This window comes from Burkholderia sp. BCC1996 (genome assembly GCF_905339955.1).
Taxonomy (GTDB): Bacteria; Pseudomonadota; Gammaproteobacteria; order Burkholderiales; family Burkholderiaceae; genus Burkholderia.
In genome coordinates this window covers 1-57,671 of the sequence record NZ_CAJPHM010000035.1, presented here as the reverse complement: position 1 = coordinate 57,671, position 57,671 = coordinate 1, and the positions used below count along the sequence as shown (strand labels likewise).

Below are 57,671 nucleotides of genomic sequence, written 5' to 3'. Positions count from 1 at the left end.
ACCGAGCGCCAGTTCATCAAAAGCATCGAACGCAAATCCCGTCGCAGAGCCGTCCGCAAGGTTTTCGAGCGAACAGTCGACGACCGTGTCGAACAATCCGCCTACCCGCCGGACGAGCGGAAGCGTGCCGTACCTGAGGCCGAACAACTGTGTCAATCCGCAAGGTTCGAAGCGGGACGGCACCATGATCACGTCACTGCCTGCGATCAGACGATGTGACATGGATTCGTCATAGCCTATGACGACTGCGACAGCGCCCGGATGTGCCTCAGCCGCACGCGTGAATGCTTGCTCGAGTTCGGGGTCGCCACTGCCAAGCAGTGCGAATTGCCCGCCTCTTCTGACGATATCCGGAAGCATCTTCAGGACGAGATGCAATCCCTTTTGCTCGGCGAGCCGACTGACCACGCCGAAGAGAAGCGCGTCCCGCCGCACATCCAGACCTGTCGCTCGCTGCAATGCGGTCTTGCAGCCCGACTTGCCGACAAGCGACGTCTCGTCGTAGCGCACGGCGAGGTGACGGTCCGCCGCCGGGTTCCAGATCGTTTCGTCGACGCCGTTCAGGATGCCGTGCAAGTCGCCGGCGCGCTGACGCAGCAGGCCGTTCAGGCCGCAACCCTGCTCGGTATGCTGGATCTCCTGTGCATACGTCGGGCTGACGGTCGTGATCTTGTCCGAATAGTAGAGGCCGGCCTTGAGAAACGAGTACTGGCCGAAGAATTCGACGCCGTCGATATCGAAGAACGCCGGCGGCAACCCCGTCTCGTGAAACTGGTGGGCCGGAAACACGCCTTGATACGCGAGATTGTGGATCGTGAAGACGCTGCGCGCGGCGACCGTGCCCGTCTCCCGTTCATCGGCCCGCAGATAGGCCGGCGCGAGGCCGGCATGCCAGTCGTGACCATGCACGACGTGCGGACGCCAGGACGGATCGAGCTCGCGCGCGAGGCGCGCGGCGACCCATCCGAGCAACGCGAAGCGGCGATGATTGTCGGGATACGGCGATTCGCGCGGATCGCCGTACGGTCCGCCCGGCCGGTCATACAGCGCCGGCGCGTCAATGAAATAGGCGACGACCTCGCTGTCGGGGAGCCTGCCGCGGTACAGCGCGGCCGCGTCGGCGCCGAACCGACCGCCCAATGTCGCGATCCGGGTTGTACCGGTGATGCCGTCGCGGATCGACGGAAAGCCGGGAACGAGCAATCGCGTATCGCATCCCAGCGCCGCGAGCGCGGCGGGCAGCGCCGCCGTCACGTCGGCGAGGCCGCCTGTCTTGAGCAGCGGATAGACTTCGGCACAAACATGGAGCACACGCATGGACATCCCTCTCCGTCAACGATCGTTCGAATGCGCAACGCGAACGCAGCCGCGTTTCAGGCCGGCCCCCCGCCGGAATGCGGACACGGGTCGTCGGATGCCAGCATGACGGTCGCGAGGGGCGGCACCGTGATGGCCAGCGATGCCGCGTAACCGTGCGACGGGATCGCGTCGGTTTGCATCACGCCGTTGACGACGCCGCTGCCGCCGTATTGCCGATCGTCCGTGTTGACGATCTCGCGATACGCGCCTGGCCGGGGCACGCCGATCCGATAGCCGTTGCGCGGCACCGGCGTGAAATTGCACAGCACGACGACGAAGCGGCCGTCGTCCGCAATGCGCATGAATGAAAACAGCGCGTTGTCGCAATCTTCGACCTCGATCCATGCGAAACCGCGCGGATCGAAATCGGCCTGATGGAGCGCCGCATGCCGGCGCATGGCCGCGTTCAGGTCCCGCACCAGCCAGTGCACGCCGCGATGCAACGGGTGCGCGAGCAGGTCCCAGTCGAGGCATGCATCCGCGCTCCATTCGCGTGGCTGCGCGAATTCGTTGCCCATGAACAGGAGCTTGGCGCCTGGATACCCCCACATGAATCCGTAATACGCGCGCAGGCCGGCAAAGCGTTGCCATTCGTCGCCGGGCATGCGCGACAGCATCGATCCCTTGCCGTGCACCACCTCGTCGTGCGACAACGGCAGCACAAAGCGTTCGTCGAACGCATACAGCAGGCCGAACGTGATCGTGTCGTGATGATGCTTGCGATGGATCGGGTCTTCGCGCATGTAGCGGAGCGTATCGTTCATCCAGCCCATGTTCCATTTGTAGTGAAAGCCCAGTCCGCCAGCTTCGACGGGCTTCGATACGCCCGGGAAACTGGTCGATTCCTCCGCAATCGTGACGGCTTCGGCGCGTTGCGTTCGGATCGTACAGTTCATGTGCCGCAGGAAGGCGATTGCCTCGAGGTTCTCGCGTCCGCCGAAGCGATTGGGAATCCAGTCGTGCGCCGGACGGCTGTAGTCCCTGTACAGCATCGAGGCAACGGCATCGACACGCAGCCCGTCGACACCGAACCGTTCGATCCAGTAAAGCGCGTTGCCGGTGAGGAAGTTCACTACTCCGGGCCGGTTATAGTCGTATATCAGCGTATGCCAGTCGCGATGCACGCCTTCTCGCGGGTCCGCATACTCGTACAGGCAGGTGCCGTCGAATCGCGCGAGGCCATGCGGGTCGCCTGGAAAATGCCCTGGCACCCAGTCCAGCAGCACGCCGATGCCCTGCGCGTGCGCCGCTTCGACCAGGTGTCGGAAATCGTCCGGCGTCCCGAAGCGCGAAGTCGGCGCGTAAAGCGCGGTCGGCTGGTAACCCCACGAACCGTCGAACGGATGTTCGCTGACGGGCAGTAGCTCGACATGCGTGAAGCCCAGTTCCTTCACATACGGAATCAGCGTCCCGGCGAGCTCGCGATACGTCGGCCAGGGCCCGGCGGCGGTCGGCACGTGTCGCCACGACCCGAGGTGCACTTCGTAGATGCTCATCGGCGCGGTCGGCGCGTTCGCATGGGCCCGAATGCGTTCGGGATCGCACACGGGCGGCAGGCCCTGCACGATCGACGCCGTGCCGGGCCGCATCTCCGCGCGGAATGCGTAAGGATCCGCCTTGAACAGCAGATCGCCGTCGCGCGTCTTGATCTCGAACTTGTAGAGATCGCCTTTCGTTGCGTGCGGCACGAATAGCGCCCACACGCCACACGCCGGAAGCAGGCGCATCATGTGCCGCCGCCCGTCCCAGCGATTGAAGCTGCCGATCACCGATACGCGACGGGCACTCGGCGCCCACACCGAAAATCTGACGCCTTCGACGCCGTCGAGCACCGCAGGATGCGCGCCGAGTGTTTCATACGGCCGCAGATGCGTGCCTTCCGCCAGCAGCCACGCGTCGAGTTCGCCGAGCGCCACCGGCAGCCGGTATGCGTCTTCGATGACCTGCGTGTCGCAAGGCCACTCGACGTGGAGCCGATACGCGAATCGCGACACGCAGCCGGCGACGACACCCGCGAACAGCCCTCCTTCGACATGATCGAGCGCGGCTGCCACGCGCCCGCTGGCGCGCTCGACGACGGCGACCGCGACAGCCCCGGGAAGCAGCGCCCGGACAACCAGCCCGCCGGTGCTTTCATGCATCCCCAGAATCGAGAACGGATCGGCGAGGTGGCCCGCGAGCAGCTCGGCCATCATCTGCCGGTCGGGCATGGCCGGATGCCCGTCCCGTTCCGGCCACCTGACGTCGCCGCAGGGGGCGCCCGGCACGTCGTCTACGCGCGCCACGTCGCTCGTCCGGTCAGCTCGCGTGTCACGCATGGGCAACGTGGCCGATCCACGCGGTGTACGGCGCCAGCATCAGATGGCGTCCCGTCAGCGTCGCCCCGACGAGACCGTGGCCATCGGACGGATGGGCGATCAAGTCGTCAGGCAACGCCCAGCGCTGCGGGTCGGCACCGAGATTGAACACGAGCAGGCGACGGTCGGCGTCCGACGCACGCTCGAATGCCAGGATCGGCTCCGGCGCTTCGAGGAAGCGGATGCTGCCGTCGAGCAGCGGCCGCTGACGCTGGCGCCATGCGAGGAAATACCGGAAAAAGCCGAGCGTCGATGCGGAGTCGCGATCCTGCAAGTCGACCGCCTTCGACACGTGTTCGGCCGGAATCGGCAGCCAGGTCTCGCTCGAAGAGAAGCCGCAGAACGGCTCGTCCGCCCGCCACGGCAACGGCGTGCGACAGCCGTCGCGCCCCTTGTCGCGCGGCCAGAACTCGATGCCGGCCGGATCGCGCAGCTGCTCGTATGGAATCTCCGCTTGCGTCAGGCCGAGTTCTTCCCCTTGGTAGATGCAGACGCTGCCGCGCAGCGTCGCGACCAGCGCGAGGACCAGCTTCGCGAAGCCGGGCCCTGCGGCGCCGTTGCCCCAGCGGGAAACGACGCGCTGCACATCGTGGTTGCCCGCCGACCAGCATACCCAGCCTTTTCCGCCATGTTCGGCCAGCTTCGACTCCATGCGCTCGACCGTGCGGCGCACATGGGCCGCCGAGAACTCGGGCGTCAGCAGATCGAAGCTGTACGCCATGTGCAACTTGTCTCCGTCAGCGGTGTATTGCGCCATCGTGGCTAGCGCGTCGTCGTCGCCGATCTCGCCGAGACCGACCGAGCGATGCGCATCCAGTTCACGCCTGAGCCGTTTCAGGAAATCGAGGTTTTGCCGCTGTGTCTTGTCGTAGCGGTGGCGCTGCATCGCGTACGGGTTGTCGACCGACGCCAGGAATGCCGGCGTGGCGACGGCGGGCGGGTTGTTGCGCAATCGCCGGTCGTGGAAATGGAAGTTGCACGCGTCGAATCTCAGGCCATCCACGCCTCGGCCGAGCCAGAACCGAACTTCTTCAAGCAACTGGCGCTGAACGTCGGGATGATGGAAGTTGAGATCCGGCTGGCTCGCGAGGAAATTGTGCAGGTAATACTGCCGCCGCCGGGTATCCCACTGCCATGCCGACCCGCCGAACACGGACAGCCAGTTCGTCGGCGGCGTGCCGTCCGCGCGCGCGTTCGCCCAGACATACCAGTCCGCACGCGGATTGTCGCGATCCGAACGGCTCTCGACAAACCACGCGTGCTGATCCGACGTGTGGCTGAGCACCTGGTCGATCATGACTTTCAGACCGAGTGCGTGCGCGTCGGCGACGAGCCGGTCGAAATCGGCGAGCGTGCCGAACTGCGGATCGACGTCGCGATAGTCGGACACGTCGTAGCCGAAGTCCTTCATCGGCGACCTGAAGAACGGCGATATCCAGATCGCGTCGACGCCCAGCGAGCGAATGTAGTCGAGCCGACCAATCATGCCGGGCAGATCGCCGATGCCGTCGCCGTTGCTGTCCGCGAAGCTGCGCGGGTAGATCTGGTATATGACGCCGCCCCGCCACCATGTATCGGACATCCGATCCGCTCCAGTTGGAGCCGGCAGCACGCGTGTGCCGGCATGCCGTCGCCAGTGTCAGGCGCCTTCTGGCGATCCCCCGCAAGCGACGGGCGCCGCGTCCTGCCGGACGGCGCGTCGTCGCGCAATCAGTGTATAGGGCTCGCGTTCCCGAATCAAAGTCTCCATTGCCGGCAATCGCCCATGTGGCTTTCGGTGGCCATTACCGGCTTCTACAGGGAATGAAATGAAGCCGGGAGTTGATAAAAAAAACGGAATGGCCACGATCGGCGGCATGCCCCTCATGGCCGATTCCGCATATATTCCGGCGCCCCGTATTTGCGCAATGCCACTTAATATGGTTGCCTGCGGGTAGTTGCAGCGAACCGTTCCCGATCCGGACATTGCCGGACGCGCCCCGCCTGTTCGGGCCGGCAATCGAAGCGCCACCGGACTCGTGTCCGATTGTTTGTTCAATCGATCGCCGTCGACAAGGGGGAGGAAATTGGACCACACGCCGAGCCCGTCCCGCGCCAGAACCCTGGCCGCGTTCGTTCTCGCGATCGGTCTGATCGGTAGCACCGCCACCGGCTACGTCGTTCGCGAGTTCAACGGGCGGGACGCGCAGGCCGCGCTGCAAGCCGCCGCGAGCGTGGCGACCGACGACATCGTCGAGCGCATCGGGCAATACGAATACGGCCTGCGCGGCGCGCGCGGCGCGGTGATCGCCGCCGGCGAGAACGGCATCTCGCGCGACGCATTCAAGCGCTACATGCTGACGCGCGATCTCCCGACGGAATTTCCCGGCGCGATCGGCTTCGGCTTCATCCGCCGCGTGCCGCAGGCGGACGAGCCGGCGTTCGTTGCGCGCGCGAAGGGCGACGTCGGCGTCGGTTTCGCGATTCGCCAGTTCATGCCGCACGACGGCGAACGGGACGTCGTCCTGTACGTCGAGCCGGAAAGCGACAACCAAGTCGCCATCGGGCGCGACATCGCGTCGGACGATGACCGGCGCCAGGCGGCGATCGTCGCGATGCGCAGCGGCAAGGCCACGCTGACGAGCCCGATCGAGCTCACGCAGATGGCGCCCGTCGGCCGTCAGTCGTTCCTGTTCCTGCTGCCCGTCTATCGCACTGCCGCGCTCCCGCCGACCGTCGCCGAGCGCGAGGCGGCGGCGTTCGGCTGGACCTACGCGCCGCTCGTCATGTCGCGCGTGCTCGCGGGCCTCGATGGTCGCGACAGGGATCTGCACATGCGGCTCGACGACGTCACGACGCCCGGGCGCGAGATCACGTTCTACACGCTGCGGGCCGGGCCGCTGACCGCCGACCCGCCGCTCTCGCTGTCGATCGACCGAGACGTCCACGGACGCACGTGGCGGTTCGCGTACACCGCGTCGCCGCAGTTCGTCCGCAAGCTGCATCAGCCGTCACCGGGCATGGTGATGCTGGTGGGCGCCGTCATCAGCGCGCTGCTGACGGCCATCGCGTATATGGTGACCTACGGCGCGCAGCGCCGGCGGCAGGTGGACGCCGCCCGCGCGAAGCTCGCGGCGATCGTCGAAGGATCGGCGGACGGCATCATCGGGCAGACGCTGGACGGCATCGTCACCAGCTGGAATCGCGGCGCCGCGACGCTGTTCGGCTACGACGCCGGCGAAGCAATCGGCAAGCCGATTGCCGACCTGATCGTGCCCGATGCGCTGCTCGACGAGCAGCGCGAAATCCTCGCGTCGGTCGCCCGCGGGCAGCGCGTGCCGGCGATCGTCACGCGGCGCCGGTGCAAGAACGGCGCGTCGCTCGACGTGTCGATCACCGTCTCGCCGATATTCGCGCGGGACGGCCACGTCATCGGCGCGTCGAACACGGTGCGCGACGTGTCCAATCAAAAGGCGGCCGAAGCGCGCATCGTCGAGCTCAACGTCAGCCTCGAGGATCAGGTCGAGCGGCGCACGTCCGAGCTGCGCCGGCTCAACATGCTGTTCGAGAGCGTGCTGCGCTCCGCGTCCGAGGTATCGATCATCGCGACCGATGGCGACGGCACGATCAATCTGTTCAACCACGGCGCCGAGCGCCTGCTCGGGTATCGCGCCGACGAAGCCGTCGGCCACCTGACGCCACTCGCGCTGCACGACGCCGGCGAGATCGCGGACCGCGAATCGGCGTTGAGCGCCGAATACGATCAGCCCGTAACGGGGTTTCGCGTCTTCACGCTCAAGCCCGAGCGCGACGGCGCCGAGGCGCGCGAATGGACCTACGTCCGCAAGGACGGATCGCGCGTGCCGGTGTCGATCGTCGTGACCGCAATGCGCGACGAAGCCGGCGAATCGATCGGCTATCTTGCCATCGCGGTCGACATCACGGAACGCAAGGCCACGGAGCGGGAGCTCGCGGTGGCGCGCGACCAGGTGCTGCTCGCGGCCCAGGCCGCCGAGCTGGGCATCTGGACGTGGGACGTCGCGCGCGGCACGGTCCGCTGGAATGCACGCATGGCCGAGATCTACGGCTGTCCGGACGCGCTCGACGGCGACACGCTGACCTACGACGCATGGCTCGCGCTGCTGCACCCCGACGACCGTGCGACGACGTCGGACGCGCTGGCGGACATCGTCCGCCACCGCCCCGCCGCCATCGGCTCGTTCCGGATCGTCCGCCCCAATGGCGAGATCCGCCACGTCCAGGCAAGCGCGCTCGCCGAGCACAACACGAATGACGGCGCGGTGCGCGTGACGGGAACCCACCGCGACATCACCGCGCAATACACGCTCGAACACGACCTGCGCAGCGCGAAAGAACAGGCCGACGCGGCCAACGCGGCGAAATCGTCGTTCCTCGCGAACATGAGCCACGAAATCCGCACGCCGATGAACGGCATCATCGGCATGGCGCGGCTTTGTCTCGATACACGCCTGACCGAGGAGCAGCACGAATATCTGACGATGGTGCTGTCGTCCGCGCAATCGCTGCTGACGATCATCAACGACATCCTGGATTTCTCGAAGATCGAGGCCGGCAAGATGCTGCTCGATCCGGTGGACTTCAGCCTGCGCGCGATGATCACCGAGATGCTGCGCACGACGACGTTCAAGGCCGACAAGGCCCGCGTCGAGATCCTGAGCGACATCGGGCTCGATGTGCCAGATTCCCTCGTCGGCGACGCCGGGCGCGTGCGCCAGGTGCTCACGAATCTCGTCGGCAACGCGCTCAAGTTCACTGCGTCGGGCGAGGTCACGGTATCGATCCACGTCGTCGCGCTCGCGTCGTCGCGCGTGTCGTTGCGCTTCGCCGTCTCCGATACGGGCATCGGCATCGCGGCGGACCATCTCGGCCGGATCTTCGACGCCTTTTCGCAGGCCGACAGCTCGACCACGCGCCGCTACGGCGGCACGGGGCTCGGCCTGACCATTTCGGCCCGGCTCGTCGCGATGATGGGCGGGCGTCTGGAGGTGCGAAGCAAACCGGGCAGCGGCAGCGAATTCACGTTCACGCTGCCGTTCGCGCCGGGGCGCGGCCCGGCGCTGCCGCACCCCGCATTGCCGCACGCGCTGAACGGCGCACGCATTCTCGTGGTCGACGACAACCAGACGAATTTGCGCCTGATGCACGACATGCTGAGCAATTTCGGCACGCGGCCGACCTGCGTCGGCGACACGCCAGGCGCGATGGAGGCGCTGTATCGGCAGGCAAAGCTGCGCGAGCCCTACACGGTCGCGCTCGTCGACGGCCAGCTTCCCGACTGCGACGACTATTCGCTCGCGCTCGAGATCGCCGCCGATCCGGCATTGCGCGACACGGCGGTCATCGTCGTCAGCTCGCTGTCCAGCCGCTTGGACGCTGCGACGCTTCGCCAGGCCGGCATCGCGGGCTTCGTGACCAAGCCGGTCGACCAGTCGGAGATCTTCAACCTGCTGGTGAAGGTGCTCGGCGAATCGTTCTTCGCGTCGGCGCCGTCGCCCGCCGCCAGCGCCATTGCCGTCGCGAGCAGCGACACGATGGAGAAGCCGGCGCCGCCGCGCCGATATGCGGTGCTGCTCGCCGAAGACAATCCGGTCAACCAGCGGCTCGCGCTCCGGCTGCTCGAGAAGCTCGGCCATGACGTGCGCCTCGCGTCGAACGGCCGCGAAGCGCTTGAATGGATCGACCGGCACGCGTTCGACGTCGTGCTGATGGATATTCAGATGCCGGTCATGGACGGGCTCGAAGCGACCAGCGAACTTCGCGACCGCGAGCGCCGTTCCGCGAAACCCCATTTGCCGGTTGTCGCGATGACGGCGCACGCGATGCAGGGCGACCGCGAGAAGTGCCTCGCGGCGGGCATGGACGGCTACGTGTCGAAACCGATCGAAACGGACGCGCTGATACGGGAAATCGAGCGGGTCGTGACACGGCCGCCGCAGGACGGCCACGCCGCCCGATCGACCGCGAAGCCGGCCGCGTCGCCGGCGGCGGGGGCCATGCCGCCCGAACGCGGCCCGGCCGCGCCGGGCGCGCCCGAGCGCTCGCCGCTGTTCGATCGCGGCCGGGCGCTCGCCCGCCTCGGCGGCGACGAGCACCTGTTTCGCGAACTGGCGCAACTGCTGGTCGACGAAGCCCAGCAGAAACACGCGGAACTCGACGGCGCGCTCGCCGTTCCGGATCTGGAGCGGCTGGCCCGCATCGCGCACAAGCTGAAGGGAGACGCCGGCACGTTCGCGAGCGGACCGCTCTCGGACGCGACGGGCGCGCTCGAGCGCGCCGCCCGCGAAGGCCACCAGCAGGCGGCCCTGGCGAGGGCCCGCGAATCGATGCAGCTGTTCGCCGGCCTGGTGGACGAGTTGCGCACGGACGTCCTGGGAGCCGCCTGATGAGTTCGCTGAACGCGCTGTACACACGCACGACGTCGCTCGCCTACGCCCAGATCGAACGGGATGACGTGATCGATTGCCTCAGAGGCATCGCGATCGTCTTCATGACGATCGTGCACATCGAATACTTCTCCGCGCTGAGCCTGCTCGCGTGGGAACGGCTCGGCTTCGTGACGGCCGCCGAATGGTTCGTGATCCTGTCGGGGTTCGTGCTCGGCAAGATCGGCCGCTCGCGCATCGCACAGCTAGGCTGGACCACCACCGCATGGAAATCGGTATCGAGAGGCACGAAGCTCTATCTCGTCAACGTCGTGCTGATCCTCGTTCCGATCGCGCTGCAGCCTCTCGGCTTCGTGAACACCGCCGCGCTCACGCGTTTCGTCGACGAGGCGACCGCAACCGTCTATCCGCTCTACCCGGCCGCGGACGCGCGCGTGGAGGACTGGTTCAACGCCGTTCTGCTGTTGCGCGGCGGCCCGCATCAGGCGCAGGTGCTCGGCCTGTACGCGATGCTGATGATCTTCATTGTGCCGCCGCTGCTGGCCGCGTTCCGCCGGCTGCCGTCCGCATTGCTGGCGCTCGCGGCCAGCTTCGCACTGTACGTCTGGCACCTGCTCGTGCCGTTTCGCTGGTCGGACATGCAATTCGAGAACGCATTTCCGCTGGCGGCGTGGCAGTTCCCGTTCGTCGCGGGCATGTTCGCCGGCTGGTTTTCCAGCGAGACGCAACTGCTGCTCGCGCACGGCGCCAGACGGCTCCTGCTGTATGCGTTCTGCGCAACGGGCGCCATCGTGATGCTCGTCATCGCGCAGGCGCATCTCGATCCGTTTACGCCCGCATGGGCCAAGCTGCATCTGCTGCCGCACGGCGCGATCGAATCGCTGTACCTCGGCTACGCGCAGAAGAACGAGCTCGGCCCGTTGCGCCTGATCGACGATTTCTGTCTGCTGGTGGCGCTGCACGCGCTGCTGCGCAGCCAATGGCCGCGTATCGGCCCGGTCGTCGGGCCCGTCCTGGTTCCGGTCGGCAAGGCGTCGCTGTACTGCTTCGTCGTGCACGTCGTTCTCGTGCTGATCGCCAGCCAGATCGTGCCGTTCGGCCTGCGCCCGCCGCGGTGGATCGAAGGCACCGCGATCCACGCGGTCGCGATCGCGGCGCTATGGCTGCTCGCCCGCTACGGCCCCGGCCGCCGGTGGCTCAAGTGAGGTGTCGGCGGCCCCATCGTGCGCCGACATCTGGCGCATGAATTCGAGGCCCGGCGCAATCGTCATCGCCCATGCGATCTCGACCTTCGCGTCGTAGTGGCGGGCGTCCAGTTCCCGCACCGTATCGAGAATCGCCGCCCGCCATGCATTGAACATGTGCTCGGGAATCGCGAGCCGTGCCGGGCCATGCTCCGTTGCGATGCGTTCGAGGTAATCGGACGTCACCTTCGTATGGTAGAGATTCAGCATGTGGAAGAACGACTTGCGCATCATCTGCTTCTGACGCGCCATTTCGGTGTGCGCAAACTTCGCGCGAATGCTGTCCGACGCGCCCAGGAAGATGGCGTAGAAGCGGTCGAAAAAGCGTTCGCCGTTGTCGTCCCCCGTCAGCCGGCGATAGCTTTCCTGGAAAATTTCTTCGTAGTTCGTCACGGCATCCTCCTGTATGCACCCCGCATCACTTCGGGCCTTCCCGGGACGGCGCCGGACAGTCCGCCGGGCCGGCCTGCACCGGCGGGAGAAAGCTGCGTCTGTCGCGCGCGACATACCATGCGGCCTCGAGAACCTGTGCATTGGTGTCCAGGCTCGTCGCGTCGACCATCCCGTTGTTGCTCTGGTACGCCCCGACGCTGACGCCGCCGGCCCGCGCGAAACGCATCGCACCCGCCAGCAGCGCCTTCGCATAGCGGTCCGAAAAAATCGCGGCCCAGCCGAACGCGGCCTTCGCGCTGAACACGCGCAACGTCGCGTCGGCTTGCGTGTCGTAGCTCGCGGCCTTCCATGCGGTGTCGCCGGCATAGACCGTCGAAAACGAAAACCACGGCGGACGGTCGATCACCTCGGCGCCGAGCGCGACGGGCCTGCCGAGCCGCGCGGCGTGCCTCCCCTGCGCGTCGTACATCATACGGGCAATCGTGCGGAAACAGCCATCGATACCGCCCAGCTCGATCGTGCCGAGGATGAACGGGTCGCTCGTCGGCAACGACGCCGGTTGCGCGTCGTACCAGACGGGGCCGTTCTCGAGCGTCCGCTGGCGCGCCTCCGCATACGAGAACGCGCCCGGAATCGGCAAGCCCGCCAGTGTCAGCGCGGCCGCCGCGTATTCCTTGTAGCCGAGCGGCTCGTCGACATAGATCTGTTCGATGCCGCCGAGTGCCAGCACGCTGTGGAGCCGGCCGAGCGAAGTCGCGCGCGCGAATTTCCAGTCGTCGCGCGCCGCGAGCGCGTCGGCACGCAAATCCGGATAACACGCGGCGGCGATCTGCAGCCACACCAGCACGCGCGCGATCTCGTACAGGTTGTAGCCGCTGCCCGTCAGCGACGCGTTGTTGTCGAGATCGACGAGGCTGCCAGTGCGCGCGTCGTACTGGCGCGCGGGCAACTCGCCGCCATAGCGCGGCAGGTCGCGCAACGTCGCGAGCACCTGCCGCAACCATGCTTCGGTCTGCAACGCGGAAGCGAGCCCGAGCTGATTCGCCGCGATCAGCGCGGCGAGCGTTCCCGCGATGTCCGACGTCGTGATGTACGGGTAGCCGTGCTTCCCGTTGACGAGGCCCGTCCCGGCCTGCCGGTTCGCGACGACATACGACCACGCATCGGCCGCGGCCGCCTGCCATTCGCCGGCGGGCAACGACGCCGGCCCGGCCTCGCAGGTCGATGCCGCGAGCGCGTCATCCTGCCTGTCGGCATGCAGCGCCGCGCGATAGAACGCCGCTTCGCCGTCGCCGCGCAACGTTATGGACGGACTGCCGGCGGCAACCGACGGCGCCGCGGCCGGCAGTCCCGGCACGCGCACAGCGGCCTCGGGTCCGGCGACGGCCGCCGCGAGATTCGAATAGACCGACCCTGCGGGCCCGGTCCGTTCGCCCGCGTTTGCCGCGCCAAGATAGCCCATGCCGATGCCGACGGACTCGCGCGCCGGCGCGGGCCCGGCGGCCGCAGCGCGCGGGCCGTCGTAAGACAGCAGCCGGTCTCGATCGTCGAGCGCGGCGATCATGCGCAGAAACGGCGGCACGGCCGCCGGCGCGCCTGGCGCCGCCATCGCGTCACCGGCCGATCGAATGCGCGCCACCTCGGTGGCGAGCGCGTCGCGGTAACGCGGCCAGCTGTCGCCGGCGCGCGCGTACAGACGCATCGCGCGGGCCCACGAATCGGCCGCCCGCGCGTCGCCGGCGCGCTCGCGCGCGAACGCGGTCAGCACGGCCGCGAACGCCGCCTGCGGCAGCGTATCCGGGCGCGTTTCGTCGTCGGCCGACGTCCGTCCCCATCGCTGCGCGGCCTCGGCGAAGCGGCCGTCCTGATAGGCCGCCCAGCCGGGCGCGAGCGGCGCGTATTCGGCGGTCGATTGCGCGCCCGCCGCCGGGAAGATCAGCAGCGCCGACGCGAGCAGCGCGAGCGCGGCCCACGCACGCGCGAAACGGGCGGCCGCGCTCATTGCGGGCCGGCCTGGACGGCGTTAGCGACGGGCAGACAGGCCGGCGCGCCCGCGAACACGTCCCGCATCCGCGCCGAGAAATAGCCCGTGCGCCGCGTCGCCGGCACGAGCCGGCCGCTGGACTTGTAAAGGAGCGCCTCCAGCACCGCTGCGTTGGTCGACAGCGTCAGCGTGCGGTCGTACGCGCCGGTCGCCTCGTAACGCCCCTCGAACCAGCCGCGCTCCGCGTCGTGGAGCGTGTCGACGGCCCGCATCAGGCGCGTCGTGTAGGCCGTGTCCCACAGCACCCACATGCCGAACGCGGCCCGCGTCGCGACGAGCGCGAGCTCCGGATACGCGCGGCCGTCATCGCCGATCGTGTTCCATGCATAGCCGTTGCCGAAGATCGCGTCGTACACGAAATACGGCGGCCGGTCGATCTGGTGGTCGGTGCGGGCCGTCAGAATGCCGTCCTTGCGCCAGCGCGCTTCCTGCGCGCGGTACACCGCGTCGGCCTGTGCCTCGATGTCCGGCTGCCCGGCCGGACGCGCCGCGCCGTCGCCGTTCGCGAAGCGCCAGCCGAACTCGATGCCGGACAGCAGCCACGGCGCGCTGACGAGCGCGTTGGCCGAACCGGTCTGCCGCGGGTCGCGCGCATCGAAGTAGATCCGCACGCCGTCCGCATACGCCTGCGCGAGCGGCACCGCATAGGCGTCGGCCGCGCGAATGCCCCACAGGCGAAAGCCGGTGCTCGCATATTCGCCGTAGCCGGGCCGGATCTCCATCGCGCGGACGGTGCGTTGCCCGTCCATGCGCGTCGCGTGGAGCGAGCCGTCGGCGCCGACCAGCGCGCACACGTTCCAGTGCAGCACGGCCCGGTCGACGTATTCGCCGTACTCCGGGTAGCGGGCGCCGATCGCGTGCAGCCAGACCAGCAGGCGCCCGACGTCGACCGCCGACGTGCCGACCGCGCCGGGCTGATTCGCATAGTTCGACATGGCGCCCGACTGCGTGTTGTAGATGCGGTTCGGCAGCCCGTCCGGCAACAGCGGCATCTGGCCGAGGAAGCGCAGCACGTCGGAAAGACGGCGATCGAACTCGTCGCGGTCGATCAGCTTGAGTTCGCGCGCGGCGACGAGCGCGGCGAGATAGTCGCCGATTTGCCACAACGTGGTCGCCGGGTAGCGGTCCACCGAATTGACGAGCCCCGTCGATGCGCTGGTGTTGTTCGTCACGTAGCGCCAGGCCGCGCGCGCCCAGGCCTGCTCGGCGTCCGACAGCGGACCGATGCGTCCCGGGTTGGTCAGCGCGCCGGCACTCAGTTTCCCGTAGCCGTCGGCCGCGGTTCTCACGACGATGCCGCAGCCGCTGCACACGAGCGTCAGCGACATTGCGAGAAGGCCGGCAATACGAACGGAGCGTCGTCTTGGCATGTTGAGCATTGGCAGGATTGCGAACAGGCGGAAACACCGAACGGCGCCGTCTCGGCGCCGCAGCCGGCTTGCCCACGGGTCACGACCCGCGGGCGACTCTTGATGGCGTTATTCAGATCGAACCGGTCGGTCAGCGTGCGTTCCCACAGGCTCGGCTGCCGGCCGCCCGGCTGCGGCGCGTCGCCATTGAAACGCAGCAGGCGCCCGCTCGCCTTGAACATCAGCGCCTCCAGCATGATGCCGTTGTTGTTCGCGGTGAACGTCTTGATCGGCCCCTTGCCGTTTTCGAGCAGGCCTTCGTAGTAGCCCTTGTCCGGCTGGTATTGCCCCCACACGGCGTCGGCGAGCCGGTCGGTATAGGGCGAGTTCCACAGCGCCCACATGCCGACGGCCGCCTTCGTCGAGACCGCCGCGAATTGCGGCACGTACGTCCCCTTGTCGGTGATCGTGTTCCACGCGTAGCCGTCCGAATAGATCGTGTCGTAGACGAAGTACGGATCGCCGTCGAGCTGATGCTCGCTCCGCGCCGTCAGGATACCGGTCGCGAGAAAGCGATTCTCCTGCGCCTGGTAGATGCGCTGCGCGAAATTCGCGACCCACGTGTCGCGGGACAGGCCGGCCTGCGTGCCGGCCGCGCGGTCGGCCGCGCGCGCCCACCCGAGTTCGAGACCGTAGAGGACATACGATTCGCTGACCACGTAGTTGTGCTGCGCCAGGTCGCGCGGGTCGCGCGAATCGAACGGAACGTCGACGCAGTAGATCGGCATCAGCGAATAGGGTTCCGGGCGCGATGCGAGGCAGGTCGAGAATCCCCATAGCTGGAAGCCGCTTGCCGCGTACTCCTCGTAGCCGAGGCGGCCTTCTTGCACGTACTGGACCTGCTTGTCCGGCCCCAGCATCGCGCCGTACAGCGTGCCGCACGCATCGACGACATGCGTGAAGTTCCATCGCGCGACGACGTGATCAATCGCATTCGCATGCTCCGGATAACGCTCCGTGACGATCTTCAGCCAGATGAGCAGCCGGCCGAGATCCACCGCGGAATAGCCGATTTCACCCGTCTGGTTCGCGTAATTGACCATCTGCGCGGTCTGCGTGTTGTACGCCTTGTTCGGCAGTTCGCCGCGAAAGAGGTCCAGCGAATTGAGCGTGCGCAGCAACGTGCCGAGACGGTCGTCGAACTCGCGCTTGTCGACCAGCCCGAGATCGCGCGCGGCGACGAGCGCGCCGAGATACGACGCGGTATCCCACATCGTCGTCGACGGATAGCCGTCGCCCGCGTTCACGAAGCCGGTCGCCGGCTGGTAGTTGTTCCGGAAATACACCCACGCCTGACGCGCCATCTGCATTTCGCGCGCATCGAGCGGGCCGCTTCGCGGCGCATACGACGCGGCCGCAATCGCGCCAGCCCGCTGCCCTGCCTCGCCGTCGGGGCGTGCGCAGGCTGCGCACGCGAGCAGCACGATGATCGACCCGATGCGGCACAACAGCTTCCCCATACCCTCTCCTCGTACCTGTTCAGAAGCGAAGCAGCGGACCACGTTCGATGTACGCGAGACTTTCGAGTATCACGCCGTTCGTGTTCGCATTGAGGGCAGCGTTCGACTGCCCGGTCTTTTCGTAGATGCCGGCGTACCAGCCCTTGTCCGGCTGGTTGGCCGCGCGCACGAACGCGACCAGCTTGCCCGTATAGTCGTCGCGAAACAGTGCATGCCACGCGAACGCCGCCTTGGTCGACACCGACCGCGACGCCGACGCGTCGGCGCCGCTATCGGTGACCGTCGCCCACGCCTTGCCGCCGGAGTAGACCGTGTTGTACGCGAAGTAAGGCGCGCGATCGAGATGATCCTCGGTGACGGCCGTGATCTGCCCGGTCGCGACATAGCGCGCGCGTTGCACCTTCAGCAGCCGCCACGCGAATTCGTGTGCCGCGCCGTCGAGGCCGAACTCCAGCCCCTGCAGCATGTAGGGCTCGCTCAGCACGTAGTTCTGTGCGCCATATCTGGCGGGGGTGCGCGTATCGGTCGGCACCGGAACGTCGTAGATGTCGACGAATCCGAGGTGGGTCGACCACGTCGCCGCCTGCGCGCAATCGACGCCCGACAGCAGCAGCGTGCGCGCCGCGTACTGCTCGTATCCGAGGCGCCCCTCCTGCTGCAACACCACTTTGTCGGCCGTGCGCGCCGCGCCGATCAGCTCGCCGTTGCGCGCGAGCGCCGGCATCGCCCAGCGCCGCGTGACCTTGTCCACCGCCGCCGTGAAACGCGGATACCGCCAGACCAGGATGTTGAACGGCACTTCGAGACGGCCGATGTCGATCGCCGACCAGCCGATCCCGCCTTCCGTTTTCCGGTTCGTGTAGTCGACCATGTCGAGCGAGCGCGTGTCGTACGACTTGTTCGGCAACTGGCCGTTGAACAGCGGCATGCGCGCGAGCGCATCGAGGGCTGCCGACATCCGCCGGTCGAATTCGTCGGTGCCGATCAGCCCGAGCCGTTCGGCCGAGATCATCGCGAGCAGGTACGACGCCGTATCCCACATCGTCGACGACGGAAAGCCGTCGACCGAATTGACGAGCCCCGTGGACGCCTGCGTATTGGCGACGAAGTACTTCCACGCGATGCGTGCCCACGCGCGCTCGTCGTCGGTCAGCGGGCGCGGCCCCGGCAGCGCCGGTGAATCGGCGCTCCGTTCGACCGGCATCGGCGACGCCGCGGCCGCCGGCGTGACCGCGGGGCTGTTGCGCTCGATCGCCACCACCCCCGCGAACGACACGAGGATCGCGACGATCAGCACGATATGGCTGCGTGCGCGGACGAGGTTCTCCTTGAAGCTCATCGGCTGTCTCCTCAGGTTCGGGACGATTCGTGCGCGGCGGGCGCGGCTTGCCCGCCGGCCTGGTGCCGTGCGTGCGCGCCATGCGTTTCGTCAGGCGCTTCTTCGGGCGGCCGCCAGAACGCGGCGAAGACGACGGGCATCATCGCGAGGATGTTGTTGCCGCCCCAGAGCAGATTGACGACGATCGCGGCTGGATCCACGTTCGCACCCGACGCCCAGCGAAGCGCCGCCCATGCGAGCGCGAACGCCGTGAGGGCCGCGACCGCGATCTGCGGGATCACGAGACGCACGAAATTGCCTTCCTGACGATCCTTGGGCGTCACCGGAAACTTGATCGTTTCGCCGCTCAGCACCGCGCGCAACGCACGCAGGCTCACCGGAAAGAACGCGAGATACGACGACTTGGCGGCCCACCCCGGAATCCCCCATGCGCCGAACATGAATGCGAGTTCGGTGCAGATGATGAACGGCAGGAAATGCCAGTAGAACGGGCCGGTGAAGGTCCGGACCGGCGAGATGTTCGTCAGCAGGTAGACGATCGGCGCGATCAGGAACATCAGGTTCCACACGCTACCGAAATACGACCAGAACGTGCTCAGGTACATCAGCTTCTGTGCGCCCGTCAGCCCCGGGCGCAGCAGCGGGTTGTCGTGCAGTGCGATGTCGAGGGTGCCGCCCGCGTACTTGTAGCGCTGGATCGTCCACGTCAGCAGATCCTGCGGCGACAGCATCTTCGATTCGACGCGCGGATGCAGCACGGACTTCCAGCCGCGCGGCCGGTCCGAGTGCAGGACGATCGACGTGTAGATGTCCTCCGACACATGGAACTTGTAGGGCGTCATCTCCGAATGCGTCGCCGCCTGGCGGCGCAGTTCAGCTTCGAGATCGGCGCGCAGCGCCGGATCCGCGACTTCGCTGGCGAGTTGCGTCGCTTCGCGATCGACCGCGAGGCCATAAGCGCGCAGCGCGGCCTCCATCACCGCTTCGCGCCGGTGAATCGACGCGGCGCCGCAGCAAAAGGCCGCGTTGGCTCGGTTGCGGCGGCGCTGGATCACGTCGTAGAACATCTGCGGATCGCTGACGAACGGATCGGCGCCGATCCGGATCGGACCGACGAGCCGCTGCACGCCGCGGGCAAGCACACGCGCCGCCGCGCCGAGACGGCGCCCGGCCCACGCATCGAGCGTCTCACCCTCGGGCAGGTCAAAAAACCACTGCGGCGTCTGCACCCACGCGACCTTCGGATCGCGGAAGTAGCCGAGCGTATGGTCGAGGATCGTCGGGAACACGCGCGTGTCCGCATCGCAGATCACGATGAAGTCGCCGTCGGTCCGGTCCATCGCGTTGCGCAGGTTGCCGGCCTTGAAGCCGACGTTGTTGTCGCGCGAAATGTAGTGCGCGCCTTCCTCTTCCGTCACGGCGCGCATCTCGGCGCGCCGGCCGTCGTCGAGCACGTGCACGCGATAGTCGACCGGATGCGGATACGTGACGGCGCACGCTGCGCGGATCGACCGCCGCACCAGTTCGACATCCTCGTTGTACGTCGCGATGAAGAGATCGACCTTCGGCGGTCGGCGCGTGTCGTCGGACGGCGTTTCGATGCATTCGGACAGCCATTGCGGCGCCGGGCGCCGCGGATAGTCGTCGACCCGCCAAAGGTTGAACACGAACAGCGCGAGTCCGACGTAGGACAGCGTCTCGGCGATCACGAGCGGCACCGCGAACCACAACGCGTCGTGGTTCAGCGATGCCGTCCAGCGCCACACCAGATAGTTCGCGCCGAACACGAGCGCAAGCACCGCGAAGAACTGCCAGACGGATTCGATCGCCGTGGAATGCGGCAGTGGCTCGGGCGGCGTGCGATGCTCGAACGCATCGAAATAGAAGGCCATGTTCGCTACTCCGTGGCGACGCCCACACCGTTGCGCTGCAAGGCGCCGATCAGCCCCAGCAGCGACGCGTTGTAGTCGATCGCGAATTCATTGACCGAATAGGCGCGGTCATCGTCGACATAACTCAGAAGGCGCCGGCCGCGCGGCGCGACCTGATCCTGCGCAGCATCGTTCGGACCGCCGACGAACAGGCCGGGTATCGTCTGGCCGGCCGCTCGCCCGAACAGGTGCGCGGGATGCTGCACCGATCGGCCGCCGATGCCGCTCACGAAGGCCATGCCGAACGGATTGACGCCGAGCAGGAAGTCGAGCTGCTCGACCGCCGCGCGCAGGTATCGCCGATCGCCGCCGTGACGCGCCGCCTCCGCGAGCAGGATGCCCTGCTCCGCATCCATCTTGTTGGAGCCCCAGACCAAGCGGCGATTGGCGAGCCGGAAGCCGCTCTCGCGCGTGCTGCGGTACGCTTCGTCGGCCGCCTGCCGGAGCGCGCGCGACAGGCGCGCACGAAGCGCCACGGGAATCGCGCGGTCGCCACGCGCGTCGAGCAGATGCAGCAGGCCGAGCGATGCCGGATTCTTCCATTCGAAGATCGCGAGACGGCCGGTCCACTCGGGGTGCCGCTCGACGTAGTCGAGATGCGGGCGCTCGCCCGTCGCGAGCCACAGCTCGGCCGCGGCCCAGATCCGGTCGTCGACGTCGGTCAGCAGGCTCGGCTCCCGGTCGACCGCCGACCACATGTACGGACCGGACCCGCTGTCGTCGCCGGGACGGGCATCGACGAACTGCCGCGCATGCACCGTCCGCAGCCACGCCCACGCGCGCGTCGCCGCGGCCAGGTAGCGCGCGGCAACGGTGGCGTCGACATGCGCCCACGCGCGCGACGCCAGCGCGAATGCCGCGGCGGCCTTCGCGGTATCGGCGCTCGACACGCCGTACACGTAGCGCGTTTGCGTGTCGCGTTCGGGCGACATCGGGCCCGGCCAGTCGGCGCCGGAGAGCTTGCGGTACAGTGCGCCGTCCGCGCGCTGCATCGCGAGCATCCAGTCGAGCCCGACACGCGCCTCGTCGAGGATGTCGGGCACGCCGTTGCCGCTTTCGGGAATGCCGGTCTGCCCGTCCGTGAAGCGCTGCGGCGCGTCCAGATACAACGAGACCAGACGCGCGGCCGTCACGGCCGTCGTGGCCACGTACTTGCCGAAATCGCCGGCATCGTGCCAGCCGCCCGTCGCGTCGACGCGATGCCCCGCTTGCGAACCGGTCGTGTCGTCGTGCGCGAGCACGCCGTCCGCCAGATGGTCGGCCGGATGCGCGAGCCCCGTCTCGGGATCGTCGAGCGCGACGCCGCAGCGCTGCAGATAGAAGGCGCGCAGCAACGCACGCTGCACGCGGCCGAGCACGTCGGGCTCCACCGCGAACACGGCCGCCGGCATCCGTTGCACGGCCAGGCGGTAGCGGCCGGCGGGCAGCGGCGGCAGTTCGAGCAGCGTCACGCGCAGCTCGCTGTCCGGGTCGCGCCGCCCCGGCGCAGGCGGCCACGCGCGCAGCACGCGCCCGTCGGCGTCTTCAAGACGGACCGGCGCGTCGGGCGCGAGCCCGATCACGGCCGCGACATGCGCGAACGCGGGCACGTAACCGGCCTGATTGACCGCGAAGCCGTCGGCCGCAGCGGGCGATCGCGGCGCTTCGCCGCGCACGCCAGCCGCGCACGCGAACAGTGTCGTCGAGCCAAGCGCCAGCATTGCGCGCCGGTAGCGATGAGCGGATCTCATGGCAGCGTCCGCACGTCGAAATCGAAGCGATTGGTGCCGAGCACGCGCCCTTGCGCATCGCGAATCGTCGCCTCGAGCGCGTACGCGCCGACGGCGAGCCGCGGCACGCGCACCGGCGTCACCGGACGGCCGCTGTCGGCCGCCATGTCGAATACCATGCGGCCCGAGGCGACCGTCGTGCCGCCCGTCGCGACCTGCCATTCGACGACGGTGTCCGGATACGACGTCCACGTATCGTTGATCGCCCACAGCGTGCCGTCGAACGTTTCGCCAGGCGCATACGTATCGCGCGTCCATGCGATCGACGGCAGCACCGGCTGGTACGCGCTCGCCAACGCGGCATAACCGCGCTTCGGGTGACGGAGGTAGTCGACGACGCCCCAGTTGATCGACGGCCAACCCTCGACGAACATGAACTGGAAGATCGACGCGACCGGCTGATAACGCTGACGCCGCAGCGTCTCCGCGATCCGTTGCACCAGCCTCGCCTGATAGCGCTGCGAGTTCGCGACGAACGCGCCGATATCTCGGCCGCGCTTCACGCCCGCTATGTCGAACGTCTCGCGCCGCTGAAAATCGTGGTACGCCCATTCCGACCACGCGGAGTCGGTCTCCGCCTCGCTCGCCGGCCACAGATTGCCGGGGCTCACGATATGCCGCAGCGTGGCGAGATCGGGCAGCGCCTGTGCGCCGAACTCGGTGATGTTCGGCTCGTTCATGGTCGGAATCGTGTCGGTCCACTTGCCCCAATACCATCCGAGCCAGAAGTGCTGGCCGGTCAGCGACGCGTCGTCCGCATGGCGGCTCGTGTCCTCGCGCAACGCGGCGCCGACCATCGCGGACAGCAGGCGGTTCTGGCCGGGATCCCAGTCGGGATAGCGATATTTCATCCAGTCGGCATCCCACGGCGGTTCGTTCTGGCCCGACCACGCGACGATCGACGGATGATGCCCGAGCATCGCCACCATGTCGCGGGCCTGATCCGCCGCATTCGCGGCGAACGGCGCCGAGTCGTCATAGCCCCACTGCAGCGGAAAGTCCTGCCAGATCAGCATGCCCTTTTCGTCGGCTACATCGTAGAGCGGCTGCCCCGCGACGTGCGCATGCACGCGGACCGCATTGACGTGCGCGCCACGCATCAGGTCGAGATCGCGTGCATAGGCCGCCACGTCCATCTGCGACAGCCACGGGCTGCCGATATAGTTCGTGCCGCGCAGAAACATGCGCCTGCCGTTGATCGTCCAGCACGACTGCGCGGCGTCGAACCGGATCGCGCGCACGCCCGTGCGGCGTTGCGCGACGTCCATCGTGCCGTGCTCGTCGGCGAGCGTGACGACCACCCGGTAGAGCGCCGGGAAGCCGTATTCCGCCGGCCACCACAGCGCGACGTCGTCCAGTTCGCCGCGAATCGACACGCGATTCGCGCCGGCCGCCAGCGCGACCGGCCGTTCGAACACGTAGCCCCGTGCGTCGAAATTGGCGGGCACGACGCGCACGCGCAGCGTCGCGGCGGTGTCGCGCAGCGCGCGCACCCGAACCTCGACGTCGAGCGTCGCATGCGTGCCGTCGCCGGGCCGCGCGTCGACCTTCAGCGCGTCGATCGCAGCCGCTCGACTCTCCCGCAGACGAACCGGCGCCCAGATGCCGCCCGAGTTCGCGTCCTGTCCGCGCGCGGACCACGCGCCGCCCGGCCGCGTGTCGTGATCGTTCAGCACGCCCTTGACGAGCCGCTTGTGCAGCGACCACGCGCCGCCCGGCGGTTCGAACGGGCTGCGCACGAGCACCGCCAGGTGGTTTTTGCCGTCGCGTAGCGCATCCGTGACGTCGAACGCGAACGGCGCGAAATAGCCCTCGTGATGGCCGAGATAGCGATCGTTGAGCCACACGTCTGCCTCGTAATCGACGCCGTCGAACTCGAGCGACGCCATCCGGTCGCCGCCGCGAGGCGCCACCGTGAACGTCGTGCGATACCACAGCGCGCCCTGGTGATCGAGGCCCGCCGCGTACCAGTTCGCCGGAACGCGCAACGCCCTCCAGCCGCGATCGTCGACATCCGCGCGCCACGCATCCGCCGGCGCGCCGTCCGCATCGAGGATTCGCCACTGCCCGGCGAGCGACACTGCGCCGTCGCCGTCGCGCGCAACCGGCAGCGGCAATGCGAGCGCCGCGCATTGCCATGCGAGCAGACAGGTCGTGGCGGCCAGCGTCGCGATTCGCGTCATCGTCTAGCCTCGGCGCTTGACGAGCCGCAGGCGATTGACGCCGAGCCGCCTGCGATATTCCACGGCATCGACCGACGCGTGCATGATACCGAGGCCCATCCCCCTTTCCGGCCATGTGTCGGCGTCGTCCGGATCGAACGACGGCAGGCTCCGCGGCGCGTCGAAGACGCCCGGCGGCGCCGCGGCGCCCGCATCGAAGATATCGAGCGACAGCGCGCGCCGCCCGCGGTGCAGCGTCAGCGCGAGCACCGGCCTCGCGGCGGGCGGCGGGGCGTCCGGCATCGCGGCACAGCCGTGCCGGATGACGTTCGACGACGCCTCGATCGCCGCGAGCTCGAACGCATCGAGCCACGCGCGCGATTCGCCGCAGCACTCGCACGCCGCGCGCACCCAGTCGCCGATGTCGGCGAGCGCGTCGATGCGTGCCGCAAAGCGCGCACGCACATGCGGCACCGGCCGGTCCGGCCGGCCTTTCATCGGACGTCCCCGCGGCGCGCGGCGCATCGCGCCGGCCGGCGGATCAGGCCTGCAGCCGTGCGCATGCCGCCTCGGTGTCGGGCACGACGGCGAACACGCGATCCATGCGCGTCAGTTGAAGCATGCTCCGCACGCCGTCCGCAACGCCGCACAGCACGATGTCGCCCTTGCCGCCCAGCGCCTTGAATCCGGACACCATCGCGCCGAGCCCGCTGCTGTCGACGAACTTCACGCACTGCAGATCGAGCACGACCTTCGCGACGCCCAGCCGCGCGAGCGACACGAGCTCGTCGCGGATCTGCGGCGCCACCGACGCATCGAAGCGCTGCGGCAGCACCTTGACGACCTTGATATCGCCGGAATCGCTCGTTTCGGTCAACATGAATTCCTCCAGTCTCCAGTCTTTCGACGGCAGAAATGAATCGGTCAGTCGGGCCGACGTTCCAGCGCGAGGACCGACACGTCGTCGTCGAACGTGCCCGGTGCCGTGCCGCGCCACGCCAGCAACTCGGATTTCAATGCGTCCAGCGTCTCCCGCAACGGCCGTTGCGCGCGCGCGGACAGGAAGGTCCGCAGCCGCTCGTCGCCGAACAGTTCGCCGTCCGGCCGCGCGCATTCGGTGACGCCGTCCGAGTACAGGAACAGGCGATCGCGAGCGCGCAGCGTGAACGGCACGGTCTCGTACTCGCACCCTGCGAGCAGTCCGACCGGAAATCCGCCGTCGCCGAGCCGGAGCGCCTCGCCGTTCGCGGTGACGAGCAACGGATGTGTGTGACCGGCTTGCGTCAGTCGGCCCGCGCCCGTGCGCGTATCGAGGACGCCGTACACCATCGTGAAGTAGGACGCGTCCACCGCTTCCTCGAGAAACAGCCGGTTCATCATGTCGACGACCGACGCCGGCGACAGTTGCGCGCTGGCGCCGCGCGCTTCCCCCTCGCGCGCCAGCAGACGATTCACGATGACCGACTGCATCGCGGCCTGCACGCCGTGCCCCGCCACGTCAATCGCATAGAACATCACGTGCGCATCGTCGACCGCCTTGACGTTCAGCATGTCCCCGGACAGATACGCGGACGGCGCGAACAGCCATTCGCATGCGACGCCGTCGATGCGCAGCCGCGGCGACGGCAGCATCGACGTCTGCACTGCGGCGGCAGCCTGCAGATCGGCGCGCATCTGGCTGTACGCGGTGTCGAGATGCCGGTTGCGCTCCTCGAGCGCCGCTTCGAGGTCGATCACGCGCAAGCCCGCGCGCAGCCGGACGCGCAGCTCGCTGATGTCCACCGGCTTCGTGAGGAAATCGTCGGCGCCTGCCTCCATGCCGTCGATCAGCGCATCCGAGCCGTCGCGCGCGGTCAGCAGGATCATGTAGATATATCTGCCGAGCGCCTCTTCGCGGATCGCACGACAGAGGCCGGGGCCGTCGAGTTCGGGCATGTCCCAGTCGCACACCACCATCGCGATTTCGCGTCGCTCGCGCAGCAGCTGCAGTGCGAGCCGGCCGTCCGCGGCCTCGACGATCTCGAAGCCGAGCTTGCCGAGCGTACTGCGCAGCAACAGCCTGTAACTGGCGGAATCGTCGACGATGAGAACGGGTGGCATGGCCATGATCGAAATGAAGACGAAGCTCTCGGTGCGCTCGCCAGTTCGGCGTGCCGTTTGTCGATGGTTAATCGGAAAGGTGTCGCGCGCATCGAATCCGCGCCGCAATCGTGACGATGATCAATCCGCTTTCGCATTCGTGGCATTCGTGGCGCTCATCGATACGGTTTCCTGTCTTTGAATTGTCCGCACGCCGGCTTTCCGATCGATGCCGGCCGCCATCACGATGGAAGGCGTCCCAGCATCGCGCGCGTGACCAACACTACGCCGTCCGGCGTGCGTTCGAACCGCTGCGCATCGAGTGCCGGATCCTCGCCGATCACGAGGCCGTCCGGTAGCATGCAGCCGCGGTCGACGACGACCTTCGTCAGCCGGCAGCCGCGTCCGACCCGCGTGTCCGGCAGCAGCACGGCCTCGTCGAGCCGGCACGACACACCGACCCGTACGCCGGGAAACAGCAGCGAACGCGTGACGCTCGACGCCGACACGATCGATCCGTCCGACACGATCGTGTCGACGATGTCACCGCGCTCGCCGCCCCGTCCGCGGAGAAATTGTGCGGGTGGCAATGACAGGCGGCGCGTCCAGATCGGCCAGCGCGCGCTGTCGACGTCGAATCCGCTCTTGCCCGACGCCAGCTCCAGATTCGCGGCCCAGAACGCGTCGACCGTGCCGACGTCGCGCCAGTAGTTTTCCGTGCCCGGCGCGTCGTCGATGCAGGACATCGAGAATGGATGGGCGCGCGCGCGCCCTTCCGCGACGACGCGCGGTATCACGTCGTGCCCGAAGTCGTGGCTCGACGCCTGATTGGCGGCATCGTCCGTCAACAGGCGGTAGAGATAGTCGGCGTCGAACACATAGATGCCCATGCTGACGAGCGACGACGCGACATCGTCCGGCACGGCCGCCGGTTGCGCAGGTTTTTCCGCGAATGCGGTCACGTTGCGGCGATCGTCGATCGCCATCACGCCGTATCCGCCCGCGTCGCGGCGCGGCACCCGCACGCAGCCGATCGTGCACGACGCGCGCCCGTCGACGTGGTCGCGCAGCATCACGGCGTAATCCATCCGGTATACGTGGTCGCCTGCCAGCACCAGCACGTACGCCGGACCGGCTTCTCGAATGCGCTGCAGATTCCGGTAGATGGCATCGGCCGTGCCGCGATAGATCGGCTCCTCGTGCAGGTGCCCGGGCGCCGGCATCACGTCAACCCTTGAATCCCGATCGGCGCGCAGGAAGCCGAGGCTTCCCTGCACGTGCCGCAGCAGCGAATGCGTGTTGTATTGCGTGACGACGCCGATCCGGCGGATGCCGGAATTGACGCAATTGGACAACGTGAAATCGATGATACGGAACCGGCCGCCAAAAAACATCGCCGGCTTCGCCCGTCTCTCGGTGAGCTGTTTCAGCCGCGTGCCGCGCCCGCCGGCCAGCACGATCGCGAACGTGTGGCTCGTCGGCGCGTACGCGCGTGCATACTCCGCGTGACGCCGATCGGGCAAGCACGTTATGCGGTCGAATTCGGCAAGCATCGTTCGCTCCGCTGAAAATCCGGATTGCCACCCCGTCGGGGCAAGCCGCCGTTCGTTCGTCAGGTACGCCGCGCGCCGTCATCGACAACGCGCATTCGACAGCCCTGCTTATCGTGTTGATGCGCCGGATACCGCGATTGAAGCGGTGTGCCGTCCGGCCTCTCACATGCGGAAAATCCTGGATTTCGACATTTGACGAATTCGCTCCACGCCGATTCAAAAATGCTTAATTCATTCTGCGTCAATTTAAGGTGAAGCAATCGGCCTTCGCAAGACAGCGAAACGCCAAATTGCTGTCCGGATCGGAAATCGTCGTCGAATTGTGGGGCCGATTACCGGCGGCTGGACTAGACTCAACCCGGCTCGGTTACACGGATGGCGTTGCGTTGCCAGCCGCCATGCAAACGGTGACACGCATTGTTGAGCTACCTCTCGTTCGTCGCGCGTCTTTCATTTCAGAGGCGGATTCGCTGCCGTGTCGCCTGCCTTTTCGCCGCAGCAAGATCCATCGCACCGCCGTTCGGCTGCCCTGCCCGCGCATGGCTCGGCGCGCTGATCTATGCGGGACTGTCGATCGACGGCGCGTCCGCGCAAACGACGCGAGACGAAGTGCTCGACGGCCTGTCGAATTCGTTCTCGACGCCGTGGCACGAACTCGTGTCGCCGAACCGGGCCGACGGTTCGAACAGCTGGCTGTCGGGACTGTCGATCAACGCGGGGATCACGCAGGCGCTGCAGCCAAGCCAGAAAAGCCGCGTCGGCGCCGGTGCGCAAGGCGACCGGGCGAACGCGTCGACGATGCAGCTCGGCATTCGCTACAACCCGATGTCGTACTGGTTCGCGACGTTCACCGCCTATCGCTATCTGCGGCCGGGTTTTCAGCAAAGCTGGGATCCGGATTTCACCTATTCGTTCGGCTACGACGACTGGCATCCTTACACGCTCAGCCTGGTCTACGGCAACTACACGGGCAACCGCTTCGCGGCCGGCAATGGCGTCGCGCACAGCCGCCTCGAGCAAGGGGGCATTACGCTCGCCTACAAGTTCCCGCTGCCGGACTGGCTGAAGCCGGTCTTCCTGACCGGCATGGGCGACGACCTGATGTGCTCGGCGTCGTTCACGCTGGTGCCGCGTTATACCGATGTGCAGAGCGCAACGCGAGCGAACAAGACGAACGTCGGGCTCGGCTGCCGATATACGCTGCCGAACGGGCTGTACGCGACATTCACCGCATACCACTATCTTCGCCCGTCGCAGCAGCAACCGTGGGATCCCGATTTCGTGTACGGGTTCGGCTATTTCGACTGGCATTCCGACACGATCTCGATCCAGTACAACAACTACTCGGGAAACCGGTTTCCGTGGCGCTCGCGCGCACCCGGCACCGGAACCTTCCGGGCCGGCAGCATCTCGATCTCCTGGTCGCACAGCTGGTGAACGCCGCGACCACACCGCGTTCAACGCGCGGCGGCCGGGATGGCCGAGCTGAGCAGCACGACCATGCCGTGCGCGCTAACCGCGATGCCGGCCTCGCCGGCCACGTCGCGCTCCGGCAGGTCAGGGTGCGCGGAGTCGAGCATCACGCGCCAATCGAGCACCGGCGGCGGCAGCGTGAACACCGTGTCGTCCCGGCCGCCGTTGATCAGCAGCAATGCGACGTCCACGGCCGGCCCCGCGCCCGCGCCGTGCCGGCGATCGGGCCACGCGGGTGCGGCGCGCCGCACGGCGAGCGTGCCGCCTCGTCCGTCCTCCCAGGCCGATGTCGACATCGGCCGGCCGTGCGCGTCGAACCAGTCGACGTCCAGCACGCCCGGCAGCCATTCGTTGCGTCCATGCGGGAAATAAGGATGCTGGAAGACGCGGTAGCCTCGCCTGAGCCGCGCGAGGCGCGCGCAGAAGTGCAGCATGGTCGCGCCGCGCCGCGTCTCGCACGCGGACCAGTCGAGCCACGACAGTGCGTTGTCCTGGCAATACGCGTTGTTGTTGCCGAACTGGCTGTTGCCCCACTCGTCGCCGGACAGCAGCATCGGGGTCCCGTTCGACAGATACAGCGTCGCGAGCATCGCGCGCCGCACGCGCTCGCGCTGGCCGTCGACGTACGGATCGTCGGTCGGCCCCTCCGCGCCCCAGTTGGCGCTGCAATTGGCGTCGGCGCCGTCGCGGTTGCCTTCGCCGTTCACGTCGTTGTGCTTGTGCGCGTAGCTCGTCAGGTCGTGCAGCGTGAATCCGTCGTGCGCGGCGACGAACTGGATCGACGCCCACGGACGCCGCCCGTCGCGGTCGAAGATGTCGGCCGAGCCGCACAGGCGGCGCGCGAACTCCGGCCGTTCGCCCGCATCGCCGCGCCAGAATCGCCGCACGCTGTCGCGATAGCGGTCGTTCCACTCGGCGAAGATCGCGGGATGATTGCCGAGCTGATAACCGTCCGGCCCCAGGTCCCACGGCTCGGTAATCAGCTTCAGGCGGTTGAGCACCGGGTCCTGCTGCAACGCGTCGAAAAAGCCCGCGCCGCGGTCGAAGCGGCGTGCCTCGCGTCCCAGCGTGGTGCCGAGATCGAAACGAAAGCCGTCGACGTGAAACGACTCGGCCCAATAGCGCAGCGAATCGAGCACGAGCTGCGCGACTCTCGGATGCGCGAGGTTCAGCGTATTGCCGCATCCGGTGTCGTCGACATGGCGGCGCTCGCCGCCCTCGGTCATCACGTAGTAGCTCGCGTTGTCCAGGCCGCGAAACGACAGCGAAGGCCCCAGACCGTCGGCCTCGCCCGTATGGTTGTAGACGACGTCGAGCACGACCTCGATGCCGGCCCGATGCAGCCGCCTGACCGCACGCCGGATTTCGTCCGGGCCGCCGCTGCCGAGATAGCGCGGTTCCGGCGCGAAGTACGCGAGCGGGCTGTAGCCCCAATAGTTGACGAGCCCGCGTTCGACGAGCGCGCGGTCTTGCACAAACGCCTGGACGGGCAGCAACTCGATCGTCGTGACGCCGAGCCTGTGCAGATGGTCGATCGTTCGCGGCGCCGCGAGCGCGGCGAACGTGCCGCGCGCCGACGGATGGATGTCGTCCCGCAGCTGGCTGAAGCCTCGGACGTGGGTTTCGTAGATCACCGTCCGGTGCCACGGCACGTCGGGACGCCTGTCGTCACCCCAGTTGAACGCGTCGTCGGTCACGACCGCCTTCGGCATCGCGGGCGCGCTGTCGCGCCGGTCGAGTGCCGGCTCGCCGCGCAGCGAACCGATCCGGTACGCGTACAGCGCGTCGGTCCAGCGAACGGCGCCGTGCAGGCGCTTCGCGTAGGGATCCAGCAGCAGCTTGTGCGGATTGAAGCAATGGCCGTTGCGCGGATCGTACGGCCCGTGCGCGCGAAAGCCGTACAGCAGCCCCGGATGCGCTTCCGGAAGATAGCCGTGCCACACGTGATGCGTGCATTCCGGCAGCCGCAATCGCGCCACTTCCTTGCGCCCCGCCGGATCGAACAGGCACAGGTCGATGGCGCTCGCATGCATCGAAAACACGGCGAAATTCGTTCCGAGCCCGTCCCAGTTCGCGCCGAGCGGGTACGGTTTTCCGGCAGCCAGTTCCTGAAACGAGGCATTCGTCATGTCGCGTCTTCCAGTGGCGGGCCAATTTGCCGCCATGCATGCGATCGAATCCGGTTACGGTTAAATCGGCGTGAATTCCGGTTTGACTTACGTACGACCGATTGCCTAATCTTGTACGGGAATTATGTAGTAATTCATTGGAAATTCCAGTCCGCTCCTTTCGCTTTTTCGGAGTCGGCGGGACACCTTCACGAACGGGCCCGAATGCCGCGAAACCGCGCCGCGATGCGCGTTCGTGCGGGCCGTCAGACGACATCGGCGCCGATCGCGGCGGGAGAGCAACCATGCGCGACAACCAGCGGCCCGTCGGCCGGTCCGAAGCGGACGCATTGCGTGACGACATGCTGGCCGAACTTCGCTACGGCATCGGCAAGACGCCGGCGCAGGCGTCGCCGGGCGAGCTGTTTCACGCGCTCGCGCTCGCGGTACGCAGGCGGCTGGTCGATCGCTGGCTCGACACGGAAACCCGCTACGACGCAAGCCGCAGCAAACGCGTGTATTACCTGTCGATGGAATTCCTGATGGGTCAGTCGCTCGCGAGCAACCTGATCGCGCTTGGCCTCGAGCAGGCAGCGCGCGCCGCGCTGGAAAGTCTCGATATCGAAATGGGTACCGTGCTGGCGGCGGAATCTGACGCGGCGCTCGGCAACGGCGGACTCGGACGGCTTGCCGCGTGCTTCGTCGAGTCGCTGGCATCACTCGGTTTCGCGGGATACGGCCGCGGCATCAAGTACGAATACGGGCTGTTCCGGCAGCAGATCGACAATCTCGAACAGACTGAACGCCCGGATCTCTGGCACAGCGAATCATCGCCGTGGCTGATCGAACGTGCGGACGAAACCCGTTACATTCCGCTGTATGGCCGCATCGAGCACGAGCGCGACGCGGACGGCCAATACAATCCGATGTGGCTCGACTGGAAGATGATCGCGGGCGTGCCGCACGACATGCTCGTGCCCGGCTACGGCGGCCATACCGTCAACGCGCTGCGGCTCTATGCGGCCCGCGCGTCGGACACCTTCGATATGCGTATCTTCAACAGCGGCGACTACGTGCGCGCGGTCGAGGAGAAGATCGCATCCGAGACGGTGTCCAAGGTGCTTTATCCGGCGGACGACAATCACGCAGGCAAGGAGCTGCGGCTCGTCCAGGAATATTTCCTGGTCGCCTGTTCGCTGCGCGACATCCTGGACACGTTCGCGAAGACAAAGCTGCCGATCGAGCGCCTGCCGGAGCGTGTCGCCATCCAGATGAACGACACGCACCCCGCGCTCGCCGTCGCGGAACTGATGCGCATCCTCGTCGACGAGCATCGCGTGGCGTGGGAGACCGCCTGGAACATCACGCGGGCCGTCTGCGCGTATACCAATCACACTTTGCTGCCGGAAGCGCTCGAGACGTGGCCGGTCGAGCTCGTCGAGCGTGTATTGCCGCGGCATTTGCAGATCATCTACGAAATAAACCGGCGTTTCCTCGACGAAGTGTCGGCCCGCTGGCCGGGCGACGAGGCCCGGCTACGGCGAATGTCGCTGATCGACGAGCATGCGCCGCGCCGCGTGCGCATGGCGCATCTCGCGATCGTCGGTAGCCATTCGGTGAACGGTGTGGCGGCGCTGCACTCGCGCCTGGTCTGCTCGCAGCTCGTGCCCGATTTCCACGCGCTGTATCCGGAGCGCTTCAACAACAAGACGAACGGCGTGACCGTGCGGCGGTGGATCGTGCAGTCGAATCCGCCGCTCGCGTCGCTGTTCCGGGAACTGCTGGGCGGAGACGAGTGGATCATGGAAACCGGCCGCTTGGCCGGACTCGAGCGCTATCTGGACGATAGCTCGGTACATGCACGCCTGAAGGCGATCAAGCGACGTAACAAGCAGCAGCTGGCCGCGTTGATCCGGGAGCAGCTGCGCACGCCGGTGGGCGCCGACGCGCTATTCGACGTGCAGGTCAAACGCATTCACGAATACAAGCGTCAGTTGCTCAACATCCTGCATGTGATGCATCTGTATCTGCATCTGGTCGAAGATGGCGGCGACATCGCGCCCCGGGTCGTCGTATTTGCGGGAAAGGCGGCGCCGGGCTACGCAATGGCCAAGTTGATCATTCATCTCATAGCGACCGTGGCAGATCACATCGATCGCGACTCGCGCGTGCGCGACCGGCTGCGCGTCGCGTTCTTGCCCGACTACAAGGTGTCGCTGGCCGAGCGCATCATTCCGGCTGCCGACCTGTCCGAACAGATTTCAACGGCGGGCATGGAGGCGTCCGGCACGGGCAACATGAAGCTCGCTATGAACGGCGCGCTGACGATCGGCACACTCGACGGCGCGAACATTGAAATTCGCGATGCGGTCGGTGTCGAGAACTTCTATGCGTTCGGCCTGACGGCCGCCGAAGTGGAGGTCGCGCGCGCGAGTGGCTCATATGACGCGCGCGCTTGCTATGAATCCGATCCGACGATCAGGCGTGTCCTCGATTCGATGGTGTGCGGGCGTTTCGGCAACGGCGACGACCGCTTCCGGCCGATCTTCGACAGTCTCGTCGCGGGCGGCGACTATTACTTTCACCTGGCCGATTTCGCGGCCTATGCCAGCACGCACGAACGCATTTCGGCGGATTTCGCGGATACGGCCGGCTGGATGCGGCGAGTCGTCGCCAATCTCGCGCGGCTTGGTCGCTTCTCCAGCGATCATACGATCGCCGAATATGCGCGCGACATCTGGCGGCTCGAGCCGATGGCGCCGGGCCGCGCGTGAGCCCGGCGCGATGCCGGCGCCGGGCGTCGACGTGCAAATACTGGAAAACGCGCGACTTCAGGATATAGCGGCCGATCACGCCAAGATTCGACGGCGCATCTTCCGGCGCGGGCTTTTCGACGATACCCGACAGATATTTCAGGCTCATCCGCAAGCAGCGTCTCCGTTCGCCTTCTCGTCCGATTCGCACCATGTTTTGACATTGAGAAACACCGACCGGTGCGCCAAAGTTGTCATGCTCGCGCCCCGTTGCCCGAGCGCGAAGCGGATCGAACCGACCCGGCATCCCGCGACGGAAGCGACAGCCGACATCGCCAAAAATTTGCGCGTTCGCATACACCCAATGACCCGACCAACCGGTAGCCCTGACATCAACAATGCGTTGAATGCGCGCGCCCCGCAAAGCCGCGGGCCGGCGCTTCGGGTCGCGTTGCGGTTATGGGGCGTCGACGAGCGCGACGGGCAAGCGTGGCTCGTGGGACTGCGGCCGCGGCACGCCCGGTTGGATTGGTGGATCGCCCGCGACCGCGCGGCCGCCGGCGCCGACATCGTCGTGCATGTCGTCAAACCGACCGCGCATCGACCGGACGGATTCTGCTGGAACTGTATCGGCGCAAGCGGCGCACTGAATCGGTCGCTCGAAGGCGAACGCACCGAAATCGCGTTGTTCACCGGCGACGCGAGTCGGATGCCGCATCGACGCTCGGGCCTCTGGGTGGTCGCAGGCGCGCTCGACACCTGCTCGGCGCTTGACGCACTCGGACGTTCGATGTACGCGTCGGTCGGGTGTCTGGCGGGCGGACGGATCACGGTGCGGCGCGACCTGCTGGCGCTGATCGCGCAGCGGCTCGACGCGATGGACGCATCGTTCGGCGCGACCTGATAGCCGGGCGGCACGCAACGTCGCCGCGATCGAATCGGCGTCGATGCGAATCGAGCGGGCACGGTGGCTGACGCCCGACGGCTGGATCCGCGATCGCCACTTGACATAGCCGTAGCAAGACGCTGCCGAGTACGGATCAGGCCGGTTGCCCGCCGCCGTCGCTCGCCGTTGCCGGCCCCGCATCGATCGCGACGCGATTCTTGCCGTCGCGCTTCGCGCGGTACAGCGCGCGGTCGGCGGCTTCGATCAGCGACGTCATCGGCGTGCCGACCGCCGGCACGACGCTCGCGCCACCGATGCTGATCGTCACGTAGCGGCCGGTCGACGAATGCACGTGCTCGAGCCGCAGCGCTTCGATCGCGAGGCGAATCTTCTCGGCGAGCAGGCGCACGCCGCCCGGCGACGTGCCCGGCAGCACCACCGCGAATTCCTCGCCGCCGAAGCGTGCGGCGAGATCGCCCGGGCGGCCGAGGCAGCTTTCGACGGTCGAGGCGACCCGCTTGAGCACGTCGTCGCCCGACACGTGGCCGTACGTGTCGTTGTAAAGCTTGAAGTTGTCGACGTCGATCATCAGCAGCGACAGCTCGCTGCGTTCGCGCGCGCCGCGCCGCCATTCGGCGTTCAGGTATTCGTCGAGATAGCGCCGGTTCGACAGCCCGGTGAGCCCGTCGGAATGCGTGAGGCGGCGCAGTTCGAGGTTCGCTTCCAGCAATTGCTGCTGCGATTGCCGCAGTGCGCGGTAGGCTTCGTCGCGCTGCAGCAGGTTGACGTACGAGCGCGAGTGGTAGCGGATCCGTGCGACGAGCTCGATGCGGTCCGGCAGCTTCACGAGGTAGTCGTTCGCGCCGGCCGCAAACGCGGCGCTCTTGATTACCGGTTCTTCCTTGGTCGACAGCACGATGATCGGCACGTCGCGGATCACGGGATTCGTGCGGTACGCCTTCACGAGGCTCAATCCGTCGGTGCCGGGCATCACGAGATCCTGCAGGATCACGGTCGGCCGCGTCTCGATCGCGGTCGCCAGCGCGTCGTCCGAGCGCGAGCAGTAGTGGAAGTCGATGCGGTCCTCGTCGGCAAGCGCGCGCCGCACGGCCTGGGCGACGATCGTCTGGTCGTCGACCAGCAGCACCATCACCGGCACGTCGGTCGCCGGCGGCACCTGCAGGGTCGCGCGCGCGGCTTCGAGCGCCGCGCCCGCGCCGTCCGCGCCGTCCGCGGCGGACGTGCCGTTATCGTGGCCCGGGCGTCGCGTGGAGTCACTAGTCATGTCGACACCCGTTGTTGCCATTGCTGTCACGCAAGTCCATTTCATTCAGTTCCCGACGAGCGCCGCCAGTTCGCCCGCAATGCGCTCGAGCGGCAGGATCGCGCGCGCGGCGCCGAGCGTCGCGGCGGCTTTCGGCATTCCGTAGACGGCGCTCGTCGCCTGGTCCTGCGCGATCGTATGGTAGCCCTTCATCCGCATCGCCTTCAGCCCGATCGCGCCGTCGCGCCCCATCCCGGTGAGCAGCACGCCGATCACGTCGCCGGGCCAGTGCTCGGTCACGCTGCTGAAGAACACGTCGACCGACGGCCGGTACGGCGTCTCGGCCGGCTCGCGCGTGTATTCGAGCGTGCCGGCGCGCGTGATCCGCAGGTGGTCGTTGGTCGCGGCGAGCAGCACGAACGACGGCTGCGGCCGGTCGCCTTCGCGCGCGATGCGCACGTTGAGCGGCGTCTGGCCGTCGAGCCATTGCGCCATGCCGTCCGCGAACGCCTGGTCGACATGCTGCACGATCACGATCGGCGCGCCGAAATCGGTGGGCAACGCGCCGAGGATCGACGCAAGCGCGGTCGGGCCGCCGGCCGACGCGCCGATCGCGACGAGCGGCCCGCCGTCGCCGCGCGCCGTCGTGCCGGCGGGGCGGGCGGCGCCCGCCGGCTTGTCGAGCAGCCGGCCGATCTGGTCGATCTTCGCGAGCAACAGCTGCGCGGTGTCACCGTTCGCGCCTGCGCCGAGCCGCGGCGTATCGACTGCGTCGAGCGCGCCCGCGCCCATCGCCTCGTACACGCGCCACGCATTCGCGCCGATGCTGCTCGTCACGATCAGGATCGCGCACGGCTTGCCCGACGACATGATCCGCCGCGTCGCCTCGACGCCGTCGAACTTCGGCATGATCAGGTCCATCAGCACGACGTCGGGCGGTTGCGCGGCGCAGAACTCGACGGCCTGCGCGCCGTCGGTCGCGACCCACAGCACGCGGTGCTCGGGCCGCCGCGCGACCGCGCGGCGCAGCGCCTCGACGGCGAGCGGAAGGTCGTTGACGATGCCGATGTTCACGGACGGGCTTCTCCTATCAGGTCGCGTACGGCGTCGAGCAGGGTTTCGTCGTGGAAGCTGCTCTTCGCCAGGTAGTAGTCGGCGCCCGCGTCGAGTCCACGGCGGCGGTCCTCCTCGCGGTCCTTGTACGACACGATCATCACCGGCACCGATTTCAGCGCGGCATCGCGCTTGATCAGCGTGACGAGCTCGATGCCGTCCATGCGCGGCATGTCGATGTCGGTCACGACGAGATCGAAATCGGCGCCGCGCAGCGCGTTCCAGCCGTCCATCCCGTCGACCGCGACGGTGACGGCATAGCCGCGCTTTTCGAGCAGCTTGCGCTCCAGTTCGCGTACCGTCAGCGAATCGTCGACCACCAGCACGTGCCGGCGCCGTGCGACGGCCGTGTGCTGCGCGCGCTGCACCTTGTCGAGCTGGCCGCCGCGCACGAGCTTGTCGACCGAGCGCAGCAAGTCCTCGACGTCGATGATCAGCACCGGTTCGCCATTCTCCATCAGCGCGGCCGCCGCGATGTCCTTGACCTTGCCGAGCCGGCGGTCGAGCGGCTGGATCACCAGCATGCATTCGCCGCGGAACCGGTCGACGGCGATCCCGTACGACTCCCATTCGTCGCCGATCACGACGGTCGCGACGCTGTCGCCCGCCTGTTCCGGCGACGGTGCGCCGAGCAGCTGGTGCGCGGTGACGAGCCCGACCGGGCGGCCGTCGAAGCGGAAATGCTGCTGGCCTTCGAGCGTGTCGATGTCGGCGCGCGCGAGTTCGAGCGTGCGGCGCACGTGCGCAAGCGGGATCGCGTACGCTTCGCCGCCGACCTCGACGAGCAGGCTGCGCACGATCGACAGCGTGAGCGGCAGTTGCAGCACGAAGCGCGCACCACGGCCCGGCTCGGTGAAGATCCGCACGGTGCCGCGCACGGCCTTGACCATGTCGTGCACCGCGTCGAGGCCGACGCCGCGGCCCGACACATCGGTGACGCGGTCGCGCATCGAGAAGCCGGGGAGCAGCAGGAAGTCGAGCAGCTCGAGGTCGGACAACCGCGCGGCCGTGTCCGCGTCGGCGAGCCGGCGCCGCACGACGCCTGCGCGCAGCGCGTCGAGATCGATGCCGGCGCCGTCGTCGCTGACGGAGATCAGCAACTGGCCCGCGCTGTGGCGCGCTTCGAGCGTCACGCTCGCTTCGGTCGGCTTGCCGCGCGCGATGCGCTCGTCGGGCGTCTCGACGCCGTGGTCGAGCGCGTTGCGCAGCAGGTGGCCGAGCGGCGCGTCGAGCATGTCGAGGATGTCGCGGTCGACCTGCGTCGTTTCGCCGACGATCGCGAATCGCACGCGCTTGCCGAGCGAACGTGCGAGATCGCGGACGATGCGCGGATACGCGTGCGTTGCGTCGCCGAACGGTCGCATCCGGCAGCGCAACGCTTCGTCGTAAAGCTGCTGCGCGAGATGCGTGCTGCGGCGGTCGAAGCGGTCGAGCTCGTCCAGGCGCGCGCCGAGCTGCAGCTGCAGGTTGCCGAGCCCCTGGCGCACATCGTTCAGCGACGCGAGCGCGGCCGGGTCGAGCCGCTCCGCGAGCGTTTCGACGAGCACGTCCAGCGAGCGCGCGACGTCGCGCTGCATCCGCTTGATGCGCAGGATCGAGCCCGTGAACGGCTTCAGCCAGTGCGATTCGACGAGCGATTCGCTGGACAGGCTCAACAGCTGATCGAGCTGCTCGGCGCGTACGCGCAGCATCCGCTGCGGATCGTGCCGGGAGGGCGGTTGGGTGTGCAAAGGCGGGGCGTCGGGCGCGACGGCATGCAAGCCCGGCGACAGATCGGCCGGCGGGTGGCGCGGCGGGCCGTCGCCGGTGCGCGGCGATATCGAGACAAGGGCGGCATCGTCGGGCGCGGAGCCGATGTGCGGCGCTGCGGCGCCTGGTTCCGGCGCGGGCGGTACGGGCAGTGTAAGCGGTGTGAGCGACACCGCGCGGTCGGCGCGCTCGTCCAACGCGTCGGTCGGACCCAGTGCGGCCAGCGCGTCGATGTCCGCGCGCGAGACCGCCGCCGCCGGATCGGTGTTGCCGACGCGCAGCAGCAGGTCCACGCCATGCAGTAGTGCGTCGATGTGCGCGGTCGTCAGCGTCAGCTCGCCACGCTGCGCGGCGACGAAGCATTCCTCCATCGCGTGCGCGACGTCGACGCCGTCCTGCAGGTCGACGATGCGCGCGGCGCCCTTCAGCGAATGCGCGGCGCGCATGCACGCTTCCAGCGCGGGCGCGTCGCCGGGCGAATGTTCGAGCGTCAGCAGGCCACTCGCGAGCGCCTGCGTCTGCGTGTGTGCTTCGTCGCGGAACAGGTCGAGCAGCGACAGGCGCATCAGGTCGTCGTCGGTGCTCATCGCAGGCTCCTCGCAAGCGAGTCGAACACGCGATCGGTGTCCAGCACGCCGATCGTTGTATCGCGCCACGCGAGCAGGCCGCGCGTGTGCATCGCGGCCGCGTGGGTGAGCGTCGTCGGCACCGGCAGCAGCGCATGCGCCGCGAAGCGCAGCACGCCCTCGACCTCGTCGACGGGCAGCGCGACCGCGTCGCCGCGATGCTCGACGACCAGCATCCGCGCATACGCGTTGCGCGACTCGTGCGGTCCGGTTGCGTTGCGCTCGAGATTCAGCAGTACGCCGAGGGATGCTGCGATCGTCAGCGTGCCGCGCACGTTGACGAGCCCGAGCACGGCGCCGTCGCGCCGGTGCGGCAGCGAATGGATCGGGCGCGGCCCGTCGACCTGCCGCAGCGCGGCGGCGGGCAGGCCGAGCCATTCGTCGCCGACGCGGAACGCGAGCGCGGACTGCTGCGCTTGCGCAGCGTCGGCAGATGCGGCGGATGCAGTGAGTCGTGCGTCCGCAGGGGCTGGCTGCGAGGTGCTGCGTGCGGCGCGCGCCGTTTCGGCGAGGTCCGCGTCGGTGAGCGGCCGGTCGAGCAGCTTCCCGGCCGCGTGTTCGAACACCGGGCAGTTCAGGCAGCGGGTGTGCACGGCAAGCCGCGGGCACGAGCCGTCACCTCGCGTGCCGATGAGATTCCAGCAATCGTCGGCGGCCCTGGCCGGAGCGCGATCGTCACGAGCGGCGTGGGTCATGGGTTCCGCCCGGTTCGCTGGTCCGGCCCGCCGTCGGCACGGCTGACGCGCCGCGCGCTTGCCCGCTGCGCGCGCAGCATCAGTTGCCGGGCACCTGCCGCGTCACCTGCCGCGTCGCGCAGCGCGGCGAGATGGGTCAGGGCCTCATAGTGAGCCGGGTCGAGATACAGCGTCTTGCGATAAAAATCCTGCGCGTCCGCATCGAGGCCGCGCGCATCGGCGATCAGGCCGAGCAGGTAGAACGCGTCCGCGTCGGGGCCGTGCGCGAGCGTGAATGCGTGCGCGGCACGCTCGGCGTCGTCGAGGCGGCCCGTGTCGGCGAGCCGGCGGGCGTCGGCGAGCATGGGCGCCGGGGCGGCGGGTGCGCTCGGCGCGGCATCCGCGGCATCGGGCGCCGCGTGCGCGATGCGTGTCGCCGGCTGCCGCTGTGGCACGGCCGGCGGGCGGTGCAGGGTTGCCGTTGCGAAATGGTTTGCCATGGAGGGTGCCGCCACCGGGTGCCGGGGCGGCAACGTCTGCGGCGCCACCGGCTTCGCAAATGCCACAGACAAGGTGGGCGGCCGCTCGCCATCGTTCGCGCCCGTGGCCGGAGCATCAGCCTGCGCCGCGCGATGGAACGCGAACGCGAGCGGAATGCGCGCGGGCGCCAGCGCATGCCGCATCATCAGCCCCGTCTCGGCCGGGCCGACGAAGATCGTGCCGCCGTCCGCGAGTTGCCGCTCGAGCAGCCGGATCGACTGGTCCTGAGCGTGTCGGTCGAAATAGATCAGCACGTTGCGGCAGAAGATGAAGTCGTAGCGCGTGTCCGCGTCGAGCGGCAGGTCGAACAGGTTCGCCTGCACGAAGCGTACCGGTTCGCGCACCCGCGGGTCGAGCTGCCAGCCGCCGACCGTTTCGCTGAAATGGCGGTCGCGGAATTCGAGCGGGTGGCCACGAAATGCGTTGCGTCCGTAGACGCCGGCTCGCGCCCGCTCGATCGCGCGTGCGCTGATGTCGATCGCGTCGATCGCGAAGCGTGACGGGCCGATGCCGGCGTCAAGCAGTGCCATCGAGATTGAATACGGCTCCTCGCCGGTCGAGCACGGCACGCTCAGCACGCGCAGCGTGCGCGCCGGCTCGCGCACGAGCCGCACGTCGGCGATCCGCGCAAGCGCGACGAATGCCTCGCGGTCGCGGAAGAACCACGTTTCCGGCACGACCAGCGTTTCGATCAGCGCCTGCCGTTCGTCCGCGGACGCATTCAGCCGCTGCCAGTACGCATCGATCGCGGCGCCACCGGCGGCCTCGGCGACGTCGTCCGGCATGCCGCCGGCGGGCCGCGGTGTGTCGGGCGCGTCCGGTGCATCGGCCTGCGTGACGCGTGCGCGTTCGGCAACCGCGCGCGCGAGCGCACGATTGCCGAGCGTCGCCGCATCCATCCCGGTTTCACGCGCGAGCCACGCTTCGAATCGAGGGTCGTTGGCGTTCATCATGGCCATCATCCGGCAAGCGCCTGCGCGGGCGGAAACAGCAATGCGCGCGCGTCGTCATCGAGCATCTGCTCTACGTCGATCCGCTGCACGAATCCCGTCGCGTCGGCGGCGACCGGCCCGAGCCAGCGCGCGTGCGGCGTCGCGATCCCGCTGTCGGCGAATTGCGCGGGCGCGAACTCGCGCACCTGCGTCGCGTGCTCGACGATCAGCCCGAGCCATCGATCGGCGCCGTCCGCCTCGTGTTGCTGCGCATAGCGCACGACGACGAGCCGCGTCGATCGCAGCGCGTGCGCCGCGCGCCCGAGCGCGAGCCGCGGCACGTCAATCACCGGCACCAGCTTGCCCCGGTGATCGATCACGCCGGTGAGCCATGGCGGCGTACCCAGCATCGACTTCACGGGCGCGAGCGCCAGCACCTCGACGATCCGAGTCGCATCGAGCGCATAGCGTTCGCCGTCGAGTTCAAAAAGTAGGAAGAGCATCGTGTCGTCCGCACGAAGGCCGCGTGCGTCAGCCGTCGATCTTGAAGCGCGACACGCCGGTGCGCAGGTGGTTCGCGACGAGCGTCAGATCGTCGATCGCCTGCGACGACTGGCGCAGCGATTCGGCCGTCTGCTGCGCGGCTTCCGACAGCTGCGACAGCGCCTGCGTGATCTGCTCGGCACCGTTCGCCTGCGTCTGCATCCCTTCGTTGACCATCTGGAAGCGCGGCGCGAGCGTCTGCACCTCGGCGATGATCTGCGACAGCTGCCCGCCGACCTGCTGCACGTCGAGCATGCCGCGGCGCACTTCCTCGGAGAACTTGTCCATCCCCATCACACCCGCCGACACGGCCGACTGGATCTCCTTCACCGTCTGCTCGATGTCGTAGGTCGCCACCGCCGTCTGGTCGGCCAGGCGGCGGATCTCGGTCGCGACGACCGCGAAGCCGCGGCCGTACTCGCCGGCCTTTTCGGCCTCGATCGCCGCGTTCAGCGACAGCAGGTTGGTCTGGTCGGCCACCTTGGTGATGGTCGCGACGACCTGGTTGATGTTCAGCGCCTTTTCGTTGAGGATCGCGAGCTTCGCGTTCACCGAACCGGCCGCGTCCATCACGCTGCGCATGGTCTCGCCCATCCGCGTGAGGCCGCTCTGGCTCACGCCCGCGAGCGTCGCCGACTGCTCGGCCACGCCGTTCACCTCGTTCATCGTGCGCAGCAGATCGCGTGACGTCGCGAAAATTTCGCGCGACGTTGCACCGATTTCGGTCGTCGTCGCCGCGGTTTCATTGGCGGTCGCCTGCTGCTCGCGCGACGTCGCCGCGATTTCGGCGACCGACGTCGTCACCTGCAGCGACGACTGCTGCGCCTGCGACACGAGGCTCGCGAGCTGTTCGGCCATCCGGTTGAAGCCGTCCTGCAGCGTGCCGAACTCGTCGCTGCGGCGCAGGTCGAGCCGCTGCGCGAGGTTGCCGGTGCGCATTGCGTCGTGCACCTCGACCAGCCGCGCCATCGGCCCCGTGATCGCGCGGAACAGCGCATAGCCGGTCGCGAGCGCGACCAGCAGCACGACGCTCAGCGCGGTCGCGAGCGTCGCTTCCGCCGTGTTGACCGACGTGCGGATCTGCCGTGCCGAATCGTCGGCCTGGCCGCGGTTTTCGTCGACCAGCGCGTCCGCGACACGGACTACGTTCTCCCACGCCGTCGTCACGTGCGCGAAGTTGGCCCGCGCAGCCGCGCGGTCGCTCGCCGCCGCATGCGCTGCGTCGTTCAACAGCGGCAGGTACTGGTCGTATGCGGCCCGGAGCGCGGCGAAGCGCGCCTTGTCGTCGTCGCGGAACAGCGTCGCCTCGTATTGCGTCGACGCCTGATCGAAACGCCGCAGCGCTTCCGGAAGCCGATCGAGATCGCGCTTCGTGCCGTCCGAATCGCCGTCGCTGAAGATCGCGCGTTCGACCATCGTATAGCTTTGATTGGTCGCGGCGCGCAGCGACGTCGACAGGTACAGGCCCGGTACCGAATCCCGCTGGAGGCTGTCGGCAGCGGCGTCGATTGCCGTCAATCGGGTGTATGAAATCGCGGCCATGACCAGCATCAGCACGAAGATCGCGCCGAAGCTGAGCACGATGCGCTTGCCGAGCGTGAAGCGTCCGCCGCGCAGCAGGGCGGGCAAAGGGGGCGTGCCGGCGCGGGGCGTCGTCGCAGTGGCCATGTCTATCTCCCGTAGGGCTTGGGTCGCCTGGATCCGGCGGCGCGAAGTGCAGAGAAAACGATTCGATCGCGGGTCGGAGCGATCGATCGAATCGTTCCGGATGGGTGCCCGATTGCCGACGCCCCGCATGCTGTCATGCGGCGCGTCTGATCGCAATCGAATTTTTTACGCATTGAGCCATGCTTTTTTCATCCCATTAAAGATAGGTCAATACGCAGACGTTTGCGGAAATTTGAAAGGGAGCAGGGGTAGGTTGCTGCCGGTATTTCGGCTGGCCCGCCGACGACGGGGCATCGGCGGCCTGAAATGCGGAACAATGACGCATGATCGAATCGTTTGAAATCTAATTGAAATGTTTCCGATATGGGGATGTGAGCACGACTATCGATTTTCGTGTCGCCCAACTCGTGAAAGCCATGCAAAGACTCTGTAAGTTGGTGAAGAGGCGGCGGGAGAATGAAGCGATGAAGAAGACGAAATAGCTATATCAAGTTGATAAGTGCATGCCACGCGTCTTCCTCAAGAGTCGTTATCCTTATCAGATAACTTCGTTGGCTGCGGGAGAGGCAGTCCAACCATGGCACGTGGCGAGGCGTTCTTTGAGTATGGCGCGATGACATACCGCGTTCATCTGACGTCTCGGCAGGGAATTTCAGCCTTCACCGCCGGATAACTGCGCAGTTGATCGGTCACAATCTTACGCAGCACCGGGTTTGAGCGCAGCATCCGCCGGAAGAAGCGCTTGCGTGCTGGCAACGCAAACCGCCACCGGAATTGCTACTGCACTCCGATTGCGGCGCCCAATACGTCAGTCGCGCATACCGGAAATTGACCGCCGCGTTCAAGATAAACGTTTCAATGAGCCGCCGTGCCAACGCCTGGGATAACGCCCCCCGATGGAGAGCTTCCTCAAGACGTTGCAGGTCGAAAGAATCTACCAGACTCACTACGATACGCGTGCCCACGCCCGAGGCGGCGCTTGACCAAGCGCAGCACCGATTGATCGATATAGGTGTGCCGACATCCCACTGCTCTGCCGCTTAAGCCCGACTCACCATAGCGACGACGGAACGCTGTAGCTTGTGTCGGCACTTTGATTTGGCATTGCGGATGATTTGCGATGAGAGCGCAAAGTCGAACGACAAACATGTAGTCGAACGGCTCCGGCTTATCATCCTCGCGCAGCCTGTCGGACGAAGGGCTGGAGGATGCGCTGTACGACAGCATTGCGATGCGGGCGTTTGCCGGGATTGATCTGGCCGTCGAGAACGTGCCGGATGCGACCACGCTGCTGAAGTTCCGGCGCCTGCTTCTCGCACATGACCTGACGCGCAAGCTGTTTGACGAAATTGGCATCTCGCTGTGCGAACGCGGGCTGATGATGAAGGAAGGCACGCTGGTCGATGCGACGATCATCGAAGCGCCGCCGCCGACCAAGAACGCCGAGAAGCGTCGCGATCCGGACATGCATCAGACGAAGAAAGGCAACGAGTGGCACTTCGGCATGAAGGCGCGCATCGGCGTCGATGCGGATTCGGGGTTGGCTCACAGTGTGGTCGGCACGTCCGCCAACGTGTCGGACGTTTCGCAAGCGCACGCGCTGTTGCACGGTCACGAGCAAGAAGCGTTCGGCGACGCGGGCTACATCGGCGTAGACGAGCGCGATGAAATGAGAAGCAAGTCCGTGAAGTGGCGCGTGGCGGCCAAGCGAGGAAAGATCAAGGCGATGCAGTGTGGGCTCTCAGAAAAGATGTCTTTGCCCCCCTTGAGAAATCAAGGACTTGGACATCTTTTCTGAGACGAGTGCACCCTGCTCGTCTCAGAAAAAGTGTCCTTGGGCACGAAAATTCTCAGAAAAGCTGTCTTTGGACAGTTGTCCGGCTCCCTCGGTACATCTCGTGCAGAAAGCGGCGAGCGCGTCGGTGTGACTCTTATCGGCGGTGGCCACACTCGGTCCTTGAATAGGATCTTGGCTGAATCCGATGAGAATTCGACGGAACTCGGCGTGCATCTCGATCGTTCGTGGCTATACGATGGACGCGATATTTCCTCGTCCCATGCAGTTTGCACGGCTCGTTAGTCCGGGCAAGTCTCACGGCTCATTGTCGTGGCCCCATTTATTTCACTTCCCGTCCCGAGTGATCACCGATGCGTTACGGGGCCCGTGATCATCGTGGCGTGGGAACGCAAACAGGAGCGACGGCACAACGCGAGCAGGTCCGGGAGATCGAGCGCGGCATCCGGAGACTGCAAACGACAACGAGGCCGCAAGTCCCCGTCGCTTGCTTTGAGGATGTGCCCCATTACAACCGGTAGCCGACGGTGGCAAGCAGCGCGCCCAACGAGAATCACCCTACCCAGCCCAGGCGCTTGTTCAACGCCTGGATGGCTGCGCCGACCTCTTGGAGTCCAAGACCGGTGTTCGAATCCGCCTATGTTTCGAGCACGCGATGCACGTCTGCCCGAGTGGCCAGCAAGTCCAGATCATCGAGGTCAGTGGGTACCACGTTGCTGAACCACGATAGATGTTCGAGATCCATCCGTCCGCCCCCTTGTGAAGAGGTTGTGGGCAGCAGATCGGTGTGCTGATCGGTGTTGATCACCGCCTAGGAGGCTGCACGCAACTCGGCTCGATGCTCTTGCCCCCGCCACAACTAGGTATGCGTACCATCTCGTCGAGCCCCATGGCGCCATCGCGCTCGGTGGCTGCGGCGATCTGGTCCGTACTCATCGAACGCGACGCATATACCACTGCGCGCAGCGCAGGATCGTCGCGTGTCAGGAACTCGTCCGTCCGATTGGCATCCTTCGGCAAGGCGAGGCACACGAGCCCCGTGCGGACGTTTTGGAACGGTGAGAGTGATCCGTGTTTGACGCCCTCGTCATCGGCGGGCATTCACGCGCGTACTCGTCGATCACCGCTAGTCACTTCAACTGCTGGTTCGCCGTTCTGCGCGAACAATCTGGCCCCGCACGGCCGACCGCCCCTCGACGAAAAAGGGGCGGCGCCTGCCAGGGCCTTGGTCCAAATCAATACGGTATCGGTGGCAACGAGCAACCCTTCGGAGGGCCGTCCCCGACTCGGGGCGCGACGGTATCTCTTGTCGCACACATGAAAGCACGGTGATACGTCACCATATGGCCCTTCCATGTTGAGAATGTATAGTCGTTATCCCATCGCATTTCGTAACGATAAGGTCCACAGCCCCACTGGGTACACGTCGGATTCTGCCTTTTTCCCGTCGCCCTCCAAACACCTCTATAATCCGCCGCCGGAATGTACTTATCGAGCGCGATTATCATCGCATACGCCGTAGATCCGGATGGCACATAGATTGTTTGCCCAATGGTGAAACTCTGCTCTTGCGTCACGGCCTGACTATAGGAGGCACTTAGGCCGCCGCCTTGGCTTTTGAAGGTCGGGGATAAATCGATACCGATCGTCCACTGCCTCGTGATCGACGTGCTACGGCCTTCCGTCTTGTTCGCTGTGCATCCACTATTCGACGGCGTACTGCAACTGAGCGTAAATTCAGGATAATATTTTTGGACCCTCCACACCCAATACGTTCCTTGGGCACCTTGATTGGAATAGTACGAAATATACGAATTATTTCGATCAGCGGAAATCGTTGGGTTCGTCACCCACTTCGTTGTTCCGGTAGCGAGAGCGTGACTATTTTGGGAAAGCAAGCCCAGGCAAGCCGTGAGCAATGTTGCCAGAACGGCATATCGAGAGGATTCAATTTTCATTCGATTCACCCCGCAATCATTGCGTTTTTTGTTTAATCAACGAATCGCTTCCGCGTCGCCCGAGTTTGGGCAAGAGCGTGGCCAACTCATCTCGCTCTGCGGCATCAAATGCGAGTACGCCTACCCCCTCATCCGGCGCCCCCTTATACAGCAACGCAACCGCTGCTTTGCGCCCGACATGGGCCAGTTCGATACTAAGGTCGAGAACGCGCTGTTGACTATCGGCACTCCCCGATGAATCGATGATTATCAGATAGCCTTCGTTCAGCGCACTGGATACTTTCTCTTTATAGCGACCGAAATCTTCATCTGCGTTCACAATCACCCCGTCAAATTGATTCTGAATTGCGGGATTCACCGAATCGCTGGACTGGATTGTTGCAGAACGGCCAAGTTCTTGCATTGCAATCCCCATGGATCCACTCGACAAGTTGACCCATGCAGATTTTCTTACGGAATAGTCCTTATCGATCGCGACGGAATTTTTCCCGGCGGTCGAAAGGGAGTTCGATTCGAACTGCTGCCCGGATGCAGACTGCTGCGTCAGCACACTGGCAGGAGAACCTACAGCTCCGTCATCCCCTCCACACGCACTGACCGCAAGCGACGAAATTCCCATGAACAACGCAATGCGCCACCTCATCCGACACCCCCAAATTCATTGAAAGTTTCTAAGTTTCAAATAACCACCCACAATAAAACAACCAATACATCAGCACACCGCACCATTACAGCGAATCGATATTTGCAAAAAGCCGCATCGAATACCGTGCAGCGGGTCCGATTCGGATAATTACCTCGGAAGCACTACCGGGCCGTGACGCCACCCCACACGACCATACCTTATTCTTGACTCCAATTTACAACCCGCAGCCTAACCCGCCTCATTTTTACGAGGAAATTAAATATCTCGATAAGTGTTATTAATTATAATAATATGCCTCTCATGCACACCAGCTCAGCCATTCCACATACAATCATGATCGACCATTTGAATATGTGAAGATCAAAAACTCCCATTTTATTCATCAAATGCCAAACAGCCTTACCCCCAGCCACCACATGCGATTCGCGACAATTCCATGGATGGTGCTCCAAGCAAGACGGAAATCTTGATCCGCCGAGCAAAACTATTGTTCCGTGCCGCCAAATGACAATCGTCAAGGAAATGAATTACTGTTTCTAATTCCGAGATTCAGCACATCCCGATAATGATTGACCTCGATCTATTGAACACCCTGCTGTGCGTCGTCGAAGAGCGGAACTTTACGAGAACCGCGGAGAGAATCCACAAGACGCAATCCACAGTAAGTCAACAAATATCGAGGCTCGAGAGATCACTTGGACACACGTTGCTCGTCCGTGATAGAAGTGGTAACAATGTTGTCGTCACGGAACAGGGTGAAATATTGGCGACCTACGCGCGTCGTCTTATTGAACTTGCCCAGGAAGCAAAAAATGCTCTTGCGGCCAACCGGGATTTGATTCAAATTCGAATTGGAATACCAGAAGATTTTCGGGTCGACCGGATTACGCAAGTTCTTTCCGGATTCGCCTGTATAAACCCGTCCATTCGACTTGAAATAGCAAGCGGCATGAGTATTGATCTGCATGCGAAGCTTGCTGCTGATCAGCTTCAACTCGCCTTGGTAAAACGGGAACCCGGAACGGGGGCGTGTGTGGCGTCTTGGCCAGAGTCCGTCGTCTGGGTGACAAACCGGCAGGCTGTCACGCCGTACGACGTGTTGCCATTGGCAGTCTTTCCTCGAGGATGCATCTACAGGGCACGAGCGGTATATGCTCTCAAAAAAGCAGGAATACGATGGAGAGTTGGTTTCGAAAGTCCCAGCTTGACCGGAATTCAAGCCGCGGTATCTGCCGGCTTGGCCGTTGGCGTATTGCCAAGATCTGCCGTCTTGCCCTCCCATCGAATCCTGTCGTCCTCCGATAAGCTGCCCGATTTACCGGGGACCGAACTTGCCTTAATTGCAAAAGTGAATCCAGTCAGCTTTGAACAACGTCCTCTCGTAATTTTTCTTTGCAGTGAAATCGAAAAAATCCTAGACGATCAGGAAAATTAAAGGAATGATGGCGCAAGAGATCAGTCTATTCGCCGATGATCAACATCCTCTCGCGGCGATGAATCAGAGCGCCGGAGAATGATCTGAAACAGCCACGGTTTCGACACAAGGCATAAACGGACTCGTATCGGATCGCCGAATTTAACCGCGCAATTTCAGGTTGCTCAGGCACATGGCTTTCAGCACCCTTCGCCGTCACACCAGGAGCCAATGCCGCAAGCGCACACGCCGTTCTATTCTCGGTTGGCCATAAAACGGCTGTCGCCCAATACAGATGCAGCCCCGACTCCCAATTACTTGCCGCCGATCGATATCCGCCATAACTCGTAGCGCTCGTGACCGTTTGGGACCAGACCTGCGACATGGTCACTCAGCGCGCTCGACGTGAAGACGAGATCGCCGGTCGGAAGCAGAGCCGGAGTGTCCGGCCAATGCACGCCATCGTCGGATGCGATCAACGACATCGATTTCGTGCCCGGTTCGTACTTCACGATGCCATTGTGCGTGACATCGGTAATGTAGAGCACACCGTGCGAATCCGTCACGATTCCGTCCGTGTTGCCACCGACAGCACCAAGATCACGAATCTCCGTGGCGATCTGCTCATCTGTTGCACCGTGCAGCCTAAGAACGGCGGTCGGAACCGAACGTGCGCGTGTTCCTGTCGTCACGGTCCAATACAGCGTCGCACCGTCCGGCGACAGCGCGATACCATTGATACCTATCAGCAGCGGCTTTTCTGGCCATACTTCAACGCCATGGGAGACGACCTTTACCCCCGCTTCGACCTGCAAATACGGATGCCCGTCCAGCACACGTCGCGCCGTGCCTGACGCAAAATCGGCGACGATCAGTCCGACCTTGTTATGCGGTGAACTGCGCGAGCCACTGTCGGAAACATACGCGATGCGCCTGTGTTCGTCGACGACGATGTCGTTGAGGAAGCTGCCGACACGATCGGCCACACCGTCGAGGGCGATGCGCTTCACGATTCGTCCGGATTTCAGATCGAACACCACGATTTTCTGGGCTCCAGCAGGTGCCTCCGATTCGCCGGCAACGAACCCCATGTCAAGTGCCCAGAGCCAGTCGTTTTTCCGATCGACGTAGAAGCCCAGCACGTTGCGCAAATGCTCGCTCGGAGCAGTTGCTGTGGAATTGCCTTCCATTGACGGAAATGGCGTCAGTCGCGCCGGGCCGGTAGTTGCCCGAGTATCCAGCCTGCTTAGCGTCGCCGGTGTCGAAGCGGCGACGAACCGCGGGGTACTCACATATGCGGTACCGCGTGCGTCGAAATGAAGCCCGGCAATCGGCGCATTGACCGAGCCAGCGAACGGCGCGGGATCTCCACCGTCTTTCGGAATCTCCCAACTTACTCCGGCGTAGCTTCGCCAGCGTTCAAGCCGGGTATCGGCCACCGCAGTCGCTGCGGTCGCGCAACTGATGAAGGCAATTGCGAAAGCAAATGACGTAACTCGACTCAATCGCTCGAACATGATGAAGGATGGTGAATTCGTTAGATGTGGTTATGCGACTTGATGCAGATGCAGCAATTTGAAGTTTTCGATCCATTGACCGGCGGTCGCGCGGAATGCGTCCATCAGCGGGCTGCGCATGTGGTACTCCCACGACGCGCGGTCCGCCCATTGCTCAAAAAAGACGACCATCCCCGGCTGATCCAGCGATTCATGCAGTTCGTAACTGAGACAGCCGGGCTGGTGGCGCGCCATCTCGACGAGTTCCTGCTGGGCTTGAACCAGCGCCGCTTCGCAACCGTGCTTCGCCTCTACGAGTGCGACAATGACGTGGGCTGACATATCGAGGCACCTGTTCAGAGAATCGACCGAAAAGTGCCGCCTTCGACGCGCACCGCAGCACCGTTGGATGCGGCACCCAAAGGACTGGCCAGCAACGCCACTATGGCGGCAATCTCGTCGGCCTCGATCATGCGGGCGATCAGTGAGCTCGGACGATACGTGTCGAAGAAGTGGGATTCGATTTCCGCATCGGTCATATCGGGTCGTGGCGCGGTCTGCCGCAAATACGCGACGATGCCTTTGGAGCGCGTAGCGGACGGCAGTACGCTGTTGACGGTCACACCCGTACCCTTCGTCAGTTCGGCCATTCCGCGCGAGACCGCGAGCTGGGCCGATTTGCTGACACCGTAGTGCACCATGTCCGGCGGCGTGAACGCCCCGACTTCGCTGGACATGAAGATGACACGCCCCCAGTTCTTCGCAAGCATGCGAGGAAAGTAATGACGTGACAGCCGTACGCCCGACATGACGTTGACATCGATCATTCGCAGCCATTCGTCATCAGTGATCTCGGCGAAGGCCCTGGCTTCGTAGTAGCCAAGGTTATTCACGAGAATATCCGTATCCGGCTGCGCTTCGATCAGTTCCGCGACACCTCGCTTGCCGCTCACATCGGCGACGATTCCGCGCACGCTGCCGCGATGCGCGGTAGCGGATATCTCGGCGACGGCGGTGTCGAGTTTGTCACGCTGACGCCCGGTGATCGTGACCGACACACCTTCGCCGGCCAACGTTCGTGCAATGGCCATACCGATGCCAGCGGTGGCGCCGGTGACGATGGCAGTTTTACCTTCAAGTTGCAGATCCACCGTTTGCTTCTCCCTTGCTCGTCGAAGGACCGGCTACGCCGGTCCATTGCGTGGCATTACTTCAGCCGCTTCAGCATCTCGCCCGCGACGTCGAGTGCGGTGGCCGGATTCTGACCGGTGATCAATTCGCGGTCGGTCACCATGTGCGCGGTAAATGGCACCTCGTTGCTGCTATAGATGCCGCCGGCCTGCTGCAGCGCGGTCTGCGGATAGAACTTCATCACTCCGCCGCCAAGCAGTCCTTTTGCCTGCTCCTCTTCCGCGTTGCTGATCACCGTCATGCGGTAACCGGAATAGATCCATTTCGGGTAGCTGCCGCTCGCGTTCCCCGAGGCGAGCTTTCGTGCAAAGCCCTGTGCATCGGGCAGGGTCGACAGCAACGCAATCGGACCATGACAAACGAGCGCCGTGGTCTTGCCGCGCGCGTGAAAATCGGCCAGCAGTCGGCCCACCGCGGGGCTGGTCAGAAGATCCTGCATCGGCGCGTGGCCGCCGGGAACATAGACGGCATCGAAGTGCCCGTAACCGATCTGCTCCACCCGCGACAGACTGATCACGGGAGAGTGCGAGCGCGACGTGATTTGCAGCTTGTCGAGCAACGCCTGGTAACCGCGCATCGCCTTTTCGTCGCCGTTGAAGTACATCTTGTCGGCAGACGTCGCATCCATCGTGGGCGCGTTGCCCTCGGGCGTGGCGAAGGTCACCTGGTGGCCGGCATCAAGCAAGGCCTTCACGGGCTGCATCAGTTCGTTCAGGTAGAAGCCCGTCGCGAAGACCTTGCCGTCCTTCAGATCGAGGTGATCGGAATCCGACAACACCACGAGCACGTTGGCCGCGTGAGCGCTGTACGCTGCAATGCCGAGCATGGCGGCAACGGCGAGCTTGCGCATCGAATGCATAGCATTCTCCATGGGGAATTTCAGGCCTGCCCTGAGTGATTCAGCAACAGATAACGGATCGCCGCGCCAACGCCGGAAGCCGACTGCGGGTTCTGGCCGGTCACGAGACGTCCGTCGACGACGACCTTCGCCGTCCAATTCGGTACGGGATGGTGATGCGCGCCGCGCTGTGTCAACGTGCTCGCGAGCAGGAAAGGCACGACGCGATCGAGTTGAACCGCGCGCTCCTCTTCATCCGTGAATGCGCTGAGGTTCTTGCCGGCGACCAGGTACGTTCCGTCGCCGAGGGTCACATCCACCAGCGCGGCGGGGCCATGACATACCGCGCCGACCACACCGCCTGCCTCATAGACCGCGCGAGTCACCTTTTGCACGTCGGGATTGCCCGGAAAATCCCACATCGCACCGTGACCGCCTGCAAAGAAGACAGCCGCATATTTCGACGCGTCGACATCGCCCAGTCTCTGCGTGTGGCGCAGCGCGTCGCGGAAAGCACTGTCGTTCGAATAGCGCGCGTTGACTTCGTCCGTCAGGTCAAGCCCGTCGACGGGCGGCTCGCCGCCCAGAATCGACGCGAATTCGACCGGGATGCCGGCCGCGTCGAGTTCGGCAAGCGGATGCGTCACTTCGCCGAGATAAAACCCGGTCGGCTCGCCGGTCGAGCCTTTCGTCGCGTGGCTCGTGAGTACGAACAGCACGGACAAGTCCTGCCGGTCGCGATGTTCACTATTCATGGTTCGCTCCTAGATTTCAGTGGGTGACCCGACGACGGATCACAATGCGCCCACTTTATTTGGCTCAATGGAGGAGATAAACTGAGTCAGAAGTAAATCTTCTGTTCTCTGGAGGACAAGATGGGGCGAAGATTCGACCATCTCGGTGATGTGGAAGCGTTTGTCACGGTAATTGAAAAAGGCTCGATGACCGCCGGCGCGGTGGCCTTGGGCAGCACACCTTCGGTTCTGAGCCGAGCTATCACGCGCCTGGAGACTCGGCTGGGTGTGCAGTTGCTGCGTCGTTCGACCCGACGGTTGAGCCTGACGGAGCAAGGCAGGCTCTATCTGGAACAATCGCGCGCAGCGTTCTTGTTGATCGACGATGCCGAGCGCGCCATTCAGGGGCAGGACGGCGCGCTGACAGGTCATGTCCGGCTCAGCGTACCGACGACGTACGGACACTATCGTCTGCCACCGCTGCTTCGGCAGTTCACGCAGCAACACCCGCAGGTTCGCGTGGAGTTGAATATCGCGAACCGGAACGTCGATCTGGTGGCCGAAGGTTTCGATCTGGCGATCCGGCTAGGCGCATTGCCCGACAGTGGACTGGTCGCGCGCAAGCTCGAAGATGCAGCGTTATGCCTGGTAGCGTCGCCCGATTACATCGCCAATGCTGGCATTCCGGAAAACGTGGCCGATCTGGAGCGCCACCTTTGCTTGCCTTTCATGCTGCCCAGCAGCGGCCGTATCGCACCGTGGGTGTTCCAGGACGGCGGTCAGGACATCGACTGGCTGCCGCCTTCGAACGTCGCGGTCTCCGACGATGTGCTGGGTGTCGTTTCAATGGCGCAGAGCGGCGCCGGCATCTGCCAGACCTATGATTTTATTGTTCGGGACCGGATTCAGGCCGGAACTCTCGTCGAACTGCTGCCCCACCTCCGCGGCCGCACACGGCCGTTTTCTGTGATTTATGCGCCTCATCGTCGCTTGTCTGCGGCATCACGGGCCCTGATCGACATGCTTGTCGCGTCTACCCCCGATTCATCCAAATGAAAGCAAAATGATGGTTGATGGACTCTCAGCGCTCAGCACGGGTTCGGGAAATTCGAACGGCTCACTGATTGCCACGGTTGAACGACACCAATGAATGCAAGTGGCGTAGCGGCTTCATGCAACGATTCGAAGCACGTTGAAATCGGCCTGAAGCCGGCATGTCTTAAGGCTTTTCGTATTCGGGCGGTTACGCGCGTTTGATTTGCTTGATCAAAAAATCGACCATATCTCGCTGTGCGTTGCCAAGAATATCGCCGGTGCCGACTAGCGCAAGCTCTGACGGTGGCAATGGAGGCAAATCGGTGCAGACTCGATGCTCCGGCAAGATCGCAGACTTCGGTAGCACCGAGATAGCCAGACCTGCGGCGACCGCTGCCTGAATCGCAGTAAGGCTTTGGCTGCCAAACGCTATGCGCCAGGCACGCTGCGCCTTGTCGAGACTGCGGATCGCCCGCTGACGGTAAATACATCCGTGGGGAAAAAGCGCAAGCGCGATCGGCTCATCCGAATCCGGCTTCGGGGAATCAGCATCCCGCCCCCGCACCCAAGCAAGCGACTCTGGCCAAGCCGCGAAGCAGTCGCCTCTGCCAGGTTCCCGCTTGACGAGTGCGAGGTCTATTTCCCTCGCGGCAAGCTTGCCTTGCAAATCCGCGCTCATACCCGCCGACGTTTCAAGCCTCACATCCGGTCGGACCTTCAGAAAACCCGAGAGTATTGCCGACATGCGCCGCGCATCGAAGTCCTCCGGGACCCCGATTCGAACCGGCGAAAGCTTGACGTCGCGCTGGAGCACCTCGCGGGCTTCCTGCGACAACGCCAGCAGCCTCCGCGCGTACTGCGCGAGCAAGACACCGTGTTCGGTGGCAACGACATGATTCCCCGAACGGTCCCTGAGCAGCAGCGGGCGACCTACCGACTCTTCCAGCTTTCGCACCTGCTGGCTAACAGTCGACTGCGTGCGATGAACACGTTCGCCTGCACGAGTGAAGCTGCCTTCATCAACGACGCAAATCAGCGTCTTCAGTAGCTCGAGATCAAACATGGTCAGTCATTTGAAATTTAAATATCCATGATTTTATTATCTAATTTCTAAATATGAGACCTTCTGCCTATGATGCGAATGTCTTCTAGCCAAACAGGAACAATGATGTCACTGAAAGATACGAGTCGGCCACAATGGCTGACATTCGACTGCTACGGCACGCTCATTCAATGGGACGAAGGTTTGCTGGCAGCGGTACGCGAGATTCTTGGAAAACGGCAGGCAACGGAGGTCGACGCATCCAGATTCATCGAGGTTTACGACCGGTATGAACATGAGCTCGAGCAGCAATCGCCCCACCGCACCTTCCGTCAGGTTTCCGGCCAGGGCCTTCGACTTGCGCTGGAGGAATTCGGGCTTGCCGGGAGCGAAAGCGACGCCGCAGTGCTGACTTCGAGGATTGCGGCGATGCCACCGTTTCCCGAGGTCGTCGGCACGCTAGGGAAGTTGAAAGCAATGGGATACCGTCTGTGTATTGTCTCGAATACGGACGACGACATTATTGCAGGCAACGTAGCACAACTTGGCGGCTATATCGACAGGGTCATTACTGCACAACAGGCCGGGGCCTACAAACCAGCACGTCGGCTGTTCGATTACGCGCACGAACAGCTTGATGTATCGAAGGACGACGTTGTTCACATTTGCGCCAGCCCGCATCTGGACCATGCAGCGGCGCGAGACATCGGATTTCGTTGCGTGTGGATTGATCGAGGCACGGGTCGAAAATTGCTGCCGGACTACACTCCAGACGCGACGTTACAGACGCTGCACGAAGTACCGGAACTCTTTGCTACGCTCGACTGGTAGTCCATTGTCCCGTTACCCCGATCACGGCTTGCCCAAGTGCATGCAATATTGCCGGAAGAAGCGACGCGTTCCGATCGGGGTACATCACACACGCTTCTCATCATCGACATACTGATCGCGGTCCGGCACATAAACCCTGATCCCAGAACGACACGTAACGATTTGCATCCGGTGACCCGAAACGTCGACGCTGAATCCCGACGCAAATCAGGATGACTCTCGCTCCAGGACTGCCCCGCTCCACCACCCATCTTGCTCCGCTTCCGACACCGGCAAGAACCCGTTGGTTTCCCAAGATCACTTGTCGGACCGGCCGCTGAAAAACTTGATCGGCATGGTGCCGGTCTACTTGGTAAGGCGACTGAGACTTCTCTCTTTGAGCCGTTGAAGGGCGCTCAGGTCGGATCCTCTTGCTCCCGATGCCAAAGGTCGTGGATGCTTTGCTTGCAACGCGCTCCAACTTCCAACGATGGCCTCAAGCTCAGTGCGCTCCAGCACAAACGCATTCTGCCGACTCATGCGGCTGGATCATCTGCATGATTGGTCCCGGTACTGGCCTCGACACATCCGATCGCAATCAGTCGGTTCGGTCGATGCGAATGTCCGGACTTTCAGGACACGAAGGCGTGAGAGTCAAGTCATGTGATATCACTCCCTGCATTGCTCGTTTCGACCAGCATCGTCGGCATGCCGCACTTGTTCACGAGGTTACTCACCCAGATACGCAGCCCGCACCTTCGGATCGTCGAGCATCTGCTTCGCGTCGCCTTCCATCGTGACCGTGCCGGAATCCATCACGTAGCCGCGATCGGCCGCTTGCAGCGCGAGGCGCGCGTTCTGCTCGACCAGCAGCACCGTG

At 65.2% G+C, this 57,671-nt stretch carries 38 protein-coding genes and 5 pseudogenes (1 of these 43 running past the window's edge); 10 read left to right on the top strand and 33 right to left on the bottom strand.

The window, feature by feature from the left end; all coding sequences use genetic code 11:
- The 3 genes from glgA to U4Z64_RS33290 all read right to left on the bottom strand — a co-directional run.
- Positions 1-1,323, bottom strand: the 5' portion of a protein-coding gene (glgA, locus tag U4Z64_RS33300) for a glycogen synthase GlgA (protein WP_321822217.1). The gene continues 174 nt to the left of window position 1, outside the view; 1,323 of the gene's 1,497 nt are visible here — the first part of the coding sequence; the start codon lies at positions 1,321-1,323; its stop codon lies off the left edge, out of view.
- A 50-nt stretch (positions 1,324-1,373) separates the two neighbouring features.
- Positions 1,374-3,569, bottom strand: coding sequence for a 1,4-alpha-glucan branching protein GlgB (glgB, locus tag U4Z64_RS33295; protein WP_321822216.1), 2,196 nt, complete (start codon positions 3,567-3,569; stop codon positions 1,374-1,376).
- A 100-nt stretch (positions 3,570-3,669) separates the two neighbouring features.
- On the bottom strand, positions 3,670-5,298 hold the full coding sequence (locus U4Z64_RS33290; RefSeq protein WP_321822215.1) for an alpha-glucosidase: 1,629 nt from the start codon (positions 5,296-5,298) through the stop codon (positions 3,670-3,672).
- A 484-nt stretch (positions 5,299-5,782) separates the two neighbouring features.
- On the opposite strand from U4Z64_RS33290, the gene U4Z64_RS33285 reads away from it, so the two are divergent.
- Positions 5,783-10,120, top strand: a complete 4,338-nt coding sequence (locus U4Z64_RS33285; RefSeq protein WP_321822214.1) for a PAS domain S-box protein — start codon at positions 5,783-5,785, stop codon at positions 10,118-10,120.
- Positions 10,120-11,325: an OpgC domain-containing protein gene (opgC, locus tag U4Z64_RS33280; RefSeq protein ID WP_321822213.1), complete on the top strand. Its 1,206-nt coding sequence runs from the start codon at positions 10,120-10,122 to the stop codon at positions 11,323-11,325. The genes U4Z64_RS33285 and opgC overlap by 1 nt, the downstream gene beginning before the upstream one ends.
- Here the strand turns inward: opgC and U4Z64_RS33275 are convergent.
- The 11 genes from U4Z64_RS33275 to U4Z64_RS33225 are packed head-to-tail and all read right to left on the bottom strand — an operon-like array spanning position 11,278 to position 25,971.
- Complete coding sequence (locus U4Z64_RS33275) at positions 11,278-11,757, bottom strand: hypothetical protein (RefSeq protein WP_321808799.1); 480 nt, start codon at positions 11,755-11,757, stop codon at positions 11,278-11,280. The two genes, opgC and U4Z64_RS33275, sit on opposite strands and share 48 nt — an antisense overlap.
- Before the next feature lie 25 nt (positions 11,758-11,782).
- Positions 11,783-13,759 carry a DUF3131 domain-containing protein gene (locus U4Z64_RS33270; protein ID WP_321822212.1) on the bottom strand — a complete coding sequence of 659 codons (1,977 nt, stop codon included), beginning with the start codon at positions 13,757-13,759 and terminating at the stop codon, positions 11,783-11,785.
- Positions 13,756-15,129 carry a DUF3131 domain-containing protein gene (locus U4Z64_RS33265; protein ID WP_321822211.1) on the bottom strand — a complete coding sequence of 458 codons (1,374 nt, stop codon included), beginning with the start codon at positions 15,127-15,129 and terminating at the stop codon, positions 13,756-13,758. The genes U4Z64_RS33270 and U4Z64_RS33265 overlap by 4 nt, the downstream gene beginning before the upstream one ends.
- Complete coding sequence (locus U4Z64_RS33260) at positions 15,120-16,670, bottom strand: DUF3131 domain-containing protein (protein WP_321822210.1); 1,551 nt, start codon at positions 16,668-16,670, stop codon at positions 15,120-15,122. Before U4Z64_RS33260 ends, U4Z64_RS33265 begins: the two co-directional genes overlap by 10 nt.
- Before the next feature lie 19 nt (positions 16,671-16,689).
- Positions 16,690-18,009, bottom strand: a complete 1,320-nt coding sequence (locus U4Z64_RS33255) for a DUF3131 domain-containing protein (RefSeq protein WP_321822209.1) — start codon at positions 18,007-18,009, stop codon at positions 16,690-16,692.
- Between the two features lie 11 nt (positions 18,010-18,020).
- A complete protein-coding gene (locus tag U4Z64_RS33250) occupies positions 18,021-19,901 on the bottom strand; it encodes a cellulose synthase catalytic subunit (RefSeq protein ID WP_321822208.1) in 1,881 nt (626 codons plus the stop codon).
- Between the two features lie 5 nt (positions 19,902-19,906).
- The gene (locus U4Z64_RS33245; protein ID WP_321822207.1) at positions 19,907-21,670 is read right to left on the bottom strand and encodes a glycoside hydrolase family 9 protein; all 1,764 of its coding nucleotides are present in this window, start codon (positions 21,668-21,670) and stop codon (positions 19,907-19,909) included.
- Positions 21,667-23,892 (bottom strand): glycoside hydrolase family 2 protein, encoded by a 2,226-nt coding sequence (locus U4Z64_RS33240; RefSeq protein WP_321822206.1) that lies wholly within the window; start codon positions 23,890-23,892, stop codon positions 21,667-21,669. The genes U4Z64_RS33245 and U4Z64_RS33240 overlap by 4 nt, the downstream gene beginning before the upstream one ends.
- A 3-nt stretch (positions 23,893-23,895) precedes the next feature.
- A complete protein-coding gene (locus U4Z64_RS33235; RefSeq protein WP_321822205.1) occupies positions 23,896-24,369 on the bottom strand; it encodes an ATP-binding protein in 474 nt (157 codons plus the stop codon).
- A 43-nt stretch (positions 24,370-24,412) separates the two neighbouring features.
- On the bottom strand, positions 24,413-24,751 hold the full coding sequence (locus U4Z64_RS33230) for an STAS domain-containing protein (protein ID WP_321808808.1): 339 nt from the start codon (positions 24,749-24,751) through the stop codon (positions 24,413-24,415).
- A gap of 44 nt (positions 24,752-24,795) precedes the next feature.
- Complete coding sequence (locus tag U4Z64_RS33225; protein ID WP_321822204.1) at positions 24,796-25,971, bottom strand: PP2C family protein-serine/threonine phosphatase; 1,176 nt, start codon at positions 25,969-25,971, stop codon at positions 24,796-24,798.
- Between U4Z64_RS33225 and U4Z64_RS33220 the strand changes: the two genes are divergently transcribed.
- Positions 25,970-26,152: a hypothetical protein gene (locus U4Z64_RS33220; RefSeq protein ID WP_321822203.1), complete on the top strand. Its 183-nt coding sequence runs from the start codon at positions 25,970-25,972 to the stop codon at positions 26,150-26,152. The two genes, U4Z64_RS33225 and U4Z64_RS33220, sit on opposite strands and share 2 nt — an antisense overlap.
- Before the next feature lie 40 nt (positions 26,153-26,192).
- On the opposite strand, the gene glgC is transcribed toward U4Z64_RS33220, so the two are convergent.
- A complete protein-coding gene (gene glgC / locus U4Z64_RS33215; RefSeq protein WP_321822202.1) occupies positions 26,193-27,503 on the bottom strand; it encodes a glucose-1-phosphate adenylyltransferase in 1,311 nt (436 codons plus the stop codon).
- Positions 27,504-27,920: 417 nt separating this feature from the next.
- On the opposite strand from glgC, the gene U4Z64_RS33210 reads away from it, so the two are divergent.
- The gene (locus tag U4Z64_RS33210) at positions 27,921-28,940 is read left to right on the top strand and encodes a hypothetical protein (RefSeq protein WP_321822201.1); all 1,020 of its coding nucleotides are present in this window, start codon (positions 27,921-27,923) and stop codon (positions 28,938-28,940) included.
- 20 nt (positions 28,941-28,960) lie between these two features.
- On the opposite strand, the gene glgX is transcribed toward U4Z64_RS33210, so the two are convergent.
- Positions 28,961-31,105 (bottom strand): glycogen debranching protein GlgX, encoded by a 2,145-nt coding sequence (gene glgX / locus U4Z64_RS33205; protein WP_321822200.1) that lies wholly within the window; start codon positions 31,103-31,105, stop codon positions 28,961-28,963.
- A 284-nt stretch (positions 31,106-31,389) separates the two neighbouring features.
- Between glgX and U4Z64_RS33200 the strand changes: the two genes are divergently transcribed.
- Positions 31,390-33,858 carry a glycogen/starch/alpha-glucan phosphorylase gene (locus tag U4Z64_RS33200; protein ID WP_321822199.1) on the top strand — a complete coding sequence of 823 codons (2,469 nt, stop codon included), beginning with the start codon at positions 31,390-31,392 and terminating at the stop codon, positions 33,856-33,858.
- A gap of 34 nt (positions 33,859-33,892) precedes the next feature.
- On the opposite strand, the pseudogene U4Z64_RS37685 reads toward U4Z64_RS33200, so the two are convergent.
- The 9 genes and pseudogenes from U4Z64_RS37685 to U4Z64_RS37680 all read right to left on the bottom strand — a co-directional run.
- Positions 33,893-33,991 (bottom strand): annotated as a pseudogene (locus U4Z64_RS37685) (UTP--glucose-1-phosphate uridylyltransferase); the annotation flags it as partial.
- Positions 33,992-34,877: 886 nt separating this feature from the next.
- On the bottom strand, positions 34,878-36,008 hold the full coding sequence (locus U4Z64_RS33190) for a diguanylate cyclase (RefSeq protein WP_321822197.1): 1,131 nt from the start codon (positions 36,006-36,008) through the stop codon (positions 34,878-34,880).
- 45 nt (positions 36,009-36,053) lie between these two features.
- A complete protein-coding gene (locus U4Z64_RS33185; protein ID WP_321812946.1) occupies positions 36,054-37,061 on the bottom strand; it encodes a chemotaxis response regulator protein-glutamate methylesterase in 1,008 nt (335 codons plus the stop codon).
- On the bottom strand, positions 37,058-39,436 hold the full coding sequence (locus U4Z64_RS33180; protein WP_321822196.1) for a hybrid sensor histidine kinase/response regulator: 2,379 nt from the start codon (positions 39,434-39,436) through the stop codon (positions 37,058-37,060). The genes U4Z64_RS33185 and U4Z64_RS33180 overlap by 4 nt, the downstream gene beginning before the upstream one ends.
- Positions 39,433-40,170, bottom strand: a complete 738-nt coding sequence (locus tag U4Z64_RS33175; protein WP_321822195.1) for a chemotaxis protein CheW — start codon at positions 40,168-40,170, stop codon at positions 39,433-39,435. The genes U4Z64_RS33180 and U4Z64_RS33175 overlap by 4 nt, the downstream gene beginning before the upstream one ends.
- Positions 40,167-41,639 (bottom strand): protein-glutamate O-methyltransferase CheR, encoded by a 1,473-nt coding sequence (locus U4Z64_RS33170; RefSeq protein WP_321822224.1) that lies wholly within the window; start codon positions 41,637-41,639, stop codon positions 40,167-40,169. Before U4Z64_RS33170 ends, U4Z64_RS33175 begins: the two co-directional genes overlap by 4 nt.
- Before the next feature lie 8 nt (positions 41,640-41,647).
- The gene (locus U4Z64_RS33165; RefSeq protein ID WP_124489841.1) at positions 41,648-42,124 is read right to left on the bottom strand and encodes a chemotaxis protein CheW; all 477 of its coding nucleotides are present in this window, start codon (positions 42,122-42,124) and stop codon (positions 41,648-41,650) included.
- Positions 42,125-42,152: 28 nt separating this feature from the next.
- Positions 42,153-43,832 carry a methyl-accepting chemotaxis protein gene (locus U4Z64_RS33160; RefSeq protein ID WP_321822194.1) on the bottom strand — a complete coding sequence of 560 codons (1,680 nt, stop codon included), beginning with the start codon at positions 43,830-43,832 and terminating at the stop codon, positions 42,153-42,155.
- Between the two features lie 645 nt (positions 43,833-44,477).
- Positions 44,478-44,582 (bottom strand): annotated as a pseudogene (locus U4Z64_RS37680) (IS6 family transposase); the annotation flags it as partial.
- On the opposite strand from U4Z64_RS37680, the pseudogene U4Z64_RS33155 reads away from it, so the two are divergent.
- Together U4Z64_RS33155 and U4Z64_RS33150 are read left to right on the top strand one after the other, a co-directional pair.
- Positions 44,577-44,803: pseudogene (locus U4Z64_RS33155) on the top strand (IS3 family transposase); the annotation flags it as partial. The pseudogenes U4Z64_RS37680 and U4Z64_RS33155 sit on opposite strands and share 6 nt — an antisense overlap.
- A 215-nt stretch (positions 44,804-45,018) precedes the next feature.
- Positions 45,019-45,570: pseudogene (locus tag U4Z64_RS33150) on the top strand (IS5 family transposase); the annotation flags it as partial.
- A gap of 2,031 nt (positions 45,571-47,601) precedes the next feature.
- Here U4Z64_RS33150 and U4Z64_RS33145 read toward each other — a convergent pair.
- Positions 47,602-48,204 (bottom strand): hypothetical protein, encoded by a 603-nt coding sequence (locus tag U4Z64_RS33145; protein WP_124469844.1) that lies wholly within the window; start codon positions 48,202-48,204, stop codon positions 47,602-47,604.
- Between the two features lie 592 nt (positions 48,205-48,796).
- On the opposite strand from U4Z64_RS33145, the gene U4Z64_RS33140 reads away from it, so the two are divergent.
- Positions 48,797-49,666 carry a LysR family transcriptional regulator gene (locus U4Z64_RS33140; RefSeq protein ID WP_321822193.1) on the top strand — a complete coding sequence of 290 codons (870 nt, stop codon included), beginning with the start codon at positions 48,797-48,799 and terminating at the stop codon, positions 49,664-49,666.
- 293 nt (positions 49,667-49,959) lie between these two features.
- Here the strand turns inward: U4Z64_RS33140 and U4Z64_RS33135 are convergent, their stop codons facing one another.
- From U4Z64_RS33135 to U4Z64_RS33115, 5 genes are read right to left on the bottom strand one after another with little or no spacing between them, the layout of a single operon-like run.
- Positions 49,960-51,162, bottom strand: coding sequence for an L-dopachrome tautomerase-related protein (locus U4Z64_RS33135; RefSeq protein WP_321822192.1), 1,203 nt, complete (start codon positions 51,160-51,162; stop codon positions 49,960-49,962).
- Positions 51,163-51,192: 30 nt separating this feature from the next.
- Positions 51,193-51,483, bottom strand: a complete 291-nt coding sequence (locus U4Z64_RS33130; RefSeq protein ID WP_124524284.1) for a putative quinol monooxygenase — start codon at positions 51,481-51,483, stop codon at positions 51,193-51,195.
- 14 nt (positions 51,484-51,497) lie between these two features.
- Positions 51,498-52,292 carry an SDR family oxidoreductase gene (locus U4Z64_RS33125; RefSeq protein WP_321822191.1) on the bottom strand — a complete coding sequence of 265 codons (795 nt, stop codon included), beginning with the start codon at positions 52,290-52,292 and terminating at the stop codon, positions 51,498-51,500.
- 56 nt (positions 52,293-52,348) lie between these two features.
- Positions 52,349-53,191, bottom strand: a complete 843-nt coding sequence (locus U4Z64_RS33120; protein WP_321822190.1) for a type 1 glutamine amidotransferase domain-containing protein — start codon at positions 53,189-53,191, stop codon at positions 52,349-52,351.
- A 20-nt stretch (positions 53,192-53,211) separates the two neighbouring features.
- Positions 53,212-53,925 carry a type 1 glutamine amidotransferase domain-containing protein gene (locus U4Z64_RS33115; protein ID WP_321822189.1) on the bottom strand — a complete coding sequence of 238 codons (714 nt, stop codon included), beginning with the start codon at positions 53,923-53,925 and terminating at the stop codon, positions 53,212-53,214.
- Between the two features lie 120 nt (positions 53,926-54,045).
- On the opposite strand from U4Z64_RS33115, the gene U4Z64_RS33110 reads away from it, so the two are divergent.
- A complete protein-coding gene (locus U4Z64_RS33110) occupies positions 54,046-54,960 on the top strand; it encodes a LysR family transcriptional regulator (RefSeq protein WP_124489509.1) in 915 nt (304 codons plus the stop codon).
- Positions 54,961-55,147: 187 nt separating this feature from the next.
- Here the strand turns inward: U4Z64_RS33110 and U4Z64_RS33105 are convergent, their stop codons facing one another.
- Complete coding sequence (locus U4Z64_RS33105) at positions 55,148-56,002, bottom strand: LysR substrate-binding domain-containing protein (protein WP_321822188.1); 855 nt, start codon at positions 56,000-56,002, stop codon at positions 55,148-55,150.
- Between the two features lie 105 nt (positions 56,003-56,107).
- Here U4Z64_RS33105 and U4Z64_RS33100 point away from each other — a divergent pair, with 105 nt between their 5' ends.
- Positions 56,108-56,812 (top strand): haloacid dehalogenase type II, encoded by a 705-nt coding sequence (locus tag U4Z64_RS33100; protein ID WP_069707191.1) that lies wholly within the window; start codon positions 56,108-56,110, stop codon positions 56,810-56,812.
- A gap of 708 nt (positions 56,813-57,520) precedes the next feature.
- On the opposite strand, the pseudogene U4Z64_RS33095 reads toward U4Z64_RS33100, so the two are convergent.
- A pseudogene (locus tag U4Z64_RS33095) lies at positions 57,521-57,671 on the bottom strand (ABC transporter ATP-binding protein); the annotation flags it as partial.

Bases quoted from the DNA above. Each gene is read 5' to 3' on its own strand.
- glgB (WP_321822216.1), bottom strand. From the start codon at position 3,569: ATGCCCGACCGGCAGATGATGGCCGAGCTGCTCGCGGGCCACCTCGCC.
- U4Z64_RS33290 (WP_321822215.1), bottom strand. From the start codon at position 5,298: ATGTCCGATACATGGTGGCGGGGCGGCGTCATATACCAGATCTACCCG.
- opgC (WP_321822213.1), top strand. From the start codon at position 10,120: ATGAGTTCGCTGAACGCGCTGTACACACGCACGACGTCGCTCGCCTAC.
- U4Z64_RS33270 (WP_321822212.1), bottom strand. From the start codon at position 13,759: ATGAGCGCGGCCGCCCGTTTCGCGCGTGCGTGGGCCGCGCTCGCGCTG.
- U4Z64_RS33265 (WP_321822211.1), bottom strand. From the start codon at position 15,129: ATGTCGCTGACGCTCGTGTGCAGCGGCTGCGGCATCGTCGTGAGAACC.
- U4Z64_RS33260 (WP_321822210.1), bottom strand. From the start codon at position 16,670: ATGGGGAAGCTGTTGTGCCGCATCGGGTCGATCATCGTGCTGCTCGCG.
- U4Z64_RS33255 (WP_321822209.1), bottom strand. From the start codon at position 18,009: ATGAGCTTCAAGGAGAACCTCGTCCGCGCACGCAGCCATATCGTGCTG.
- U4Z64_RS33250 (WP_321822208.1), bottom strand. From the start codon at position 19,901: ATGGCCTTCTATTTCGATGCGTTCGAGCATCGCACGCCGCCCGAGCCA.
- U4Z64_RS33245 (WP_321822207.1), bottom strand. From the start codon at position 21,670: ATGAGATCCGCTCATCGCTACCGGCGCGCAATGCTGGCGCTTGGCTCG.
- U4Z64_RS33240 (WP_321822206.1), bottom strand. From the start codon at position 23,892: ATGACGCGAATCGCGACGCTGGCCGCCACGACCTGTCTGCTCGCATGG.
- U4Z64_RS33235 (WP_321822205.1), bottom strand. From the start codon at position 24,369: ATGAAAGGCCGGCCGGACCGGCCGGTGCCGCATGTGCGTGCGCGCTTT.
- U4Z64_RS33230 (WP_321808808.1), bottom strand. From the start codon at position 24,751: ATGTTGACCGAAACGAGCGATTCCGGCGATATCAAGGTCGTCAAGGTG.
- U4Z64_RS33220 (WP_321822203.1), top strand. From the start codon at position 25,970: ATGGCCATGATCGAAATGAAGACGAAGCTCTCGGTGCGCTCGCCAGTT.
- U4Z64_RS33225 (WP_321822204.1), bottom strand. From the start codon at position 25,971: ATGCCACCCGTTCTCATCGTCGACGATTCCGCCAGTTACAGGCTGTTG.
- glgC (WP_321822202.1), bottom strand. From the start codon at position 27,503: ATGCTTGCCGAATTCGACCGCATAACGTGCTTGCCCGATCGGCGTCAC.
- glgX (WP_321822200.1), bottom strand. From the start codon at position 31,105: ATGACGAATGCCTCGTTTCAGGAACTGGCTGCCGGAAAACCGTACCCG.
- U4Z64_RS33200 (WP_321822199.1), top strand. From the start codon at position 31,390: ATGCGCGACAACCAGCGGCCCGTCGGCCGGTCCGAAGCGGACGCATTG.
- U4Z64_RS33190 (WP_321822197.1), bottom strand. From the start codon at position 36,008: ATGACTAGTGACTCCACGCGACGCCCGGGCCACGATAACGGCACGTCC.
- U4Z64_RS33180 (WP_321822196.1), bottom strand. From the start codon at position 39,436: ATGAGCACCGACGACGACCTGATGCGCCTGTCGCTGCTCGACCTGTTC.
- U4Z64_RS33175 (WP_321822195.1), bottom strand. From the start codon at position 40,170: ATGACCCACGCCGCTCGTGACGATCGCGCTCCGGCCAGGGCCGCCGAC.
- U4Z64_RS33170 (WP_321822224.1), bottom strand. From the start codon at position 41,639: ATGAACGCCAACGACCCTCGATTCGAAGCGTGGCTCGCGCGTGAAACC.
- U4Z64_RS33165 (WP_124489841.1), bottom strand. From the start codon at position 42,124: ATGCTCTTCCTACTTTTTGAACTCGACGGCGAACGCTATGCGCTCGAT.
- U4Z64_RS33160 (WP_321822194.1), bottom strand. From the start codon at position 43,832: ATGGCCACTGCGACGACGCCCCGCGCCGGCACGCCCCCTTTGCCCGCC.
- U4Z64_RS33145 (WP_124469844.1), bottom strand. From the start codon at position 48,204: ATGGGAATTTCGTCGCTTGCGGTCAGTGCGTGTGGAGGGGATGACGGA.
- U4Z64_RS33140 (WP_321822193.1), top strand. From the start codon at position 48,797: ATGATTGACCTCGATCTATTGAACACCCTGCTGTGCGTCGTCGAAGAG.
- U4Z64_RS33135 (WP_321822192.1), bottom strand. From the start codon at position 51,162: ATGTTCGAGCGATTGAGTCGAGTTACGTCATTTGCTTTCGCAATTGCC.
- U4Z64_RS33130 (WP_124524284.1), bottom strand. From the start codon at position 51,483: ATGTCAGCCCACGTCATTGTCGCACTCGTAGAGGCGAAGCACGGTTGC.
- U4Z64_RS33120 (WP_321822190.1), bottom strand. From the start codon at position 53,191: ATGCATTCGATGCGCAAGCTCGCCGTTGCCGCCATGCTCGGCATTGCA.
- U4Z64_RS33115 (WP_321822189.1), bottom strand. From the start codon at position 53,925: ATGAATAGTGAACATCGCGACCGGCAGGACTTGTCCGTGCTGTTCGTA.
- U4Z64_RS33110 (WP_124489509.1), top strand. From the start codon at position 54,046: ATGGGGCGAAGATTCGACCATCTCGGTGATGTGGAAGCGTTTGTCACG.
- U4Z64_RS33105 (WP_321822188.1), bottom strand. From the start codon at position 56,002: ATGTTTGATCTCGAGCTACTGAAGACGCTGATTTGCGTCGTTGATGAA.
- U4Z64_RS33100 (WP_069707191.1), top strand. From the start codon at position 56,108: ATGTCACTGAAAGATACGAGTCGGCCACAATGGCTGACATTCGACTGC.